We start from the raw sequence: 57,671 nt of genomic DNA, 5'->3' as shown, positions 1-57,671 counted from the left end.
TTCTACGAGAACTGCCCGATCCTCGCCGCCGAAACGCCGGCCCAGATGCAGAGCCGTCTGCGTCTGGCCGCGCTGACCGGTCGCACCCTCAAGCAAGGCCTGGAGCTGTTGGGTCTGGAAACTCTGGAGCGTATGTAAGTTGGCTGCCAAGAAAAAACCTGCACCCAAGCGTGGCGCCAGCCGTTACCAAGCTCCTGCGAAGCAACCGATTCCGGGTTGGCTGTGGATGGCCATCGGCCTGACGGTCGGCGCGTTCATCGTGTTTCTGATGAAACTGGAGCCGGGCAAGGGCAGCGACACGGTCAAGCGTGAGAAAGTCGAGCAAGCGCAACAGCAGAAAGCGTCGAAGATCGCCGAGGCCAACAAGACCCCGCCGAGCCCGACCCAGCCTGTGAAACCGAAGTACGACTTCTACACTCTGCTGCCGGAATCGGAAGTGATCGTGCCGCCCGACGCCGTGCCGGAGAAAACCCTGCCGACGCCACAAGTGCCGACCACTCCGGTGACCCCGGCGGAAGCGGCGAAAATCGACACCGCGCGTGCTCAGGCGGCGCTGGCCGGGATCACCCCGCCACCGGCACCACCGGTGAAAGCGGCGCCCGTGACCAAGTTCTTCCTCCAGGCCGGTTCGTTCCGCAAAGAGGCGGACGCGGACAAAGTGCGTGCGCAGATCATCCTGCTCGGCCAGGCGGTCGCGGTTGAATCGGGCATGGTGAAAGATGAAACCTGGTACCGCGTGCTGGTCGGCCCGTTCAGCAACCGCGAACAACTGACCACAGCGCAGAAACAACTGGCGGGCAGCGGTTTTAGCAATCTGTTGTTACAACAACGCCAGAGCCGCTGACCCTCCGTAGAAAACCGCTCCCACAGGCGAGGCAAACCTCCTGTAGGAGCTGCCGAAGGCTGCGATCTTTTGATTTTGCTTTCAGATCAGGATCAAAAGATCGCAGCCTTCGGCAGCTCCTACAGTTGGTCACCGCTCGTCCCTTCTCCGGCACTAAGGTTGAAATCCTCTCCAGCACCCCCATATGAATGGGCATAAGGCACTTTCGCCCCGCTGTGTGGAGACTCTTCCCTTGACCACCATCGTTTCAGTCCGCCGTCACGGCAAAGTCGTCATGGGCGGCGACGGCCAGGTTTCTCTTGGCAACACCGTGATGAAAGGCAACGCGAAAAAAGTTCGTCGCCTGTACCACGGTCAGGTCATCGCCGGTTTTGCCGGTGCCACCGCCGACGCCTTTACCCTCTTCGAACGTTTCGAAGGCCAGCTTGAAAAACATCAGGGCCACCTGGTGCGCGCCGCGGTCGAACTCGCCAAAGAATGGCGCACCGACCGCTCCCTGAGCCGCCTCGAAGCGATGCTCGCGGTTGCCAACAAAGACGCTTCCCTGATCATCACCGGCAACGGTGACGTGGTCGAACCCGAAGACGGCCTGATCGCCATGGGTTCCGGCGGCGGCTACGCACAGGCTGCGGCCAGCGCCCTGCTGAAAAAGACCGACCTGTCGGCTCGCGAAATCGTCGAAACCGCCCTCGGTATCGCCGGCGACATCTGTGTATTCACCAACCACACTCAGACCATTGAGGAGCAGGATCTCGCTGAATAAGCCTGACGCGGCCCTGTGCCACGGCTTGTTTTTGCTTGAGGACCGTCAACTACTATGTCCATGACTCCCCGCGAAATCGTCCACGAACTCAACCGCCACATCATCGGCCAGGACGATGCCAAGCGCGCCGTCGCGATTGCCCTGCGCAACCGCTGGCGCCGCATGCAGCTGCCTGAAGAGCTGCGCGTTGAAGTGACCCCGAAGAACATCCTGATGATCGGCCCGACCGGTGTCGGTAAAACCGAGATCGCCCGTCGTCTGGCAAAACTCGCCAACGCGCCGTTCATCAAAGTCGAAGCGACCAAGTTCACCGAAGTCGGCTACGTCGGCCGTGACGTCGAATCGATCATCCGTGATCTGGCCGACGCGGCGCTCAAGTTGCTCCGTGAGCAGGAAATGACCCGCGTTCGCCACCGCGCCGAAGACGCTGCCGAGGATCGTATCCTCGACGCGCTGCTGCCGCCGGCACGCATGGGCTTCAGCAATGAAGAAGCGCCAAGTTCCGATTCCAACACCCGTCAGCTGTTCCGCAAGCGTCTGCGCGAAGGTCAGCTGGATGACAAGGAGATCGAAATCGAAGTCGCCGAAGTGGCCGGCGTCGATATCTCCGCGCCACCGGGCATGGAAGAAATGACCAACCAGCTGCAGTCGTTGTTCGCCAACATGGGCAAGGGCAAGAAGAAGTCGCGCAAGCTCAAGGTCAAAGAAGCGCTGAAGCTGGTGCGTGACGAAGAAGCCGGGCGTCTGGTCAACGAAGAAGAGCTGAAAGCCAAAGCGCTGGAAGCGGTTGAGCAGCACGGCATCGTGTTCATCGACGAAATCGACAAAGTCGCCAAGCGTGGCAATGTCGGCGGCGCCGACGTCTCCCGTGAAGGCGTGCAGCGCGACTTGCTGCCGCTGATCGAAGGCTGCACCGTCAACACCAAACTGGGCATGGTCAAAACCGACCACATCCTGTTCATCGCGTCCGGTGCGTTCCACCTGAGCAAGCCGAGCGATCTGGTGCCTGAGCTGCAAGGTCGTCTGCCGATCCGCGTTGAACTGAAAGCGCTGAGCCCGTCGGACTTCGAACGCATCCTCAGCGAACCGCACGCTTCGCTCACCGAGCAATACTGCGCACTGCTGAAAACCGAAGGTTTGAACATTCAGTTCCAGCCGGAAGGCATCAAGCGCATCGCCGAGATCGCCTGGCAGGTCAACGAGAAAACCGAGAACATCGGTGCCCGTCGCCTGCACACCCTGCTTGAGCGTCTGCTCGAAGAGGTGTCGTTCAGCGCCGGCGACATGGCCAGCACCCACGATGAGAAGCCGATTCTGATCGACGCCGAATACGTCAACAGCCACCTCGGCGAATTGGCGGAGAACGAAGACCTGTCCCGTTATATCCTGTAGGTCACCTTCCCTGTAGGAGCTGCCGCAGGCTGCGATCTTTTGATTTTGATTTTTAACAGACAAGATCAACAGATCGCAGCCTTCGGCAGCTCCTACAGGGTGTTCCCCTAGTCGGATGACCTGCAATGACTACTATCCCCACCGACATCAAACTGCACAAGGCCTCGAAAACCCTGACGCTCAAATACGCGTCCGGCGAGGAATACACCCTGCCCGCCGAATTTCTGCGCGTGCATTCTCCCTCCGCCGAGGTTCAAGGCCACGGCAATCCGATTCTGCAATTCGGCAAGATTCACGTCGGTCTGAGCAAAGTAGAACCGGCCGGTCAGTACGCACTGAAACTGACCTTCGACGACGGTCACGACAGTGGTCTGTTCACCTGGGAATACCTCTACGAGCTGGGGCGACGTTTTGACGCACTCTGGGCCGATTATCTCGCCGAGCTCAAAGCTGCCGGAAAAACCCGCGATCCCGACGAGTCGATCGTCAAGCTGATGCTCTAGTCCGAGCCTCGCGCTCTTTAGAGGGCATTTTCTAACTTCATCTGTTTGAATGCTCCGCTGTGAGGCCGAGGATCGGCCCGCTTGCGAAAAAAATTAAACTCGGGTAACCAATGGAGCTGGCAAGTTCCCTGCAGTGCACTACGACTGTAAAACAGCTATGCAGAATTAACGGTCACCCGAGCAGTAGTACCTGGCATTGGCTGTGGAACTGCACAGCAGAAAACCGGGTACTCGTCTCAGGACAATGGAGCGTCGTAGATGAGTAACAAGAATAACGATGACTTGAAGTACCAAGCCTCGGAAAACACCTTGGGGCTTAATCCTGTCGTTGGGCTACGTGGAAAGGATCTGCTCGCCTCTGCTCGTATGGTGCTGAAACAGGCCATCAAACAACCGATCCATAGCGTCAAGCACGTGACCCATTTCGGCCTTGAGCTGAAGAACGTGTTGTTCGGCAAATCCGAACTGCAACCGGCCGGCGATGACCGTCGCTTCGCCGATCCTGCGTGGAGCCAGAACCCGCTCTACAAACGTTATCTGCAAACCTACCTGGCGTGGCGCAAGGAACTCCACTCCTGGATTGATGACAGCAACCTCTCACCCAAAGACATCGCGCGCGGCCACTTCGTCATCAACCTGATGACCGAAGCCATGGCCCCGACCAACTCGGCGGCCAACCCCGCAGCGATCAAACGTTTCTTCGAAACCGGTGGCAAGAGCCTGCTCGACGGCCTCTCGCATCTGGCCAAGGATCTGGTACACAACGGCGGCATGCCGAGCCAGGTCAACATGGGCGCATTCGAGGTCGGCAAGAGCCTCGGCGTGACCGAAGGCGCAGTGGTGTTTCGCAACGACGTGCTGGAGCTGATCCAGTACAAGCCGATCACCGAGCAAGTCCACGAGCGTCCATTGCTGGTGGTGCCGCCACAGATCAACAAGTTCTACGTATTCGACCTCAGCCCGGACAAGAGCCTGGCGCGGTTCTGCCTGCGCAATAACGTGCAGACGTTTATCGTCAGCTGGCGCAACCCAACCAAGGCGCAGCGCGAGTGGGGCCTGTCGACGTACATCGATGCGCTGAAAGAAGCGGTCGACGTGGTCACCGCGATCACCGGCAGCAAAGACATCAACATGCTCGGCGCCTGCTCCGGCGGCATCACCTGCACCGCCCTGCTCGGCCACTACGCGGCGATCGGCGAGAAGAAGGTCAACTCCCTTACGCTGCTGGTGAGCGTGCTCGACACGACGCTGGACAGCGACGTCGCCCTGTTTGTCGACGAGCAGACCCTGGAGACCGCCAAGCGTCATTCGTATCAGGCCGGCGTGCTCGAAGGCAAAGACATGGCCAAGGTCTTCGCGTGGATGCGCCCGAACGACCTGATCTGGAACTACTGGGTCAACAACTACCTGCTCGGCAACGAGCCGCCGGTGTTCGACATCCTGTTCTGGAACAACGACACCACCCGGTTGCCAGCGGCGTTCCACGGCGACCTGATCGAGATGTTCAAAAACAACCCACTGATCCGCCCGAATGCACTGGAAGTGTGCGGCACGCCGATCGACCTCAAGCAGGTCACCGCCGATATCTTCTCGCTGGCCGGCACCAACGACCACATCACACCGTGGAAGTCCTGCTACAAGTCGGCGCAATTGTTCGGTGGCAAGGTGGAGTTCGTGCTGTCGAGCAGCGGGCACATCCAGAGCATCCTCAATCCGCCGGGCAACCCGAAATCGCGCTACATGACCGGCGAAGAAATGGCCGCGAATGCCGATGACTGGCAAGAAAACTCGACCAAGCATACCGATTCCTGGTGGCTGCACTGGCAGGCCTGGCAGGCCGAGCGCTCGGGCAACCTGAAAAAGGCCCCGCTGAAACTGGGCAACAAGGCACATCCGGCGGGCGAAGCTTCGCCGGGCACATACGTACACGAGCGGTAACTGACACACCTCGTTTCCCCGAACTGTGGGGTGAAACTGTGGTGAGGGGATTTATCCCCGATGGGCTGCGAAGCGGCCCCAAAACCAGCTGACGCGGTAGTTCTGAAAAACCGCGCGTGATGATTTTGCGACTGCTGCGCAGCCGATCGGGGATAAATCCCCTCGCCACAGGGTTCACGCCGACAGAGGAGAACGGGTGTACTTGAAATCCACAGGGCCTGACGCATGCCGCAACCGTTCATATTCCGTACCGTCGATCTGGATGGGCAGACCCTCCGCACGGCGGTACGCCCCGGCAAGCCTCACTTGACGCCCTTGCTGATTTTCAACGGCATCGGCGCCAACCTGGAGCTGGTGTTTCCGTTTGTCGCGGCGCTGGATCCGGATCTGGAAGTGATCGCTTTCGACGTCCCCGGTGTCGGCGGCTCCTCGACGCCTAATCGGCCGTACCGTTTTCCCGGTCTGGCCAAGCTGACGGCGCGGATGCTCGATTACCTCGACTACGGGCAGGTCAACGTCATCGGCGTGTCGTGGGGCGGTGCGCTCGCGCAGCAATTCGCCTACAACTACCCCGAGCGCTGCAAGAAACTGGTGCTGGCGGCGACCGCTGCCGGTGCGGTGATGGTGCCGGGCAAACCGAAAGTGCTGTGGATGATGGCCAGCCCACGGCGCTACATTCAGCCCTCGCACGTTATTCGCATCGCACCGCTGATCTATGGCGGCTCGTTCCGTCGCGACCCGACCCTGGCCGCCAGCCACGCGGCGAAAGTGCGTTCGGCGGGCAAGCTCGGTTATTACTGGCAACTGTTCGCCGGCCTCGGCTGGACGAGCATTCACTGGCTGCACAAGATCCATCAGCCGACGCTGGTGCTGGCCGGCGACGACGATCCGCTGATCCCGCTGATCAACATGCGCATGCTCGCCTGGCGCATTCCCAACGCGCAGCTGCACATCATCGATGACGGCCACCTGTTCCTGATCACCCGCGCCGAAGCCGTGGCGCCGATCATCATGAAATTCCTCCAGGAGGAGCGTCAGCGCGCCGTGATGCACCCGCACCCGACACCGCTCGGCGGCTAAGGTCAGCGGCAGGCTTTATGCAGGGCTTTACCCGCAATTCGTGGCAGGACGCCACGCAAGCAGCAACCCGTAACAGCGTCTATGGTGTTCTGGTTCGGTGAGTGTGTTTTTGGCCTGAAGACGAAGGAGTGTTGAGTCATGCGCGACAAACCAGCGACGGGCGTGGTGCCCAGCCCCGCCGTGTTCATTAACGCACAGAGTGCGATCACCGGATTGCGCGGTCGCGACTTGCTCTCGACCCTGCGCAGCGTGGCCGCCCACGGTTTGCGTAACCCGGTGCACAGCGCGAAACACGCCTTGAAGCTCGGCGGCCAGTTGGGCCGCGTCCTGCTCGGTGAAACCCTGCACCCGACCAATCCGAACGACAGCCGTTTCGCTGACCCGGCGTGGAGCCTCAATCCGTTTTACCGGCGTAGCCTGCAGGCGTATCTGGCCTGGCAGAAACAGGTCAAAAGCTGGATCGACGAAAGCGACATGAACCCGGAAGACCGCGCCCGCGCGCACTTCGCCTTCACCCTGCTCAACGACGCGGTGGCGCCGTCCAACACTTTGCTCAATCCGCTGGCAGTGAAGGAGCTGTTCAACTCCGGCGGCCACAGTCTGGTGCGCGGTCTCAGTCATTTGTTCGATGACTTATTGCACAACGACGGCTTGCCACGGCAAGTGACCAAGCAGGCTTTTGAAGTCGGCAAAACCGTCGCCACCACTACCGGCTCGGTGGTGTTTCGCAACGAGATGCTTGAGCTGATCCAGTACAAACCGATGAGCGAAAAGCAGTACGCCAAGCCGCTATTGGTGGTGCCGCCGCAGATCAACAAGTACTACATTTTCGACCTGAGCCCGCAGAACAGCTTCGTCCAGTACGCGCTGAAAAACGGTTTGCAGACGTTCATGATCAGTTGGCGCAACCCTGACGTGCGCCATCGCGAATGGGGCCTGTCGACCTACGTCGAAGCCGTGGAAGAGGCGATGAATATTTGCCGGGCGATCACCGGCGCCCGCGAGGTCAATCTGATGGGCGCTTGCGCTGGCGGACTGACCATCGCCGCCCTGCAAGGACATTTGCAGGCCAAGCGGCAGCTGCGCCGGGTCTCCAGTGCGACCTATCTGGTCAGCCTGCTCGACAGCGAAATCGAAACCTCGGCCACGCTGTTTGCCGATGAACAAACCCTCGAAGCGGCCAAGCGTCGCTCGTATCAGAAAGGCGTGCTCGACGGTCGCGACATGGCCAAAGTCTTCGCGTGGATGCGGCCCAACGATTTGATCTGGAGCTACTTCGTCAACAACTACCTGTTGGGCAAAGAGCCGCCGGCCTTCGACATTCTCTACTGGAACAACGACAACACCCGCCTGCCCGCCGCGTTTCACGGTGACTTGCTGGACTTCTTCAAGCACAACCCGTTGACCCACCCGGGTGGACTTGAGGTGTGCGGCACGCCGATCGACTTACAGAAAGTCACCGTCGACAGCTTCAGCGTCGCCGGCATGAACGACCACATCACGCCGTGGGATGCGGTGTATCGCTCGACCTTGCTGCTCGGTGGTGACCGACGCTTTGTGCTGTCCAACAGCGGCCATGTGCAGAGCATTCTCAACCCGCCGAGCAACCCGAAAGCCGCGTACGTCGAGAACGCCAAGATGAGCAGCGACCCGCGCGCCTGGTACTACGACGCCAAACACGTCGACGGCAGCTGGTGGCCGCAATGGCTGGAATGGATACAGCAACGCTCCGGCGCGCAGCACGAAACCTCGTTCACCCTCGGCAACCCGAACTATCCACCGATGGAGGCAGCGCCCGGTACCTACGTGCGCGTGCGCTGACGCTTAACCGAACTTTTCTAAGAAGACTGGATGAAAACCCGCGACCGGATTCTCGAATGTGCTTTGCAACTGTTCAACGAAAAGGGCGAGCCGAACGTCTCCACCATGGAAGTTGCCAACGAAATGGGCATCAGCCCGGGCAACCTCTACTACCACTTCCACGGCAAGGAACCGCTGATTCTCGGGCTGTTCGAACGCTTCCAGAATGAACTGGCGCCGCTGCTTGATCCTCCATCGGATGTGGAACTGGCACCGGAGGATTACTGGCTGTTTTTGCATTTGATTGTGGAGCGGTTGGCGCAGTATCGGTTCCTGTTTCAGGACTTGTCGAACCTGGCCGGGCGGTTGCCGAAACTGGCCAAGGGGATTCGTCATCTGCTCAACGCGCTAAAGCGTACGCTGGCGTCGTTGCTGGCGCGGTTGAAGGCGGCGGGGCAGTTGGTCAGTGATACCCAGGCGTTGGGGCAGTTGGTGGAGCAGATCACCATGACGCTGCTGTTTTCGCTGGATTATCAGCGGATTCTGGATCGTGAGGGCGAAGTTCGTTTGGTCGTGTACCAGATCATGATGTTGGTGGCACCGCACCTGCTGCCGCCGGTGAAGGTCGCCACCGAACGGATGGCCCTGCAATACCTTGAAGACCACGAGTAACCCGGAATCAAAAGATCGCAGCCTTCGGCAGCTCCTACAGGGGAATGTGTACCTCTGTAGGAGCTGCCGAAGGCTGCGATCTTTTGATCTTCAAACAAAAACGCCCGACCTTCACAGGCCGGGCGTTTTGTTTTGTCCTGAAAAAATCAGGACTGACTGGTTGGCGTCGACGGGGTCGATGCAGCAGTCGGGGTTGCCACTGGAGTCGGTGCGGCGGCGGAGTTCGACGCGCTTACCGGAGCTGCCGGCGTGGCAGGTTTGGCTGCAGCAGGTGCTGCTGGCTTCGGCGCTGCGGCTTTCGGCGCGGCCGGTTTTTTCACTGCGGGTTTTTTCGCTGCTGCGGGTTTGGCCGCAGGCTTGGCAGCCGGTTTAGCGGCAGCGGTTTTCGCCGCTGGCTTGGCGGCCGGTTTGGCTGCTGCTTTTGTCGCAGGTTTAGCGGCTGGTTTCGCAGCGGCCTTAGCGACAACTGGTTTGGCAGCTGCTTTAGCGGCAGGCTTGGCGGCGGCGGTTTTTGCAGCCGGTTTAGCGGCGGCCTTAGCTTTCGCTGCCGGCTTGGCCGCTGCTTTTGCTGCAGGTTTAGCCGCAGCTTTTACCAGTGGCTTGGCCGCGGTTTTGGCAGCAGGTTTGGCCGCAGCTGTTTTAGCAGCAGGTTTCGCCGCAGACGTTTTCGCCGCCACAGGCTGAGTTTTCAGACCGGTGAGTTTTTCGATCTGCTTGGTCAGCGTGTCGACCTTGCTGTTGAGCGCTTTGACTTCATTGCGGCTCGGTACGCCCAGGCGCGAAATCGCGCTGTTCAGGCGCTTGTCGAAAGCCCCTTCCAGCTCGTCCCACTTGCCCAGCGCGCGATCTTTCACGCCGCTGATGCGCGACTTGGCCGACGAAGCGGAATCCTTGGCGGCATCGACTTTTTTGCCGACTGCAGACTTGGTGAGCTTCTCGGCTTTCTCGCCGTCTTTGACCAATGTATCGAAGAGCTTGCTGCCGTCAGTGTCGATCTTCGAGTACACGCCTAAACCAGCCAGCCAGATTTTGCGGGAGTAGTCTTCGACTTTCCCGATCCACGAGCTGCCTTCTTTATCGGTGTTCTTTTTACCAGCCATCCCGTTCTCCTTAAGATTTACGCGCGACGCGTTCGAGCAATGCCGTCAGCTCATCGAGCTTAGCAGAGAGTGTCTCAACGTCATGTTTAGACGGAATGCCGATACGATTCAAGGCGCTTGCTACACGGGAGTCGAACGCCTTCTCGACCTTGTCGAGCTGAACTTCGACGCGACCTTTGAAAGAACTCACTTCGCCCTTCGCTTCATCGATCTCGGCGTTGGCCGCTTCGAGTTTTTCGGTGACGACTTTTTTGCCTTTCTTTTCAACAGTTTGACCAGCTTTGATCAGCTCTTGAAAGTAGTCGCTGCCCTCTTGGCCGACCTTGGCGTAGGCACCCAGGCCTGCCAGCCAGATCTTGCGGGCATAGGATTTGACGTCGCTCAGAGCGGTTGTCGAAGCGTCGATTTTTTTCTTCAAAATTACTTTGGCCATGGTGCACCTCACGCGCAGAAGGTTTGAGGAACTGCCCGCGAAAGTGTCGGGCTCAGGCACAAAGTAGGTAGAAAAATTAGAAACGGCACCCTAACAACTGACATAAATCGGTGTTGCCTGAACGAAAAGATCGCAGCCTTCGGCAGCTCCTACAGGGGTACACATTCCCCTGTAGGAGCTGCCGAAGGCTGCGATCTTTTGATGTTCAGACCAGCGCTTTATCGAGGGCTTTTTCGATTTCGGCTTTGATCATGCCGCTCATGGCCGACATCATCAGGCCCAGCTCGACGTCGACCTTGATCGAATCGTCCGCCACATGCACCGCGCCTTTCACGCCCGAGCGTTTGAGGTTCAGGGTGTCGCCCGACCATTGCGGCTCCAGGCCATATTGATCGGAGAGTTTTTGCGCCAGCTTGTCGGCCTTCTCGCGGGCGGCTTCCTTACCCAGGTTGTGGGCACGCTCAACAGTGATTTTGGCCATTGATTGACTCCTGCTTTTTGAATGGGGCGAAAAATGTGTGTCGGTAAATCTTGACCGCCGCTGCGGCAAATCGTCCCGAAGGTTACCCATCTTACCTTTAGCCATTCCAAGACAAAGCATGGCTTGGGGATTAGAATGTCGCGCATTCTCTTTTGGTGACAGCGATATGACTGATCAGCGCAAAGGCAGCGATGCCGAACCCACCACTCACTTCGGCTTCAAAAACGTTCCGGAAAGCCAGAAAGCGGAAAAAGTCGCTGAGGTTTTCCACTCGGTAGCCGCCAAGTACGACCTGATGAACGACCTTCTGTCGGGCGGCATGCACCGTTTGTGGAAGCGTTTCGCGATCGAACTGTCGGGCGTGCGCAGCGGTAACCGCGTGCTGGACATCGCCGGCGGTACTGGCGACCTGACCAAAAAATTCTCGCATCTGGTCGGCCCGACCGGTCAGGTGGTTTTGGCTGACATCAACGAATCCATGCTCAAGGTCGGTCGTGACCGCCTGCTGGATCTGGGTGTCGCCGGCAACGTCGAATTCGTTCAGGCGGACGCCGAAAAACTGCCGTTCCCGGACAACCATTTCGACTGCGTGACCATCGCCTTCGGCCTGCGCAACGTGACGCACAAAGAAGACGCGCTGCGTTCGATGCTGCGCGTGCTCAAGCCTGGCGGTCGCCTGTTGGTGCTGGAATTCTCCAAGCCGACCAACGCATTGATGTCGAAAGCCTACGACGCCTACTCGTTCGCCTTCATGCCGCTGATGGGCAAGCTGATCACCAACGACTCGGAAAGCTATCGCTACCTGGCCGAATCGATCCGCATGCACCCGAATCAGGAAACCCTGAAGTCGATGATGGTCGACGCCGGTTTCGACCGCGTGACCTATCACAACATGACCGCAGGCATCGTCGCCCTGCACCGTGGCATCAAGCCCTGATGTTACTTACCGGGCTGCTCGCCAGCGTTGAACTCGGTCTGAACCGGGTGCTGCGTCTCGACAGCACGGCGCTGCCGCGGCTGGCCCATTTGACCGGTAAAGTGATTGCCGTCGACTGCCGCACCCCGGCGCTGCAACTGTTCATTTTGCCGAGCGACGAAGGCCTGATGCTGGCCTCGCACTGGGAAACCGGTGTCGACTGCACCCTGCGTGCGCCGGCTTCGAGCCTGATCAAACTGGCCGTGAGCAAAGACAAGACCGCGGTGCTGCACGCCCCGGAAGTCGAACTCGATGGCGACAGCGGCGTGCTGCTGGAGCTGGCCGGCGTGCTGCAAGACCTTGAGCTGGACTGGGAGTACGAACTCTCGCGCTGGCTCGGCCCGGTCGCCACGCAATTGATTGGCGGTCACTTGCGCAGCCGCGCGCGCTGGTATCAACAAGGATTTGCCAGCCTCAACCAGAACCTCGCCGAATACCTCGCTGAAGAATCGCGCACCCTCGTCGGGCAGCGCGAAGCCGAAGCGCGGTTCAGTGAACTGGACCGGATCAAACTTGATCTGGAACGTCTCGAGGCGCGTTTCGAGCGCCTTTCCCGATCCCTCGACCCAAGCGATAACGCATGAAGCTGCTTGCCGTCCGCCGTCTGTTGCGCATCCAGCGCGTCGTGATCCGCTACCGTCTCGATGACCTGCTGTTCGATCTGCCGCTGCCCTGTTTCCTCCTGGCGCTGCGCTATGTGTTGCCGTGGCGCTGGTTCCCGCGCAAGCCGCTGGATCTGAGCCGGGGCGCGCGTTTGCGTCTGGCGTTGCAGGATCTCGGGCCGATTTTCATCAAGTTCGGGCAGATTCTCTCGACCCGCCGCGACCTGCTGCCGGAAGACATCGCCGATGAGCTGATGCGCTTGCAGGATCGCGTGCCGCCGTTCGATTCGCAGCTGTCGATCAAGCTGATCGAAGAACAGCTCGGCAAGAAAATCAGCGACGTGTTCAGCCGTTTCGACGTCGAACCGCTGGCCTCGGCGTCGGTGGCGCAGGTGCATGCCGCGCAGTTGAAAACCGGCGAAGAAGTGGTGGTTAAAGTGATCCGCCCGGGCCTGAGACCGATCATTGCGCAGGATCTGGCGTGGCTGTTCATCCTCGCCCGCGCGGCTGAAAAGCTCTCGGCCGACGCGCGTCTGCTGCACCCGGTCGACGTGGTGCAGGACTACGAAAAAACCATTTATGACGAACTCGACCTGCTGCGCGAGGCGGCCAACGCCAGCCAGTTGAAGCGCAATTTCGAAGGTTCGCCGCTGTTGTATGTGCCGCAAGTCTATTGGGACTGGTGCCGGCCGAAAGTGCTGGTGATGGAGCGTATCTACGGCATTCAGGTGACCGATCTGGCGACCCTCGCCGATCAGCGCACCGACATGAAAATGCTCGCCGAACGCGGCGTGGAGATCTTCTTCACCCAAGTATTCCGCGACAGCTTCTTCCACGCCGACATGCACCCGGGCAACATCTTTGTCAGCACCGTCAATCCGTGGAGCCCGCAGTACATCGCGATCGACTGCGGCATCGTCGGCAGCCTGACCCCGGAAGATCAGGATTATCTGGCGCGCAACCTGTTCGCTTTCTTCAAGCGTGACTACCGGCGTGTGGCGCAATTGCACATCGATTCGGGCTGGGTGCCGGCGGAGACCAAACTCAACGAATTCGAAGCGGCAATCCGTACCGTGTGCGAACCGATCTTCGAAAAACCGTTAAAAGATATTTCATTTGGCCAGGTGCTGATGCGCCTGTTCCAGACCGCACGCCGTTTCAATATGGAAGTGCAGCCGCAACTGGTACTGCTGCAAAAGACCCTGCTGAACATCGAAGGCCTCGGCCGCCAGTTGTATCCGGATCTGGATCTGTGGAACACCGCGCAGCCATTCCTCGAGCGCTGGATGCGCGAGCGCGTCAGCCCGAAAGCCTTGCTCGGCAACGTGCAGAGCCAGTTTGAACAGTTGCCGCATCTGGCGAATATGGCCCGCGATCTGCTCGAACGCATGTCTCAGCCACACGCTTACGACCCGCCGCCACCGTGGCATAAACGCAAGGACGACTGGTTCCTGCGCCTGCTCGGTTGCGCGCATCTGGCCGGCGGGGTGATCCTCGCCATCGGTGGCCCGCTAAACGAATTGGGGCATTGGCCGGCGGGAATCATGGTGGCAGTCGGCTTGTATCTGGTCGTTCGCCGATAGCACGAATCAGCTGCAAGTTATAAGCTGCGAGCTGCAAGCTTGAAGCTACAAGCACACCGCAACTGCTTTTACTTGCAGCGTGAAGCTCGCAACTCGAAGCTGCTTCTGTCAGGAATTGAAGATGAAAAACTGGCTGGACGAGATCAAATGGGACGCTGATGGCCTGGTGCCGGCGATTGCCCAGGATCACAAGACCGGACGTGTATTGATGATGGCCTGGATGAACCGCGAAGCGCTCGAACTGACCGCCGCGGAAAACCGTGCCATCTACTGGTCACGCTCCCGTGGCAAGCTGTGGCGCAAGGGCGAAGAGTCCGGCCATGTGCAGACCTTGCATGAGATGCGTCTGGACTGTGACGCCGACGTGATCATCCTGATGGTTGAACAGATCGGCGACATCGCTTGCCATACCGGCCGTCAAAGCTGCTTTTACCGTGTCTTCGAAAACGGCGACTGGAAAACCGTCGATCCGGTTCTCAAAGACCCGCACGCCATCTATTCCGCAGGACACAAACATGAGTGACACCCTGACCCGCCTGGCCGAAGTGCTCGAAGAGCGCAAAGGCGCAGCTGCCGACAGCTCATATGTAGCTAGTCTGTATCACAAGGGTTTGAACAAAATTCTGGAGAAAGTCGGCGAAGAGTCGGTCGAAACCATTATTGCCGCCAAAGACGCCGCCATCAGCGGCGACTGCAGCGATGTGATCTACGAGACCGCCGACCTGTGGTTCCACAGCATGGTCATGCTCGCCCAACTGGGGCAGCATCCGCAGGCTGTGCTCGATGAACTGGATCGTCGCTTCGGTCTGTCCGGACACGTCGAGAAAGCCTCGCGTCCGTCCGCCTGAACAATTTTTAGAGAGGAACAGCAACATGGGCATTTTTGACTGGAAACACTGGATCGTCATTCTGGTAGTCGTGGTGTTGGTGTTCGGCACCAAGAAACTGAAAAACCTCGGCACCGACGTTGGCGAGTCGATCAAGGGCTTCCGCAAAGCCATGAACGACGACGAAAAACCTGCCGCTGATCCAACCGTGACGCCTGCGCAACCGGTGCCACCGGTGCAGCCGCAAGCCACCGCTCAGGCCAACCCGCCGCACACCATCGACGTGCAGGCGCAGAAAGTCGAAGAGCCGATCCGCAAAGACGTGTGAGCACTGACTAATGTTTGGTATCAGCTTCTCTGAACTGCTGCTCGTCGGCCTCGTCGCCCTGCTGGTGCTGGGCCCCGAGCGTCTGCCGGGCGCTGCGCGCACCGCTGGCCTGTGGGTCGGACGGCTGAAGCGCAGCTTCAACGCGATCAAACAGGAAGTTGAACGTGAAATCGGTGCCGACGAGATCCGTCGGCAACTGCACAACGAGCATATTCTGTCGCTGGAGCAAGAGGCGCGGAAGATTTTCAACCCGGTTCAGCAAGAGCCGGCGTCGGTTGAGCATGTGGGTCAGCAGACGATTCATGCGCCGACAGCACCCGCTGCTGCATCTGCTCCGACACCTGCACCTGTACCTGCTGCCGTCGTAGCGCCGACAGAACCGCTGCCCGCGCCTGCAGAAACCTCGGTTGAACATGTATCCCCAACCGCCGCGCCGATCACACCAGCGCCTCACGACCCTACTCTGCCGCCGCGAGCCCCATGAGCGATCTCCCCGAAAACGACCAGCACATGCCGCTGGTTTCGCACCTCACCGAGTTGCGCACCCGCCTGCTGCGTTGTGTGGCGGCGATCTTCATCATCTTCGCCGGGCTGTTCGCCTTCACCCAGCAGATCTACACCTTCGTCTCGACGCCGCTACGCCAGTACCTGCCGGTCGGCGCGACGATGATCGCCACTGACGTGTCGTCGCCGTTCCTGACGCCGCTGAAACTGACGATGATGGTCTCGCTGTTCCTCGCGATCCCGGTGATCCTGCATCAGATCTGGGGCTTTATCGCGCCGGGCCTGTACAAGCATGAGAAGCGCATCGCGGTGCCGTTGCTGGTGTCGAGCATCCTGCTGTTCTACACCGGCATGGCGTTCGCCTATTACTTCGTGTTCCCGCTGATCTTCAAGTTCTTCGCCGCCGCCACTCCGACTGGCGTGGAAATGATGACCGACATCGCCAGTTACCTCGATTTCGTCATGACGCTGTTCTTCGCCTTCGGCGTGGCGTTCGAGATTCCAGTGGCCGTGGTGCTGCTGGTGTGGATCGGCGTGGTCGACGTCAAATACCTGAAGAAAATCCGCCCGTACGTGATCATCGGCTGCTTCGTGGTCGGCATGATCCTGACACCGCCGGACATCTTCTCGCAGACCTTGCTGGCCGTGCCGATGTGGATGCTGTTTGAAATCGGCATTCTGTTCGGTGGTTTGATCAGCAAGCGCGAACGTCCGGAAGAAACCCCGGCCGACGACCACAACGACCAGCCGCCAGCGACCCAGGCATGAACCTGCTGTTGCTCGAAGAGGCCGATTTTATTGCGGCCGACCGTGTGGTGCTGCGTGATCGACGCCTTACGCACATGCAGGAAGTTCACCGATCGGAAGTCGGTGACAGCCTGCGCGTCGGGCGCATTGACGGGTTGATGGGCTCGGCTGAATTGCTGCGACTGGAAGCGGATGAAGCGGAACTGCGCGTTACCCTCGATCAGCCGCCGCCGGCGAAATTGCCGCTAACCCTCATGCTTGCGCTGCCGCGTCCGAAAATGCTCCGCCGGGTGTTTCAGACCGTGGCGACCATGGGCGTGGCGAAGGTGATTCTGGTCAACAGCTATAGGGTCGAGAAGAGCTTCTGGCAGACGCCGTTTCTTGAGCCTGCGGCTATCCGTGAACAACTGATCCTCGGCCTCGAACAGGCGCGCGATACGGTATTGCCGGAGATCGTCATCGAGAAACGCTTCAAGCCGTTCGTTGAAGATCGCCTGCCCGCCATCACTGAGGGCACGCTCGGTCTGGTCGGTCATCCCGGCAACTATCCGCCGTGCCCGCGCGCCCTCAGCGAACCAGTCACCCTCGCCATCGGCCCTGAAGGCGGCTGGATTCCCTACGAGATCGACCTGCTGGCCAAATCCGGCCTGCAACCGGTGCAACTCGGCGAGCGCATCCTGCGCGTAGAAACCGCCGTAACCGCCCTCCTCGCCCGCCTCTTTTAAACCCAACACCGATCCCCTGTAGGAGCTGCCGAAGGCTGCGATCTTTTGATGTTGTTTTTTAGAAGCAAGATCAAAAGATCGCAGCCTCGTTTCACTCGACAGCTCCTACAGATCAGCGGGATCAGCGGATCAGCAGGTCGGCAATCGGCAGGTCAGCAGATCCAGAGCGCAGGGCCTTCCCGGACAAAAGGTGTTACAGATTGCCATCACCCGGCCGATACGCTCCCCATAAGTCCAATTTGTGGTCGGGGAGTTGTCGCATGTACCGTTGGTTAGCCGAGAATCTTGGGAATGTCAGCGTCAAACGCAAGCTGGGTATCGGCTTCGGTCTGGTGCTTTTGCTGACGCTGTTGATCACCTTCACCGGCTGGTCCGGCATGAGCGGCATCATCAGCCGGGGCGACAAGCTCGGGTTTATTTCCAGCCTCAATGAGTACAGCAAAGACTTGCGTCTGGCCCGCGTCGACTACGATTCACGCCGTGGCGAACAAGGCCCGGGCGCGGTCAACGACATGCTCGGCAAACTCGACAGCGGCCTGCAAACCGCGCGCACGCTGATCGAACAACCGGCCGACATCGCCATGGTCGACCAGCAACTGGCTGCCGTCGCCGAGTACAAACGTGCTTTCGCCGACATGATCCAGGCGACCACGCACCGCGAAGACGCGCGCAGCAAACTCGGCGCGAATGCCGACAACGCCGTGGCCAAAGTCTCGGAAGTTGAAAAGGGCCTGCTGCAAGGTGAAAGCATCGCGCAATTCAACAGCGTGGTTGATCTGAGCAAGCTGCTGCAACAGGCGCGCTATCAAGTGCGCGGTTACACCTACAGCGGCAAGGCCGATGCCGAGCAACCCGCGCTCGACGCCATCGAAAATGCTTTGAAATCCCTTGAGAGCCTGCCGTCGAAACTGCCGGAACAGTTCACTGCCAACCTGCAGCAAGCCGCCGAGTCGATGAAAGCCTATAGCGCCGCCGTCGGCCAGTTCCGCGACGCGCAAACTGCCAGCGGGAGCGCCGTTGCTCGCATGGCAGCCCAGGGCGATATCCTCCTCGATGCCAGTAAAAAACTGACCATTTCCCAGACCGTGGTGCGTGACACCGACGCCGCACACGCGAAAAACATGCTGATCATCGCCACCCTGCTCGCCGTGGCGTTCGGCCTGCTGGCCGCGTGGGCGATCACCCGCCAGATCATCATCCCGCTGAACCAGACCCTGAAAGTCGCCGAGCGCGTGGCCGCGGGCGACCTGACCCACAATCTGGTCTCGCAGCGCCGCGACGAACTCGGCCAACTGCAACGCTCGATGCAGAGCATGACCCAAGGCCTGCGCGAGCTGATCGGCGGCATCAGCGACGGCGTCACCCAGATCGCCAGCGCTGCTGAAGAACTCTCGGCGGTGACCGAGCAGACCAGCGCCGGGGTCAACAATCAGAAGATCGAGACCGACCAGGTCGCCACCGCCATGAACGAAATGGCCGCCACCGTGCAGGAAGTCGCGCGCAACGCCGAGGAAGCCTCCGAAGCCGCCGTCGCCGCTGACCAACAGGCCCGCGAAGGCGACAAAGTCGTTGGCGAAGCCATTGCGCAGATAGAACGCTTGGCCGTTGAAGTCGGTCACTCCACCGAAGCCATGGGCGAGCTCAAGCGCGAAAGCGACAAGATTGGCAGCGTCCTCGACGTGATCAAATCCGTGGCCCAGCAAACTAACCTGCTGGCCCTTAACGCGGCCATCGAAGCAGCGCGTGCCGGTGAAGCCGGACGTGGTTTTGCCGTGGTTGCCGATGAAGTGCGCAGCCTCGCGCAGCGCACGCAGAAGTCCACCGAAGAGATCGAAGAGCTGATCGTCGGCCTGCAAAACGGCACTCAGCAAGTGGCGACGATCATGGACAACAGCCGCACCCTGACCGACAGCAGCGTCGAGCTGACCCGTCGTGCCGGTGGTTCGCTGGAAAGCATTACGCGCACGGTGTCGGCGATTCAGGCGATGAACCAGCAGATTGCGGCGGCGGCCGAGCAGCAGAGCGCGGTGGCGGAAGAGATCAACCGTAGCGTGCTGAATGTGCGGGACGTGTCGGATCAGACGTCGGCGGCGAGTGAAGAAACCGCAGCGTCCAGCGTTGAGCTGGCGCGGTTGGGGACGCATCTGCAGATGCTGGTCGGGCGCTTCAAGGTCTAGTCCAACGATCATTCCCACGCTCTGCGTGGGAATGCATCCTGTGACGCTCCGCGTCATGCATGAAAGGGACGCGGAGCGTCCCGGGCGGCATTCCCACGCGGAGCGTGGGAATGATCAGTTACTACAAGACCTGACGCAGAAACGCCTGAGCCCTCGGATCCTTCGGCGCATCAAAGAACTCCGCTGGCGCGGCATCTTCCAGCAGTTTGCCGTGATCGAAGAACAACACGCGATCCGCCACTTCCCGAGCAAAACCCATCTCGTGGGTCACGCAGACCATGGTCATGCCTTCCACGGCCAGGTTCTTCATCACATCCAGCACTTCGCCAACCATTTCCGGATCAAGCGCCGAAGTCGGTTCATCGAACAACATCACCTTCGGCTCCATCGCCAGCGCCCGGGCAATTGCCACGCGCTGTTGCTGACCGCCGGACAGGCGTGACGGAAACTCGTTGGCCTTCTGTGCAATTCCGACCTTTTGCAGCAACTCCATCGCCTTCGCCTCGCGCTCTTTCTTGCCGCGCTTGCGCACGACTTTCTGCGCCAGACAGAGGTTTTCCAGCACGGTCATGTGCGGGAACAGGTTGAAATGCTGAAAGACCATGCCGACTTCGCGGCGGTAGGCGTTGACGTCGGTTTTCGGGTCGGCCAGTTGCAGGCCGTCGATGCTCACCGAGCCCGAGTCGAATTCCTCCAGGCCGTTGAGACAACGCAAGAAGGTCGATTTGCCGGAACCTGACGGGCCGATCACCACCAGCACTTCGCCCTTGGCGACCGTGGTGCTGACGTTATCCACCGCGCGCACCACTTGCCCACGGCTGTCGAAGACTTTTACCAGTTCGCGGACTTCAATCACTTTGCGCGAGCCTCCGCTCAAGCCGGCTGGCGATTTTCGACAGCGGCAGGTTGATCAACAGATACAGGCCGGCGACGCAGAACAGAATTTCGAACGGCGAGAACGAGGTGGTGATGACTTCACGGCCGCTTTTCAGCAACTCGGTGATGGCGATCACCGACACCAGCGAGGTGTCCTTGACCAGACTGATGAACTGCCCGGCCAGCGGTGGCAGTACGCGTTTCAGCGCTTGCGGCAGCACCACGTGGCGCATCGACTGACCGGCACTTAGACCGAGCGAGCGCGCCGCTTCGTTCTGGCCACGGGCGATCGATTGCACGCCAGAACGAATGATCTCGGCCACGTAGGCGCCGGTGAACAGCGACAGCGCAGCGATCCCGGCGAATTCGCGGGAGAGGTTCATCACCGTGCCGATGAAGAAGTAGAAAATGAAGATCTGCACCAACAGCGGCGTGCCGCGCACCAGTTCGACGTAGATGGTCGAGAGGTCGCGCAAGGTCGGGTTGTTCGACAGCCGGCACAGGCCGGTGACCAGACCAATGAGCAAACCGAGAATCCCGGACACTACCGATAGCCAAAGCGTCGTCCACAGCCCCCACAACAGTGGCCCTGCCGCCCAATGCCGAGTGACACCCACGACGTCGCCTTCGGCCACATCGTCGCCCTGAGCGAATTGCAGGCTGTTCTCGTCGACAGTCAGGTGCTGCTCGTCACCAGCGTCGTTGCGCAGGGTGACCTGCGCGCTGCTGCCCTTGCGCACGAGTTCGGTGACGGTGGAAATGTCAGCGGCGCGCTGGGTTTCTTCAGCCTGATAGGCGAAGTACTGCGGCACACGGTTCCAGCGCCATTCGTAGGACATCAGCGACGTCGCGTAATACAACGCGCCGGCCAGGCCGACCAGCACCAGCACGGTGAGGACGTGCCAGGGCCATTGGGCTTTTTTCTGTTTCATTGCAGGTTCCGGATTTTGTGTTGCTCTGGAGGGCCCCTTCGCGAGCAAGCTCGCTCCCACATTGGAATGCATTCCTCTGTGGGAGCGAGCTTGCTCGCGAAAGGGGCGACGCGGTCTGGCAGACCGGCGTTATTCCATGTCCTTGAGCCACTCGGTGCTCTTGAACCACTTGTCATGGATGCGATCGTAGGTGCCGTCTTCGTGGATCTGGTGCAGGAAGTTATTGATGAAGTTGAGGCTGTCGTAATCGCCCTTCTTCAGACCAAACGCCAATGGCTCGTAGGTGAACGGCTTGTCGAGGAACACCAGTTTGCCGGCGCCGACCTTGGTCACCGCGACCACGTTGTACGGGGCGTCGTAGATAAAGGCGTCAGCCTTGCCGTTGACCACATCGAGCACGGCTTCTTGCTCGTTGTCGTAGCCGTGGTACTTGGCTTTGGAGATGAGCTTCTTGGCGACCATCTCGCCGGTGGTGCCGAGCTTGGAGGTGATGCGGTAGTCAGCGGTGTTCAGGTCTTTGTAGGACTTGATGGTGCCTTCCAGCTCTTTGCGGATCAGCAGGGTCTGGCCGACCACGATGAACGGTTCGCTGAAGTTCAGGCGCAGGTTGCGTTCCTGGGTCAGGGTCATGCCGCTGCCGATCATGTCGAACTTGTCGGTCATCAGCGCCGGGATGATGCCGTCGTAGCCGGTCGAAACCAGTTCCAGTTTGACGCCCATGGCTTTGGACATGGCTTTGAGAATGTCGACTTCGAAGCCGATGATTTCGCCGCGCTTGTTGGTCATTTCGAACGGCATGTAGGTCGGATCCATACCGACTTTCAACGTGCCGCGCTTGACCGCGTCATCGATTGCGCCAGCCTGCGCCGCATTGACTGCAACCAGTGCCGTGACGCCGACCAGCAGCATCGACAGATACTTCTTCATCTTCAAGTCCCCAAAACCATTGCGTGTGCGGCGCGAAAAACCGACAGAAACGGGCAAAAAAGCCCGGGCGCGCCAATTCGGGGACGGATGCTAACGCACTCGTTTTTTTGCACAAGGTTTAATGGACGATTTGTTTAACAATCAAGATCGCTCCCCCTCACCCCAGCCCTCTCCCGGAGGGAGAGGGAGCCGACCGAGGTGTCTCGAGCTAAACGTCGACCTGAAAAATCGAGTCGATTATGGATTCGGTAAAGCAAGATCAGGTCGGCGTATCTCGAACATCCAACTCGGTCAGTCCCCTCTCCCTCCGGGAGAGGGCTAGGGTGAGGGGCTTTTCAGCAGGCCAAAAAAAACCCCGCAACATCGCGGGGTTTCTTCATCAGGCCGGTTGCGCCTGCAAGCTCACCGGTTGCAACGGCAGCAACGGCGCATGCGGATCGGCTTTCACCGAAGCGCGCCATGCATCCAGCCACTCAGCGTGACCTTCCGCCCAGACCTGCTCATGCAAACGCGCCAAGGCAACAGGATCGCTCAGCAGTTGCAGACGATCATGGTTGTTCAACCCCGCAGGGCCGACCTTGAGCGCGTGACGCACACGTTCCTGACGCAGCCATTCAATCGGTTCGGCCTGACCATGACGGGAAGTCGCCAGCGAGCACGCCAAAGCGTTCTGCTGCGGATCGACCACCGCACGGACGAAGCCGTCGTTGAGCGCGTGGTAACGGTTTTCGTGGGTGTACTGATCAGTCGCCAGCAGCGCCTGTGGCGGATTGTATTCCTCAGGGATGAGGAACAGGCTCTCGTCACGGGACTTCAGGCCCAAACCGACACGGCTGGAAATCACCGACACCGGGATCGACAGCATCAGCGAACCGACGATTGGCACCAGCCACCAGAGGAAGCTCGGGTTCAGCCAGATCACCAGCAGCGCCCAGCAGAAACCCAGCAGGGTTTGCGGGCCGTGGCGTTTGACCGCCTCGCTCCAAGGTGTCGAGTCGTCGTCACGTTGCGGCGAATTCCAGGTCGCGGCCCAGCCGAGGAACGCGGCCAGAACGAAACGCGTGTGGAAAATCATCCGCACCGGCGCCAGCAGCATGGAGAACAACATCTCCAGCAGCATCGACAGGGTCACCTTGAACTTGCCGCCGAACTCTTTCGCGCCCTTGGCCCAGATCAGGATGATGCTCAACAGTTTCGGCAGGAACAGCAGCACGATGGTCGTCGAGAACAGCGCAATCGCCTTGTCCGGGTGCCATTGTGGCCACAGCGGATAGAGCTGACGCGGTTCAAGGAAGTACTGCGGTTCCATCAGTGTGTTCACCGCCAGCAGCGCGGTCGACAACACGAGGAAGAAGAACCACAACGGCGCCGACAGGTACGACATCACGCCCGTCAGGAACACCGCGCGGTGTACCGGGTGCATGCCTTTGACCAGGAACAGACGGAAGTTCATCAGGTTGCCGTGACACCAGCGACGGTCACGCTTGAGTTCGTCGAGCAGGTTAGGCGGCAGTTCTTCGTAGCTGCCCGGCAAGTCGTAGGCAATCCACACGCCCCAACCGGCACGGCGCATCAGCGCGGCTTCAACGAAGTCGTGAGACAGAATCGCACCGGAGAACGCCCCTTTACCTGGCAACGGCGCCAAGGCGCAGTGGTCGATAAACGGCTTCATGCGGATGATCGCGTTGTGACCCCAGTAGTGGGATTCACCCAACTGCCAGAAGTGCAGACCAGCGGTAAACAGCGGGCCGTACACACGGGTCGCGAACTGCTGCATGCGCGCATACAGGGTGTCCATGCCCGACGCACGCGGCGCGGTCTGGATGATCCCGGCATCCGGCGTGGCTTCCATCAAGCGCACTAGACTGGTCAGGCACTCGCCGCTCATGACCGAGTCGGCGTCGAGCACAACCATGTACTTGTAGTCACCGCCCCAACGACGGCAGAAGTCGTCGAGGTTGCCGCTCTTGCGCTTCACCCGACGGCGACGACGACGGTAGAAGATCTTGCCGAAGCCTTTGGCCTCGCGGCAGACGTCCAGCCAGGCCTGTTGCTCGGCAACACAGATATCGGTGTCGTTACTGTCGCTGAGGACGAAGAAGTCGAAGCGATCCAGATCACCGGTAGCCGCGACCGATTCGAACGTAGCACGCAGACCGGCGAATACGCGCGGCACGTCTTCGTTGCAGATCGGCATCACCAACGCGGTACGCGCGTCTTTGGCAATCGGCTCGTTGCCGGCGCTTTTGCCGGAGATACGGTATTTATCGTGACCGGTGAGCAACTCGAGGAAGCCCATCAGCGCCGTCCAGAAACCGGCCGACACCCAGCAGAACAGAATCCCGAAGAGAATCAGGATGCTGGTTTGCAGCGCATACGGCAGCACTTGCGTGGCGGTTTGCAGCAGCGGCTGGTGCAGGACTTCGTCGAGATCGACGAACGACCAGCCCTGGTACGGCATGATGCCTTTCATGTACCAGCCAGCAACGATGGTCTGGCCGAGCATCAGCACCAGCAGAATATAGCGACGGATCGAACCAACTGTGCGCCAGCGCGCCGCCGGCAGAACGTTTTCGTCCTTCGGCGGCTGTGGCGGGTTGGTGCGACCGGTCAGACGGCGCCAGCCACGCACCAGAATATTGGTGCGCCACGGCTCCGGAACCACCTTGGTACGGCGGATCGGCGGGGTGGCCTTGAGGCTGACCCGACCGCTGGCGTCGAGCACCAGCATTTCCGCTTCTTCCAGCTCTTCAGCCGTGCTCAGCGTCAGGCGCTTGCCCACCGAAGCCTGGGCGGCTTCGGCAGGGGCGTCGAACGTCGAGGACGACAGGCGTTCATGCAACTCGCTGAACGACTGGCAGCCCGCGAGTTCCGCGCGCTGCTCGTCGGTCATCGGCAGATGCGCCAGATACTCGGACAGAGTCTCTGGCTGTACTTGAGAGTTACTCATCGGCAGGCAACTGATAGCTCCAGGTCTCGGTGATGACTTCTTCAGTCGGCGCCGATTCCGGTGTGGCTGGGGCCGCGTCCGCAGCTACAGGCTGCTTGGCGTCTTTGTTGGCCTTGTCCTTGGCATCTGCAGCGGGCTTGGCATCGGCCTGTTGAGCCTGTTTGGCCTCGGCTGCCTTGGCTTCCTTGGCTTCTTTCTCTTGTTGCTTGGCGGCAACCTTGTCGGCCTTGGCCACGGACGAGTTGGACGCCGGTACCGACGACTTGGCCAGATCAGCCGTTACCACCGGCTGAACCAGTGCGGCACGCATCTCGGTCGACTTGCCTGCGTCTTTGATTTTCATCCGCAGGGTCAAGCGCCAGCCCTTGGTTTCCGGGTTGTAGCGCACGCTGTTCTCGACCAGTTCGGCGTTGTCGCCGACGCTGACCTGACTGCGAACGTCAGCGTCCGGGGCCAGGGCCGCCAGCGATGGACCTTCGAAATCGACCAGATAGGCAACGCTGCCATCTGGCTGACGGATCAGGTTCGATTGCTTGACGTCACCGGTCGAACGCAGAGTCTGCGAAACCCAGGCGCTGTCCGGCGCGTGAATCGCCGCTTCGTCCATCGTCCAGTGCATGCGGTAAGCGAAGTCCAGCGGCTGGCCCGGCTCCGGCATTTTTTCCGGGCTCCAGAACGCAACGATGTTGTCATTGGTTTCGTCGGCGGTCGGAATCTCTACCAGATCAACGGTGCCTTTGCCCCAGTCACCCTTCGGCTCGATCCAGGCGCTTGGACGCTTGTCGTAGCGATCGTCGAGGTCTTCGTAGTGGCTGAAGTCGCGACCACGCTGCAGCAGACCGAAACCACGCAGGTTTTCGACGCTGAAGTTGCTCACGGCCAGATGTTTCGGGTTGTTCAGCGGACGCCAGATCCACTCGCCGTTGCCGGCATGGATCGACAGACCGCTGGAGTCGTGCAGTTCACGACGATAGTTGAGGACTTTCGACGGCTGGTTGGCGCCGAACAGGAACATGCTGGTCAGCGGTGCGATGCCCAGTTTGCCGACCTTGTCACGCAGGAACATCTGCGCTTTGACGTCGACAATGGTGTCGCTGCCCGGACGCAGGATCAGACGATAGGCACCGGTGGCGCGCGGCGAGTCGAGCAAGGCGAAGATCACCAGATGCTTGTCGCCCGGCTTCGGCTGCTGAATCCAGAACTCGCGGAAACGCGGGAATTCTTCACCCGACGGCAGCGCGGTATCGATCGCCAGACCACGGGCCGACAGACCGTAGGTATGACCCTTGCCAACGACGCGGAAGTAGCTCGCGCCAAGCATGGTCATGATTTCGTCTTGCTTGTCGGCCTTGTTGATCGGGTACAGCACACGGAAACCGGCATAACCCAGTTGTTCAGTGGCCTTAGGATCGAATTTCAGGTCGCCGAAATCGAAGCGGGTCGGATCGTATTTGATCTCTTCGACGGTGTTCGCCGTGATTTCGTTGATTTTGACCGGCGTGTCGAAGTGCATGCCCTGGTGATAGAAGGACAACTTGAACGGGGTCTTCTGATCAGCCCACTCAGCCTTTTCGGTGAGGAAGCGAATTTTTTGATAGTCCGCGAACTTCATGTCGCGGAACTCATTCGGCAGGTTGCTGCGCGGGGCTTCGAACTTCTGCCCGGCCAGCTCTTTTGCCTTGGCCGATACATCGTCAAGATTGAACGCCCAAAGCTGACCGGCGCTGAGCAGGCACAGGAGCGCCGAGCCCGCTACCAGAGCACTTCGCATGCGTTTGGCAGACAATTTTGCTGCATTACAGGGACTAACAATCACGAGCAACCCTCGCCGAAAACAGATCAATAAACCAACGGCCAGATGAAGTGCCTGTAGGGTTTTCGGCAGTGAAAAACCGACCTTCCAGAACACTCTTGCCAAGTTGGCGAGCATTGTTCCGACTCCGCTGGGGCAAAATGATTCCCCAATCGGCTCCGGACAAGTCTCTACCTAAGTCAAAACGGACCAACGAACGCTGATCCCCGTAGCGCGCGATTATCTAGTAGCCCGCATGACAAAGCATCGGGGGTAACCAAGTATTTATCGCGAAAAATGCCTGTTTTCAGTCGAAACGCCCTTAAAAAGATGTTTCAAGCGCTTTCAGGTCTGTAACAGGAAGGTTACCGGGCCATCATTGACCAGGTGCACCTGCATATCCGCGCCGAATCTACCTGATGCCACAGTGCCATGCATCTGTTTCGCTTTGCCTAATAGATAGTCGAACAATTCCTCGCCCAGGGCCGGAGGTGCTGCGCTGGAAAAACCCGGGCGCAACCCGCTCTTGGTGTCGGCTGCGAGGGTGAACTGAGAGACCAGCAGCAACCCGCCGCCAACATCCGCCAGGGACAAGTTCATCTTGCCCTCGGCGTCGCTGAATACCCGATAGTTAAGCAGCTTATGCAGAAGTTTGTCGGCGCTGGTACGCGTGTCGTCGGGTTCGACCGCCACCAGCACCAGCAAACCTTGATCAACCGCGCCTACCACCTCGCCCGCCACTTCGACCCGCGCGTTACTGACGCGCTGCAAAAGGCCCTTCATGCTTCTTCGGGCGGCAGGTCGAGCAGGCGTCGCGCCATGTTGCCGGCCGCGCGCACCAGGGCATCGGTGATGCCCGGTTCGGAGGCGGCGTGGCCGGCGTCGCGGATCACCTGCAATTCGCTGTTCGGCCAGGCTTGATGCAGTTCCCAGGCATTGTCGAGCGGGCAGATCACGTCATAACGACCGTGAATGATCACGCCCGGCAAATGCGCGATCTTGCCCATGTCGCGAATCAACTGGTTCGGTTCAAGGAACGCGTTGTTGGTGAAATAGTGGCATTCGATCCGTGCAATCGACAGCGCGCGCTGCGGCTCGGAGAAGCGGTCGACCACCAGCGGGTTCGGCCGCAGGGTCGCGGTGCGCCCTTCCCACGTCGACCAGGCTTTGGCCGCGTGCATCTGCGCAATCTGGTCGTTGCCGATCAGGCGTTTGTGGAAAGCGCTGAGCAGATCGTCGCGTTCGTCCAGCGGGATCGGCGCGATGTAGTCCTGCCAGTAATCGGGGAACAGACGGCTGGCACCGGCTTGATAGAACCACTCGATTTCCTGCGGACGGCAGAGAAAGATCCCACGCAGGATCAGACCATGAACACGTTCCGGGTGAGTTTGCGCGTAGGCCAGCGCCAGCGTCGAACCCCACGAGCCACCGAACAGCACCCATTTTTCGATGCCCAGGTGTTTGCGGATGCGCTCAAGGTCGGCGACCAGATCCCAGGTGGTGTTGTTTTCCAGGCTGGCGTGCGGCGTGGAGCGACCGCAACCGCGCTGGTCGAAAGTGACAATGCGATACAGATTCGGATCGAAATAGCGACGGCTCTGCGCATCGCAACCGGCGCCGGGGCCACCGTGAATGAACACAACCGGCAAACCCTCGGGTGAACCGCTTTCGTCGACGTACAGCGTGTGGGTGTCATCGACAGCCAGATCGTGCCGGGCGTGAGGTTTGATCTGCGGAAACAAAGTCTGCATTGCGCGCTCCGTAAGGGGTCGAGGTCATCCCTGGGGGGACTTCTATTATTCTGCCGTTGGGCATCATAAACCCGATTTACGTCAATGAGCATGCTCCGGAGCCTGATCGTTGATCGTTCCCACGCTCTGCGTGGGAATGCAGCCCGTGACGCTCCACGTCACTGGACGCGGAGCGTCCCAAGAGGCATTCCCACGCGGAGCGTGGGAACGATCAAAAGATCGCAGCCTTCGGCAGCTCCTACAAGGGTGGATCAGCCGGTGTAGTGAGACTTTGCCCAGGCCAGATAGCCTTGTAGCAGTTCCTTGAGCACGACTTGCGTCGGCTCGGCCAGGTCGGCGCGATAGCGGAACGGTTCGAACTCTTCCATGTAGGTGCTCTGGCACAACTCCAGTTGCACGGCGTGGGTGTTCTCGGCCGGGTTGCCGTAATGCCGGGTGATGTGACCACCCTTGAAGCGGCCGTTGAGCACATGACTGTAGTGGCTGTGGCCGGCGCAGATTGCTTCGAGCTGACTGGCCAGTTGCGGATCACAACTGGCGCCGTTGAAGGTGCCGAGGTTGAAGTCCGGCAGCTTGCCGTCAAACAGGTGCGGGATGATCGAACGGATCGAGTGCGCATCGAACAGCAGCGCGTAACCAAACTCGGCCTTCAATCGCGCCAACTCTTCTTGCAGGGTGCGGTGATACGGCGTCCAGATCTGCTCCAGATACGTCGCGCGTTCTTCCTTCGACGGTTCGTGCCCTTCGCGGAACAACGGAATGCCATCGAACAACGTCGCCGGATACAGCCCGGTGGTCGCCCCGGCGTATAGCGGCTTATCGTCGGACGGTCGATTCAGATCGATGACGAATCGTGAATACTCAGCCGCCAACGTGCTCGCGCCCAGTTCCTCGGCAAAGTCGTACAGCTGCGGAATGTGCCAGTCAGTGTCCGGCAGGCTTTTCGCGTCAGAGATCAACCCGGCTTCCACCGCAGGCGTCAGGCGTACGCCAGCGTGAGGCATGCTGATCAGCAGCGGCACGCGACCTTGTTTGAAGTTCAGAACCTTATCCACAACCGCTCTCCTACAGACTTGATTCGACGCCGTGACGGACGACGCGTTTGTCCAGATCACCACCGAGCCAATAGGCCAGATCCGCCGGACGATCGATGTGCCAGGCAACGAAATCCGCGACCTTGCCGACTTCCAGCGAACCGTGAGTGTCGGCCATGCCCAGTGCTTGCGCAGCATGAATCGTCGCACCGGCCAGGGCCTCTTCCGGGGTCATGCGGAAACAGGTGCAGGCCATGTTCAGCATCAGCCGCAACGACAGCGCCGGCGAAGTGCCGGGGTTGAGGTCGCTGGCAATGGCGATTTTCACCTTGTGCTTGCGCAGGGCGTCCATTGGCGGCAACTGGGTTTCGCGCAGAAAGTAGAACGCGCCCGGCAGCAGCACGGCGACGGTATCGGCTTCGGCCATGGCGATGGCGTCGGCCTCGTCCATGAACTCCAAGTGATCGGCAGACAACGCCTTGTACCGTGCAGCGAGGCTGGAGCCGTGCAGCGAGGACAATTGTTCGGCGTGCAGCTTCACCGGCAGACCGAGTTGTTGCGCGGCGATAAACACGCGCTCGACCTGCTCCGGCGAGAAGGCCAGGTATTCGCAGAACGCATCCACGGCATCGACCAGACCTTCGGCGGCGAGCGCGGGAAGCATTTCGTTGCAGACCAGATCGATGTAATCGTCCGCGCGATCCTTGTACTCCGGCGGCAACGCGTGGGCGGCCAGACAGGTGCTGCGCACGCTGATCGGCAGCTGTTTTTCGAGGCGACGGATGACCCGGAGGATTTTGCGTTCGTTGACCAGATCGAGGCCGTAGCCGGACTTCATTTCGACCGTGGTCACGCCGTCGCGCATCAGGCTTTTCAGGCGTTTGGCGGCGCTGGCGAACAGCTCGTCTTCCGTCGCTTCACGCGTCGCGCGCACGGTGCTGGCGATGCCGCCGCCGGATGCCGCGATCTCGGCGTAGCTGACGCCTTGCAGACGCTTTTCGAATTCGCCGCTGCGGTTGCCGCCGAACACCGTGTGGGTGTGGCAGTCGATCAGGCCGGGGGTGACCCACGCGCCTTGCAGATCATTAACCGCCGGGTATTCGCCGGACGGTAATTGCTTGCGCGGGCCGATCCACTCGATGTGCGCACCGGACGTCACGATGGCCGCATCCTCGATGATCGAGTAGACGCCTTGCGCCATGGTTGCGACGTGGCAGTGTTGCCAGAGGGTTTTCACTGTTGGCCTCCGTTGGGGTTGGTGATCGTTCCCACGCTCTGCGTGGGAATGCCTCAAGGGACGCTCTGCGTCCAGTGACGCGGAGCGTCACGGGCTGCATTCCCACGCGGAGCGTGGGAACGATCAGTGGGTGGATTACAAACTAGGCAAAAGCTTCGCCGGAACCAGCTCGGTCAGGCAGCGCGAAGCCAACAACTCAGTCGCCGCATTGATATCTGGCGCGAAGAACCGGTCTTTCTCATAAAACGGCACTTCCTTACGCAGAATCGCCCGCGCCTGTTCCAGCTTCGCCGAGGTCTTCAGACCGTTACGCAGATCCAGCCCCTGCACCGCCGCCAGCCATTCCACTGCGAGAATCCCGCGGGTGTTTTCGGCCATTTCCCACAGACGCTTGCCCGCCGCAGGCGCCATGGAAACGTGGTCTTCCTGGTTAGCCGAGGTCGGCAGACTGTCCACCGAATGCGGATGCGACAACGCTTTGTTCTCGCTGGCCAGCGCCGCAGCGGTCACCTGCGCAATCATGAATCCGGAGTTCACGCCGCCATTGGCCACCAGGAACGGCGGCAGTTGCGACATGTGTTTGTCCATCATCAGCGAGATGCGGCGTTCGCTCAGCGAGCCGATTTCGGCAATGGCCAACGCCATGTTGTCAGCGGCCATGGCCACCGGTTCGGCGTGGAAGTTACCGCCAGAGATCACGTCACCTTCAGCGGCAAACACCAACGGGTTATCGGAAACCGCGTTGGCTTCGACGGCCAGCACTTCAGCGGCCTGACGGAACTGGGTCAGGCAGGCGCCCATGACTTGCGGCTGGCAGCGCAGCGAGTACGGATCCTGAACCTTCTCGCAATTCTGATGCGAGTCGGAGACTTCACTGCGCTCACCGAGCAGATCACGATAAGCCGCAGCCGCATCGATCTGACCTTTCTGGCCACGCGCCGCATGAATGCGGGCATCGAATGGCGAACGCGAACCCAAAACCGCTTCAACCGTCAGACCGCCCAGCGCCAACGCGCCGGCAAACAAGTCTTCACCTTCAAACAACCCACGCAGCGCGAACGCGGTGGAAACCTGAGTACCGTTGAGCAGTGCCAGACCTTCTTTCGCCGCCAGCGTCAGCGGCGTCAGACCCGCGACTTTCAGCGCTTCAACCGCTTCCATCCACTCGCCTTTGTAGCGCGCCTTGCCCTCGCCCAGCAGCACCAGCGACATGTGCGCCAACGGCGCCAGATCGCCCGACGCACCCACCGAACCTTTCAATGGAATGTGCGGATAAACCTCGGCGTTGATCAACGCGATCAGCGCATCGATCACCACGCGGCGAATGCCGGAGAAACCACGGCTGAGGCTGTTGACCTTGAGCACCATGACCAGACGCACCAACTCATCGCTGATCGGCACGCCAACACCGGCGGCGTGGGACAACACCAGCGAGCGCTGCAGGTTTTCCAGGTCTTCGCTGGCGATGCGCGTCGAGGCCAGCAGGCCGAAACCGGTGTTGATGCCGTAGGCAGTGCGGTTCTCGGCGAGGATCTGCTCGACGCAAGCGACGCTGGCTTCGATCTGCGCCGAGGCGCTGTTGTCGAGCGTCAGCTTGACCGGGTTCTGGTAGACGTCACGCAGTTGGGCCAGGCTCAGTTGGCCGGGAATCAGGTTCAGCGCAGTCATTTAAATGCTCCTTTTGAGAGTTTGTTATTAACTTGCCATTCGCTCCGGAGCATTCCGTTATCCGTCGCTTTCAGCCTTGTGGGCATCCGGCGCCTTGGCACGCTGGCAGGGTAGTTTTTCAATGCAAATTCGATAGAACGTTGTGCAGCAGATTCGGGTTTTTCAACACGCTCGCGGCGGCGGCAATATCCGGCGCCAGCCAGCGATCCTGATCGTAGGCCGGAACCGTTTCGCGCAGCAGTCGCCAGGCGACATCGGTGCCCGCGCCAAATCGTTGTTCCTTGAGGAACTCAAACGCCTGCGCCGCCAGCAGATATTCGATGGCGAGGATCTGCGTGCAGTTTTCCAGCGCGCGATGCAGCTTCAGCGCGGCGTTGGTGCCCATGCTCAGATGGTCTTCCTGCAAACCGGAAGTGATGTAGTTGTCGAGCACCGCCGGTTGCGCCAATTGACGGTTTTCCGCGCATAACGACGCAGCGACGTACTGGACGATCATCATCCCGGAGTTCACCCCCGGATTGGCCACCAGAAATGCCGGCAGGCCACTGACGTGCGGGTTGACCAAACGATCGAGGCGACGCTCGGCGATCGAGCCGATTTCAGCCATGGCAATCGCCAGCAAATCCGCCGCCATCGCCACCGATTGGCCGTGCGGATTGGCTTGCGACATCACCCGGAAATTGTCCGGCGTGCCCAGCAACAGCGGGTTGTCGGTGCAGCCGTTGAGTTCGGCTTCGATCTGCTTGATCGCATGGTCGAGTTGATCACGCGCCGCGCCGTGTACTTGCGGGATAGAACGAATGCTCAGCGCATCCTGCGTACGAATGCCTTTGCTCGACGCAATCACCTCGCTGCCATCGAGTAACGCACGCAGATTGCTGCCGACCTGCTGCATGCCCGGGTGCGGTTTCAGCGCGATGATCTCGGCATCGAAGGCGTCGATCTGACCGCGCTGCGCTTCGAAACTCATCGCACCGATGACGTCGGCCCACTGCACCAGCCGCGTGGCATCGGCAATCGCCAGACAGCTCAGGCCGGTCATACACGGCGTGCCGTTGACCAGACACAAACCGTCCTTCGCGCCGAGCTGCACCGGTTGCAGGCCTTCTTCGGCCAACGCTTGTTGTGCGGAGATAATCTGCCCGCGATAGCTGACGTTGCCGACGCCGAGCAGCGTGATGCCGATGTGCGCCATGTGCGTCAGATAGCCGACTGAACCTTGCGACGGCACTTGCGGGGTGATGCCACGATTGAGCAGCGCCAGCAGCCCTTCGACGACCCGGCGATGCAGGCCGGATTTGCCGTGGCTGTAGTTGTGAATGGCGGCGCAGATGATCGCGCGGGTCTGCTCGTCGGCGAGTACCGGGCCGACGCCGCAGGCATGGCTGAGCAAGGTGTTGCGCGAGAGCTGGCTGAGTTGTTGGTCTTGCAGGGAAACATTAGACAAACCGCCCAGACCGGTGTTGACGCCATAGGCGCGCTCGCCGCTGGCGACGATGCGCTGGACGATCGCCTGGGCATTTTCGATGCGCGCCCAGGTGTCGCTCGACAGCTCGAGTTGAGCGCCGTGACGGGCGACAGCAACCACGTCCTGCCAACGCAGAGGAGCGCCGGTGATAACGATTTTTTCAGCCTGGGACATCTAAAACCTCATACCAATTCTGTTGATGCAGATAACCCTGTGGCGAGGGGATTTATCCCCGATGGGCTGCGCAGCAGCCCCAAAACCTGCAGCCAGGATGTTTCAGGCATACCGCATGCAGTGTTTGGGGCGGCTTCGCCACCCATCGGGGATAAATCCCCTCGCCACAAGGACAATCCATTTCAGACCACCGCCGCACGCCGCTGAACGAACCGGTCAACGTACTCATCCGCCGGCGAATGCAGAATCTCGCGGGGCGTGCCGACCTGAATCAACCGCCCATCCTTGAGAATCGCAATCCGGTTACCAATACGCACCGCCTCATCAAGGTCGTGGGTGATAAAGACGATGGTCTTGTGCAACGTCTTCTGCAGCTCGAGCAACTGATCCTGCATCTCGGCGCGGATCAGCGGATCCAGCGCACTGAACGCTTCGTCCATCAGGATGATGTCGGTGTCTGCCGCCAAAGCCCGAGCCAGACCAACACGCTGGCGCATGCCGCCAGAGAGCTGATGCGGGTATTTGTTTTCGTAGCCTTTGAGGCCCACGGTGTTGATCCAGTGCAGCGCGCGTTCCGCGCACATTTGCTTGCTCTCGCCGCGCACTTTCAAGCCGTAGGCAACGTTGTCGAGTACGGTTTTGTGCGGCAGCAGGCCGAAGCTCTGGAACACCATGCTGATCTTGTGCCGGCGAAATTCGCGCAGGGCTTCCATGTCGTATTGCAGGATGTCCACACCGTCGACAAGGATCGCGCCGCTGGTGGGGTCGATCAGCCGGTTGAAGTGACGAACCAGAGTCGATTTACCGGAACCGGAGAGGCCCATGATCACGAAGATCTCGCCAGTACCGATGCTCAGCGACAGATCGTTAACGCCGACCACGCAACCGGTTTCGCTCAGCACCTGATCCTTGGTCTTGCCCTGGCCGACCATGGCCAGCGCATCCTTGGCGCGGTTGCCGAAAATCTTGAAGACGTTTTTGACTTCGATCTTGCTCACGGTTGCGTTGCTCATTTGCTCACCTCATGCCGTGGCCGACCGTACGCCTGAGTAATGCGGTCGATGACCACTGCGAGAATCACGATCGCCAGACCGGCCTCAAGCCCGCGCCCGACGTTGAGAGTCTGAATCCCCACCAACACATCTTCACCCAGACCACGGGCGCCGATCATCGAGGCGATCACCACCATCGACAGGGCCATCATGGTGGTCTGGTTGATCCCGGCCATGATGCTCGGCAGGGCCAGCGGCAGTTGCACGCCGAACAGTTGCTGCCAGCGGTTGGCGCCGAATGCGTTGATCGCTTCCATCACTTCGCCGTCAACCTGACGAATGCCCAGATCGGTGAGGCGAATCAGCGGTGGCGCGGCATAAATCACGGTGGCAAAAATCGCTGGCACCTTGCCCAGGCCGAACAGCATCAGCACCGGAATCAGGTACACGAAACTTGGCATGGTTTGCATGATGTCGAGCAGCGGCATCAGCACCGAACGCAGGCGATTGCTGCGCGCAGAAAGGATCCCCAGCGGGATGCCGATCAGCACCGAAATGATCGTCGCGACCATCATCAGCGCCAGCGTTTGCATGAGTTTGTCCCACAGGCCGACCGCGCCGACGAGGAACAACAAACCGACGATGACCGCAGTGGTCACCACTTTGCGCGTGGCGTGCCAGGCGATCACACCGACGATCGCCAGCATCAACCACCACGGCGCCGCACGCAGCATGCCTTCGAGGTTGACGATGGCCCACAGCAGCGTGTCGGAGATATGGCGGAACACATCGCCGTAGTTGGTGACCAGCGAATCGACCCAACCGTTGACCCAGTCGGCGATGGAAAAGGTAAAGCTCTCGGGAAACATAAGCGGCTCTCAATCAGAAATCTCAATCAAGCGTTTACGGCATATCTCCCGGCCTGCCTCGCGGTTAGCCGGGAGGTATCGACCTACAGCGCCGCGTCGATTTTCTTGGCTGCGTCGTCACTGACCCACGCATGCCAGACTTCAGGATGTTCCTTGAGGAAGATTTTCGCCAGTTTTGGCGACTCGATGCGTTCCTTCGCCATGCGACCCAGGTTCTGGTTCAGCAGGTCGATCGGCAGGTTGACCTTTTCCAGCACGGCGACCAGTTCCGGGGCTTCGTCGTGGAAGGTCTTGGACAGGCCGACCTTGATGCTCACGGACTTGTCGACGCCCGGTTTTTCTTCGAGTTTGACCAGGTCAACCTGGCCCATCAGCGGGGTTGGCGACCAGTAGTAGAACAGGATCGGCTCGCCACGCTTGTAGCTCGACAGCACCGCCGCATCCAGCGCCGGGCCGGTGCCTGGGCGGAAGTTGGTGTAGCTGTTTTCCAGACCGTAGCTTTTCAGCATTTCGCTGTTGTCGAGTTCACAAGTCCAGCCGGCCGGGCAGTTGTAGAAACGGCCCTTGGACGGCTCTTCCTGATCCTTGAACACGGCGGCGTATTTGCCCAGATCGGCGATGTTTTTCAGATCCGGTGCTTTCGGTTCCAGCTTGCGCTTGGCGTCGCCTTCGATCACGTAGCGCGGCACGTACCAGCCTTCCACAGCGCCCACCACAGGTGCGCCGACACCGACGACCTTGCCGGCCTTCTCGGCCTTGTTCCAGACCTCGCTGCGGCCGACCCACTCTTCGGCGAACACTTGAATGTCGTTGCTGCTCAGGGCGTTTTCCATGGTGATGGAATTGCCCGGCAGGCTGTCGACCTTGCAGTCGTAACCTTTCTCCAGCACCACTTGCAGCACGTCGGTCAGGAGCATGCCGCTTTCCCAGTTCAGGCCGGCAAACTTCACCGGTTTGCCCGACTCGCACCAGCCCGCAGCCTGGGTGGCACCGGCACTGGCCAGCAGGCCCATGGACAGCAATGTGGTCAGCAGGGTCTTGTTCGATTTCATTGTTGTGACGCTCCTAATCATGAATTGGCTTTCGGCAGTCAAGAGGCATCCAGCCCTGTCCACGTCCAAATCAGGCCTGCGCCGCAGCGCGTCCGGCCCCGCTTGTTTTAGGTTGTACAACGCTGTTCTGCTCGACCGGCAGAATCAGTTGATCGGGTACCGCGCTGTGCCATTTTTTCGCGCACACGTAGTAGACGACGGCCGGCAGCACCAGACCGATGATCCAGGAAATATCCACATCACCGAGGGCCGCCACCAGCGGGCCGGTGTAGAACTTGGTGGAGATGAACGGCAGCTGCACCAGCACACCGAACACATAGACGCTGATGCCGAGCAGGTTCCAGCGACCGTAGCGACCGTTCGGATCGGCCAGCGCCGGCACGTCATAACGCTCACGGGTGATGCAGTAGTAATCCACCAGATTGATCGCGCTCCACGGGGTGAAGAACGCGAGCAGGAACAGGATGAAAGACTTGAACGCACCGAGGAACGAGTGCTGGCCGAGCAGCGCGATCAGGGTCGCTGCGCCGACGATCACCAGTACGAACACCAGACGCTGCATCCGCGTAACCGTCAGGTGGCCTTTGAAACCACTGATGATGGTCGCGATGCACATGAAGCTGCCGTAGGAGTTCAGCGTCGAGATGGTCACCTTGCCGAATGCGATGCTGAAGTACAGCAGCGCAGCGGTGGCTCCGGTGCCGCCCAGGCCGACGATGTAGGCAACTTCGTGACCGGCGAACTGGCCGTTGGCCGAAGCCGCCGCGAACACGCCGAGGATCATCGCCACTTGCGCGCCGACCACTGAACCGGCACCGGCGGCGAAGAAGGTTTTCACCGCCGAGGTGTTGCTCGGCAGGTAACGGGAATAGTCAGCCACGTAAGGGCCGAACGCGATCTGCCAGGAGGCCGCGAGCGACACCGCGAGCAGGAAGCTGCTCCAGCTGAAATGACGGATTTGCAGGAGTGCGCCGACGTCGGTCTGGCTCATCAGACGCCAGAACAGGAAGACGAAAGCGATCACGCCAATGACGCTGGCGACACGGCCGATCCAGTGGATCACCCGATAACCGAGCACCGTGACCACCACGATCACGCTGGCGAAAATCAGGATGCCGACGCTGTCGCTGACATTAAACAACTGACCCAGCGCCTGACCGGAAAGCACGGTACCGGTCGCGGTGAAACCCAGGTACATCAGGCACACCAGCACGATGGGAATCGCCGCGCCATACACGCCGAACTGCACGCGGCTGGAGATCATCTGCGGCAGACCGAGTTTCGGCCCTTGCGCGGCATGCAGCGCCATCACGCCACCGCCGAGCAATTGACCGATCAACAGCCCGATCAACGACCAGAACACATCACCGCCCAACACCACGGCCAAGGCCCCGGTGACGATTGCGGTGATTTGCAGGTTGGCACCCATCCACAGAGTGAATTGGCTGAACAGACGACCGTGTCTTTCCGCTTCCGGGATGTAGTCGATCGAACGCCTTTCGATCAACGGTTTGTTGCTTGCACGATCGGTGGTGACAGCCATGATTCAACCTCTGTGGATTGTTTTAATTGTTCACTGAGCTTCGGTAGGGCTGCTTTTCTGTGGGAGCGAGCTTGCTCGCGAATTGGCCAGCACATTCAACATCTGTACTGGCTGACAGATTGCTTTCGCGAGCAAGCTCGCTCCCACATAAAGCCAAAACGTGTTACTTGCCGCCGGTGATCATCGGCAAGTTCAGACCCTGTTCCTTAGCGCAGTCGATGGCGATCTGGTAACCGGCATCGGCGTGGCGCATAACACCAGTGGCCGGGTCGTTGTGCAGGACGCGCGCAATGCGCTCGGCCGCTTCGTCAGTACCATCGCAAACAATCACCATGCCCGAGTGCTGCGAAAAGCCCATGCCGACGCCGCCGCCGTGGTGCAGGGAAACCCAGGTCGCGCCGCTCGCGGTATTCAGCAGAGCGTTGAGCAGTGGCCAGTCGGACACGGCGTCGGAACCGTCCTGCATCGATTCGGTTTCACGGTTAGGGCTAGCCACCGAGCCAGAGTCGAGGTGGTCGCGACCGATCACGATCGGCGCCGACAGCTCACCGCTGCGCACCATCTCGTTGAAGGCCAGACCGAGCTTGGCGCGCAGGCCCAGGCCGACCCAGCAGATACGTGCCGGCAGACCCTGGAAGCTAATGCGCTCGCGGGCCATGTCCAGCCAGTTGTGCAGGTGCGCGTCGTCGGGGATCAGCTCTTTAACCTTGGCATCGGTTTTGTAGATGTCTTGCGGATCGCCGGACAGCGCCGCCCAACGGAACGGGCCGATGCCACGGCAGAACAGCGGACGGATGTAAGCCGGTACGAAACCCGGGAAGTCGAAGGCGTTTTCGACGCCTTCTTCCTGCGCCATCTGACGGATGTTGTTGCCGTAGTCGAAGGTCGGAATGCCTTGTTTCTGGAATTCCAGCATCGCTTTAACGTGCACGGCCATCGACTGCTTGGCGGCTTTGATCACAGCGGCCGGCTCGGTCTTGGCGCGGGCGCGGTATTCGTCCCAGGTCCAGCCGGCAGGCAGGTAACCGTTGAGCGGGTCGTGAGCGCTGGTCTGGTCGGTGACCATGTCCGGGCGCACGCCGCGCTTGACCAGTTCCGGGAGGATTTCTGCGGCGTTACCCAGCAGCGCGATGGAGATCGCTTTGCCTTCTTTGGTGTATTTGTCGATGCGCGCCAGGGCGTCGTCGAGGTCTTTGGCTTGCTCGTCGACGTAACGGCTTTTCAGGCGGAAATCGATGCTCACTTGCTGGCATTCGATGTTCAGCGAGCAAGCGCCGGCCAGGGTTGCCGCCAGCGGTTGTGCGCCGCCCATGCCGCCCAAACCGGCGGTCAACACCCACTTGCCGGTGAGGTTGTCGTTGTAGTGCTGGCGACCGGCTTCAACGAAGGTTTCGTAGGTGCCTTGAACGATGCCCTGGCTGCCGATGTAGATCCAGCTGCCGGCGGTCATCTGGCCATACATGGCCAGGCCTTTGGCGTCGAGTTCGTTGAAGTGCTCCCAGCTCGCCCAGTGCGGGACGAGGTTGGAGTTGGCGATCAGTACGCGCGGGGCGTTGCTGTGGGTCTTGAATACGCCGACCGGCTTGCCGGATTGCACCAGCAGGGTCTCGTCGTCATTCAGGTTGGTCAGGCTCTCGACGATTTTGTCGTAGCACTCCCAGTTACGCGCAGCGCGACCGATACCACCGTAAACCACCAGCTCTTTCGGGTTCTCGGCGACTTCCGGGTCGAGGTTGTTCATCAGCATGCGCAGCGGCGCTTCGGTCAGCCAGCTCTTGGCGGTCAGCTTGTTGCCGCGGGCGGCACGGATTTCGACATCGCGAAACTTAGTCATTTTGTTATCAGTCACGAAAGAGACTCCTCAGCGATCAATTCAAACCAACCCTGGCAGTGGGCAAGCAGCCTGTGCGCTTCGCTGCGCGACAAGCGAATCAGTGGACGCTGCGGAGAGTCTCGAACGACTCATACGCATACGTCTTTACTTGTACATACAAGCATATGCAATCAAGCGGCCAACTTGTTGGAGGGCTGTTCAAGAAAAACCGCGGACACGGCTGGAGGGCGCCTGAATCAAGGGTTCTGGCGTGGATGAAATATTTCGAGGGTATGGATGGAGGGGGTTGGAGATTGTTACGAAAGCGTGATTTTGCGCCACGCTGGGGCGTTCGGTAACAAGTTGGTGCGTGGGTTGGGAACATCCCAAAAGCAAAAGATCGCAGCCTTCGGCAGCTCCTACAGTGGGATTGAGGTACACCCTGTAGGAGCTGCCGAAGGCTGCGATCTTTAAGATTTTTGAATCAGCGCGCCGTCAGCTCAATGACACAGCAAGCGGCATTGGTGGTGACTTCAACCAGTCCGGCGTTACCGTCCAGTTGCAGGCAATCATGGCGACCGAGTTGCGAGGCGGAATGACCAACCTGCACTTCTAGCAACTCACTGACACTGAACACCAGCACCGTCCCCGCCGAGCTGAAAAACCGCTGTTCACCGTCCAGCCACTGCAACCGAGCGCTGTACCGCTGCGGCGCGTAGATCAGGTTGAAGTCGCGAATCGCATCGCCGAGCAGCGTGCAGGAAACCTGGCTTTCACCGCTGAAGGCAAACGGGTCGAGCGGTAACAGCGGCCGCGTATCGTCGCCATCGACGCACAGAACCATGCCGTCACCTTGCAACACGGTGATCACTCGTTGGTAACCGGCGAAGGAGGAAAAACCGCCGGACTCGGCGATGTCGGCAATCGACAGGCGCCAGCCGAAACCGTCCAGCCCGGCACCGGCATCACGGGTTATTTCCTCAGTGCTGCCGCCGCCGTTTTTCCACGGCATGCGCGGGTAGCCTTCAGCGCGTAAAACCTTCACTTCACTCATTTATGCCCTCTATTTATGAAACCGACCTTCCAGACGATGACGAGAACCCGGGTGAATCAATCGCGCCGCCGTCACCGGTTGACGCCCCGACCACGTGCGGCGACGAATCAACAGGCATGGCTCACCCTTTTCAATCTGCAGCAACTTGCACTCGGACGGCTCGGCCAGAATCGCTTCAACCACATGCTCGCCTTCGGTCAGCGGCGCGACCTGATTGAGATAGGCGTAAGGCGTTTGCAGGGTGAAGTCCTGCTTGAGGTATTCCGGCGCGACCAGCGCGTTGACGAAACGGTCTTCGATTTGCACCGGAATGTCGTTTTCGTAATGCACGATCAGCGAGTGAAAGACCTTCTGCCCTTCGCGCATGTCCAGCGCCAATGCGCGTTCGGAACCGGCGGCCTCTTCTTCGAGGGTGATCACCTGGCAGGTGTGGCGATGGCCACGGGAAGCGATTTCGTCGGCAATGTTGTGCACTTCGAACAGCGCGGACTGGCTCTTCGGTTCGGCGACAAACGTGCCGACGCCTTGCATGCGCACCAACAGACCGTCGGCGGTCATCTCGCGCAGGGCGCGGTTGATGGTCATGCGGCTGAAACCGAGTTGATTGACCAGCTCGCTTTCGGACGGCACGCGGTAGTGCGGCGGCCAGTTTCCGCTGTCGATTTGCTGGGTGATCATCTGTTTGACGCGGGCGTACAAGGGCGCCGGACTGTCGCCCATGTTCGCGGCCAACGGGGAGACTGGAGGCGGAGTCGGCACGGTTGATCCCTGTTCATTGGATGAGAGTGGCTAGCTTGCCGGAGTTTACCGGGCAGGCAAACGTCTGTATATGTATATACAAATAACACACGATGGGGTGCTGAACCATGTCCGCCTTCTTTGCCGAGCGCGCGCTGCTGCCTAACGGATGGGCCAACAATGTACGTCTTGAGGTCAGCGCCGAGGGCCTGCTGACCCAAATCCAGGCCGATTCCACCGCAGATGGCGCCGAACGACTGAGCGGGCCGTTGTTGCCGGGGATGCCCAATCTGCACTCCCACGCCTTCCAGCGTGCGATGGCCGGACTGGCCGAAGTGGCCGGCAACCCGAACGACAGTTTCTGGACGTGGCGCGATTTGATGTATCGCCTCGTCGGAAAAATCAGCCCGGATCAGCTCGGTGTGATCGCCCGCCAGCTGTACATCGAAATGCTCAAGGCCGGTTACACCTCTGTCGCCGAATTTCATTACGTGCACCACGACAGCAATGGTCAGCCGTACGCCGATCCGGCTGAACTGGCGTTGCGTATCAGTCAGGCGGCGAGTGAAAGCGGCATCGGTCTGACCTTGCTGCCGGTGCTCTACAGCCACTCCGGTTTTGGCGGCCAGACGCCGAATGATGGTCAGCGTCGCTTTATCAACAGCACCGAAAACTACCTGAATCTGCAGTCGCGTTTGCAGCCAATGTTGGCGCAGCAAAAGGCGCAGTCGCTGGGTCTGTGCTTCCACTCATTGCGCGCGGTCACCCCGCAGCAGATCAGCGAAGTGTTGGCGGCCAGCGACAAGCAATGCCCGATTCACATTCACATCGCCGAACAGCAGAAAGAAGTCGACGACTGCCTGAGCTGGAGCGGTCGGCGTCCGCTGCAATGGCTGTACGAAAATGCCGAAGTTGATCAGCGCTGGTGTCTGGTGCATGCCACTCACGCCAATCCGGAAGAAGTCACGCTGATGGCCAAGAGTCGCGCCATCGCCGGGCTGTGCCTGACCACTGAAGCCAACCTGGGCGACGGAATTTTCCCGGCGGTGGATTTCCTCGCGCAGGGTGGGCGCATGGGCATCGGTTCCGACAGCCATGTCTCGCTGAGTGTGGTGGAAGAATTGCGTTGGCTGGAATACGGCCAGCGTCTGCGTGATCAGCGGCGGAATCGTTTGTATGGCGCGGATCAGCCGATGGTCGGGCGCACGCTGTATGACGCGGCGCTGGATGGCGGTGCGCAGGCGCTGGGGCAGCCGATTGGTGCGCTGGAGGTTGGCAAACGGGCGGACTGGATTGTGCTCGATGGCAATGATCCGTATCTGGCAACGGCGAGCGGTGACGGGATTTTGAATCGCTGGTTGTTTGCCGGAGGAGATCGTCAGGTGCGTGATGTGTTGGTCAATGGCCAGTGGGTTGTGCGTGATGGCCGGCATGCCGGGGAAGAAGCCAGTGCGCGCGCCTTCACCCAAGTCTTGCGCGACCTTCTCGGCTAGAAAAGCAAAAGATCGCAGCCTTCGGCAGCTCCTACAGGGTGAACACTTTCCCATGTAGGAGCTGCCGAAGGCTGCGATCTTTTCGCTCTTAATTAGAAGTCTTGGCCATCTGCCGTTCCGACGCTCGCCAGATCAATCGCGTGGTGTCATAGCCCTGCTGACGCGCCTTGCTCAGCAGTTCTTCACGCACCACACCGTTAACGGTCGGCGTGCGCGACAGCAGCCACATGTACTTGCGACTCGGGTCGCCGACGATGGCGGTTTTGTAGTCATCGCTGACGTACAGCACCCAGTATTCACCTTTCGCCACACCCGGTATCAGACGCGAGAACCAGGTATCGAACTCGACCCACAATTTGTCGGTCTTGCCCGGCACCTGTGGATAAGCCGTGCCCTTCACTTCTTCCCACTGCCATTGCGGGGTCAGGCAACGATTGAGCACCGCGACGTTGCCGTCAGGCTTGAGGGTGTAATGCGCTTCGGATTGCGCGCAGTCGCGCTGGAAGTACATCGGCAAACGCGCCAGCTCATACCAGGTCCCTTGGTAACGCTTGAGATTGACGCTGTTGACGGTCTTCGGCGCCAACGGATCTACGCCGGAAGTGGCGCAGCCGGCCAGTACCAGGCCGGCAAAAAGGACAAGCAATAACCGCTTCATTTTTCTTCTCCGTGGGCGCGAGGCCCCGGTTTACTTCAGGCCTTGGCCGGAAAACATCAGCACTTTGTCACCGGCGTACTGCACGCTGATAAAGCTGTTTTTGTCGCCCCAGGTGCAACTGGACATGCCGAGCGCGCCCGAGCAATCAGTCGGTTTGCCCAACAAGGTCTCCACTTCGGTCTTGGCCATGCCGGCCGAGAGCTTCGAGTAGTTTTCCTGATTGATCTTGCCGCAGGCGGCCAACAGCACGCAGAACGACAAAAGGGCGATAGATCGCAGCGACATGGTGTAACTCCTGGAACGGAAGGGGGATGGCATGGGGCCAACCAGAAGCTTAGAAGAGAAAAGTGGTGTCTGGTTCCCTCCCGGGACGCCTATTTATTGCTCCGCTCGTCTGGCTTTTGCCGATAAATCAGACACTTTGTCGCGCTTTTGAGCATTTCGTCGCAATTCGCAAAAAAGGCCTAATCTTTGGCGCGCCCCGGTCGAAACAAGAGCAGCGCAAAGCCTCCCTGTGTGGCAAATTGCCGCCCTTTCTTGATCAGCCCCTTCGCGGTAGCTCATTCGATGACCAGAAACATGAAATTCAGCCACAAGATTTTGTTGGCTGCCGCCCTCGTGGTGGCCGTTGCGTTCGCCTGTTTCATTTTCTTCAACGACTATCGACAGCGCGAAGCGCTGAGCACCAGTACCGAAGCGTCGATGCAGGAACTGGGCAGCCTGACCACCAGCAATATCCAGACCTGGCTGGAAAGCCGCATTCAATTGCTGCAATCGATGTCCCAGCAAGTGGTAGTCGACGGCAATGCTCCGGCCAGTCTGAAACGCATCATCGACCTGCCCGCCTACACCGGCAATTTTCAGCTCAGCTACTTCGGTGGTGCCGACGGCGTGATGTTCTCCGTGCCTGCCGGCAACCGCGCGCCGGATTACGACCCGCGCGCACGCGGCTGGTATAAAGCGGCGAACAGCGCGCAACAAACCATCGTCACCGAACCGTACATCGCCGCCTCCTCGGGCAAACTGGTGATCACCGTCGCCACCCCGGTGCAGCGCCAAGGGCAGATGCTCGGCGTTGCCGGCGCGGACATTGATCTGACCAGCGTCAGCGCGATCATCAACTCGCTGAACTTCGGCGGCCACGGTCACGCGTTCATCGTCAGTGCCGACGGCAAGATCCTGATTCACCCGGACAGCAAACTGGTGCTCAAGACCCTCGCCGAGGCCTACCCGAACGGTGCGCCGAAAGTCACTCCGGGCCTGAAGGAAGTCGAGTTCGACGGCAAGACCCAGTTGATCTCCTTCACCCACGTCAACGGTGTGCCATCCGCCGACTGGTACGTGGCGCTGGTGCTCGATAAAGACACCGCGTTCGCCATGCTCAGCGAATTCCGCACCTCGGCGCTGATCGCTATGGTCATCGCCGTGGTGATCATCATCGCCCTGCTCGGCATGCTCATCCGCGTACTGATGCAGCCGCTGCTGACCATGGGTCGTGCGATGCATGACATTGCTGAAGGCGAAGGCGATTTGACCAAACGACTGGTGATCCACGGCAACGATGAATTCGGCGCGCTGGGCACTTCGTTCAACCGTTTTGTTGAGCGCATCCACACCTCGATCCGCGAAGTGTCCTCGGCCACCGGCCAGGTCAACGAAGTCGCCCTGCGCGTGGTCGCGGCGTCGAACTCGTCGATGTACAACTCGGATCAGCAAGCCACCCGCACCAACAGCGTCGCGGCCGCGATCAATCAGCTCGGCGCCGCCGCGCAGGAAATCGCCCAGAACGCCGCGCTCGCCTCGCAGCATTCCAGCGACGCACGCAGTCTCGCGGTCGACGGTCAGCAGGTGGTGGATAAAACCATTTCGGCCATGCAACAGCTGTCGGCGAAGATCAGCGACTCCTGCGGCAACATCGAAACCCTGAACGCCAACACGGTGAACATCGGCCAGATCCTCGAAGTGATCACCAGCATCTCGCAGCAAACCAACCTGCTCGCACTCAACGCTGCGATCGAAGCGGCGCGTGCCGGTGAAGCCGGTCGTGGTTTTGCCGTGGTTGCCGATGAGGTGCGCAACCTCGCGCATCGCACTCAGGACTCGGCGCAGCAAGTGCAGAAGATGATCGAAGAACTGCAGGTCGGCGCACGTCAGGCGGTCAGCATCATGACCGAGAGCCAGCGCGAGAGCGAAAGCAGCGTCGGCATCGCCAATCAGGCTGGTGAGCGTCTGGGCAGCGTGACTCAGCGTATCGGTGAGATCGACGGGATGAACCAGTCGGTGGCGACCGCGACTGAAGAGCAGACGGCGGTGGTCGAGTCGATCAATGTCGATATCAACGAGATCAACACGCTGAATCAGGAAGGTGTGGAGAACTTGCAGGCGACGTTGCGGGCTTGCTCGGATCTGGAGCAGCAGGCGGCGCGGTTGAAGCAGTTGGTGGGTAGTTTCCGCATTTAAGGATCAAAAGATCGCAGCCTGCGGCAGCTCCTACATAGATCGAGTTCACTGTAGGAGCTGCCGTAGGCTGCGATCTTTTTTGGGATCAGAACCGCGAACCAGGTTCGGAAAGAAACACCATCTCCTCAGCCGTAGACTCCCGCCCCAACACCGCATTGCGATGCGGAAACCGGCCAAACCGTGCGATCACTTTCTGATGCCGTTCGGCATAATCCAGATTATCGGCAAACACCGCGCGCTGCGCTTCCGGCTGTTCCGCCACCAGTTCGATAAACCGGGAGACCGCCTCGTTCTGCACCGCGAGGTTTTCGCAGTGTTCGAACACCAGATAAATAAACACTCGCTGGATCGGTTTCAACTGCCGATCAAAATCCGCCGCAATGCCTTGGGCGACAAGTTTCTGCGCGCGCAGATCACCGGAAAATGCTTTGGGGGTGTCGCGAAAGATCATTCGCGGCAATTGATCGAGCAGTAACACCAGCGCCAGCCAACCTTCTGGACGTTGCGTCCACTCGGTCAATTCGCCGGCCAGGGCCTGATCGACAAAGACCCCGAAACGCGTCTGCGCTTCGAGGTCTTGGCTGCCTCGCTTACCGAACCACAACTTGCCCTTGTCAGCCGAAATGTCGTCCGGGGATTCGGCATGTCCGAACCACCAATCGAGCAACGGCTGCCAAGGCGCGGTCATGGTTTATTCCTTGTGGTAGGCCGTCGCGCGGGCGACTTCTTCTTTCGAGCCGAGGAACACCGCTACGCGCTGGTGCAGGCCTTCGGGCTGGATGTCGAGGATGCGCTGGTGACCGTCGGTGGACGCGCCGCCCGCTTGTTCGACGAGGAACGACATCGGGTTGGCTTCGTACATCAGACGCAGTTTGCCTGGCTTGGATGGCTCACGGCTGTCGCGCGGGTACATGAACAGACCGCCACGGGTCAGGATGCGGTGTACGTCGGCAACCATCGCCGCGACCCAACGCATGTTGTAGTTCTTTTTCAGCGGACCTTCTTCACCGGCCAGCAGCTCGCCAACGTAACGTTGTACTGGGGCTTCCCAGTGACGCTGGTTGGACATGTTGATGGCGAATTCCTGGGTCGATTCAGGAATGGTGATGTCTTCGTGGGTCAGCACGAAGCTGCCCATTTCGCGGTCCAGAGTGAAGCCTTTGACGCCGTCGCCCAGGGTCAGCACCAGCATGGTTTGCGGGCCGTAGATCGCGTAACCGGCGGCAACTTGCTGAGTGCCTGGCTGCAGGAACGCTTTCTCGTTCAGCGGCTCGTTCTGGCTCAGGTATTCGTTCGGGCAACGCAGTACCGAGAAGATGGTGCCGACCGGGGCGTTGATGTCGATGTTCGACGAGCCGTCCAGTGGGTCGAATACCAGCAGGTACGCGCCTTTCGGGTATTTACCCGGGATCTGGTAGGCATTGTCCATTTCTTCGGACGCCATGCCGGCCAGGTGACCGCCCCATTCGTTGGCTTCGAGCAGGATCTCGTTGGAGATCACGTCGAGTTTCTTCTGCACTTCGCCTTGGACGTTTTCAGTGCCCATGCTGCCCAGAACACCACCCAGGGCGCCTTTGGACACGGCGTGGCTGATTTCTTTGCAAGCACGCGCGACCACTTCGATCAGGAAACGCAGATCGGCAGGAGTGTTATTGCTGCGGGTCTGCTCAATCAAATAGCGACTCAGGGTAACGCGGGACATGGACGGCTCCGGTGGAATGGGGGGCTAAAAACCCGCGCAGTTTACAGGGAGTCTGAAACCGTAGCGAGCGAAGACGCCCGGTAACGTGCGTTGGGGTGTAATTGCCTGCATGAGACGTGATTGTCGGTGGAGAGTTCAGGTAGCGGATTTAGCGTAGTCCGAAATCGGGCGAAGGTGATCGGCTTCGGTTATGTATTGATTGAGAAGCCGCCTTCGCGAGCAAGCTCGCTCCCACACTGGATTTTTGAACGACGCAGATCCACTGTGGGAGCGAGCTTGCTCGCGAATGGCGCGCAGCGCCAGCCATTCTCAGGAATTGGCAGGAGGCTTGCGCAGTAAGCTAAACGCCATCGCCCCAAGGAACACCACACTCAGCAACAACACCGCCCACAACCCGATCTTCTTCCAATTGGTCTCCGCCACAGCCGCCGTCGTGGCCGTCGAAGTCTGCGTCGCCACCACTTCCCCCCCAACCACAGCCTTACCCAGCCCCGCCAACTTCTCCGGTTTGAAACCCGGAATCAGCGTCGCCAACGGCAGATTCGCCGTTTTCACCGTCGCATTGCCCACCGCCAGACTGTACGGCCCCTCGCCGCGCGCAAGGAAAATCACCTGCGTCGCGCGCACCGCATATTTCAAACTCGGCGCCTGCTCACCCAGACCACCGCCGCGCTCATCCACCGTCAACTTCAACTGCTGCACGGTTTGCCCGTAGAGCTGCAATTCATTCTGCACCACGTCCTGGCCATTCTGCGTCAGGCGATACAGCAAACCGTTGCTCAGTTCCTGCCACGGCAAGCTGCTTTCGCGGCGCCCGGCCAATGTCACCGGCGCCAGACTGTTAGGTTGTTTCAGCTCGACCTGCACGCGCTCGACGTTCAGCCCCATGGGCAACTGCCAGCTGTACTCGCCAGCCTTGGTGCTGCTGCCAGCCAACGCTTGCGACCAGACCAACGGCAGCGGAACGTTGCGCGGATCGCTGCTTTTCAACTGTGCCGAGGTGATGGTCGGCGCCGAACTCGGCGAATCCCACAGCAGGCGCAAATAGCGCGCGGATTGCCCCGGCAACGTCACTTCATGCTGCTCGATGCGCTCATCGGAAAACGTCAGGCGCGCAACCTGGCCTTCGCCCCACGGCTGCCAGTGCTGCAAGTCATCACTGGCTTCGATGCTGAAACGCTGAAAGCCATCGCGCTCGCTGGTCCAGTCGAGGATCAACTGCTGCAACGGCGCCTTGATCGCACTGGCATCGAGCAGCCAACCGCGCAGCACTTCCTCGCCCGCCTCCAGCTGACTCGACGGCTGCACTTCGACCAGCGTGCCGTTGGTGGTCGACTGCACGCGCACGTTCGGCACGTGTTCATTCGAATCGGCGGCGTTGTACAGCGGGAACCACTTCACCTCGTGCAACTGTCCATCGTCGCGGGTCTGCGCCGATTCGCGCGCCAAGGCGTACGCCTGCGCTTCGCCGGCGGCGTTGAACACGCGCAGGTCACTGAGATCGGTCTGGCGCGCCTGCAATTGCACATTCAGTGGCAGTTCGAGGCGATACCACGGCCCGTCGCCGCTGACCGACAGCGGCACTTGCGTGGCGAAGTCCGCCGGTTTTTCCTGGGCGCCGGCAGCCATCACCACGCCCAACGCCAACCAACCCAGATTCAGCATGCGACTCAAGATGAAACTCCTTCGGTGTCCGGGGCCGGTTTGTCCGCCGCCGGGTCAGCGTCGACGCGTTTGGGTGGCAGCGGCGCGAAATAGCCGACCACCAGCAGCAACACGCCCACGCCGATAAACGAGACGATCCGGGCGAGGCCGCCACGGTTGCTCAATTCGACAAAAATCAGTTTGGCCACGACCAGCGCAATCAGCGCCGCGCCGATCAGCCACACTTCGCGACGATGACGCAGATGCCCACCGATCATCAGCCCCAGCGCCATCAGCGTCCAGACGATGGACAAGCCCGCCTGCACCAGCATCGAAGCGAGCAGCGTATCCAGCTCAAACGGAATCCCCGCCCAATGGTGCGCGGCGCGGGTGACCAACGCCGTGCAGAAGGCGAACAGCGAAACCCCGGCGATCAATTGCGTCGCGTATTCGGCGTAGTCCTGACGAATCGACAACTGCGAAACCGCACTGCGCGACCACACATAAACGCCGAACAGCGCGAACAGCAAACCCAACTCCAACGGGTTGAGCAGCGGCACGTACGGCAACGGTTCGGCATTGCCATCGCTGACGCCATTCGCCAGCCAGAACCACGCGAGCATCAGCACCGCCAACGGCGCAGCGGCGTACAAGCGGTACTCGCGGGCAAACGACGCCACCGGCCACGGCCAGGCGCGCGGTGCCGCCGCCATCAGCAGATACAGGCTCGGCAGAATCGCCCAGCCCAACCAGCGCCAGGCGTTGTATTGCTCGGACAACAACAGCAGGCCGTAGCGCAATTCCAGCGCCAGAACACCGATCAGCAGCCAGCAGCCGAGCACATGCGCGGTGCTCAAAGCGCGCGCCGGCAACATCGGCGCCAAGCGGCGCAGACTGAAGAAATGCACGGCGAACACTGCCGCCCACGCCAGCCAACCGAAATCGGCCGCCGGGTGATAACGCGAATGCCAGGCAGCGAGCAACACCAGCCCCGCCGCCGGAATCAGCAAGGTGCAAAGCAAACCCAGCGCCGGCCATTTCAGGCGCAGCGACAACACCGTCCACAACGCCACGCTCACCGCTGCAACCAACAGCAGCAACGTGCCTTGCAGATTCGGCGTAGCAAAACGCAGCACTTCACTGACCCACGCCAGCGCCCACCAACCCGCGCCCCACACCAGCAAGACTTCGGACAAACGTTGCAAACTCAACGCATCGAACGCCGAAGCGTGATTGCCCAGTTGCAGGCGCCACGCACCGATCATCGCGGCCAGCCCCAGCACCAGCGGCGTCCAGAATCCGCCGTGGGCCAACGGTTTCAGGCCTTCGCTGGACAGCGGCCCGAGCAGCTCGGGGCCGGCGAACAGAAACGCCGCGCCACCAATCAACTGCAATAAAAGACCGAAGACAAAACTCACACGCTGCTTGAGGTACAGGCTCAGCCAGATAATCAACAAACCACTCGCGGCCCACACCGCGCTCGCGGTTTGCCACGGCAGCACGAACAGCACCGCCAGATTGATCAGCACCAGACCGGCCAGCAACACCACCGACAAACCGCGCAGCAGGCGCACATCACCGCGCACCATTTCATCGCGAGCCGCCAACAGCATGCCGGCGATCAACGCCAGACCAATCAGCGAAGCACTGAGCAAACCGCTCCAACCGGCGCTGAACACCGCCGCTGAATCCTCGCCCGCGCCTTGCAGACGCAAGAGGAACAACGCGCCGCCGAGCAATTGCACGGCAAACGCGGTGAACAGGAACGTGCGCGACTGAATCCGCAGGCCGACGAACAACGTCACCAACCCGACCAGCGCCCAACTGATCGCCGTGCCCTGCGTGAAGAAAAACAGCGGCGCCAGCAGGTAGAGGAAGGTCAGGCCCAGACAGGCCAACACTGGCAGGCCTTGGCGCTCCCATGGCGAAGTCTGCTCCGCCGAGGCCTTGCGCAGTTGATAGAAGCTGAACAGCAAAGCGCTGCCGAGCATCAACGCGCCGAGCGGAGCACCGTCGAGCAGGCTGCTTTCGCCAACCCGCAACTGACTGAGAAACGCCAACGCCGAGCCCAGTTGCAGCAGCAACGCGAACGCCCGCGCGAACGGTCGATGCTGACGCAGACCGAGCCAGAAAATCCCCGCACCCTCCACGGCCCACGCCGCCGAAGTCCAGCGCGCATCGAGCCCCAGCGGAATCGCCAGACTGGCGAAAATCACCCCGAGCGCCAGACAGGTTTCGCCCAGCAACGCCGCGCGGCCACCCATCAACACCTTGGCCAGCGCCATGTAAAGCATGCCGAGTGCCAGCGCGCTGAACGCGGCGGCGAATTCCAGATGCTGCACCAACGCAAACTGCAAACCGAAACCAACGATCGGCGGGCCGAACAGCATCGTCCCGTCGACGTAATCGCCCTTGCGCGCCGACCAGTGCAGCAAGGCATCACGGTCGCCGTCCGCCGGGGCATCGGGCATGTCGAGCAATTTGCGTCGGGCAAACAACAGGCCGATGCCGAGGTACATCAGGAAGAACAAAATCAGAAACGGCTCGGTGCTCCACAAAAGCTCCGGCGCATACGAACGCAAGCCCCAAGCGAAACCGATGCCGAAGGTGCCGACGAAGCCGATCAGGTTGAGCAGACGCCAGGCCTTGAACCAGGCGATGGCGAGAATACCGGCGTTGAGCAACGCGAAATAACTGAACAGCGCGACATGGTTGCCGGCCCCGGTCGAGGTCAGGATCGGCGCGGCGAAACCGCCTAATGCGGCTGCGGCAGCCAGGCCCAGCGCATCCTGGGTGATCGCCAGAATCGCCGAGAACACCGTGACCGCGACCAGCAATCCAAGCGCGGCAGAAGGATCGAGCAGCGGATGCAGACGCATCGCCGCAAACACCGTCAGGTACAACACCGCGATCCCGGTGCCTTGCAGCATCAATGCGTAATTACTGTTGCGATTGCGTAGCCACCAGCCCAGCGCGAGCAAGCCCAGCGCGGCGGCTGCGACACCGGCGTAACGCAACTCGATCGGCACGACCATGCCTTCGGTGGCGTAGCGCAGCAGGAACGCCAAGCCGAAAAACAGCAACACCACGCCGACGCGCAGCACGGTGTTGCCGCCGAACAGCCAATTGCGCGCAGCACTGATGCCGCGCTCGATAAGGTTCGGGCCACGGGGTTCGGCGGGTTTTTGTGGTTCGGGAGTAACGGCGTCGAGGTTCCAGACATCGGCGGGCAGCGGTTGGCTGGTTTCGCTGGCGACGGCGGAAATCGGTTCGAGTTCGGGGGGCAACTCCCAGACCAGTTCCGGTGCGGGGGCTTCTTCGACGGTTTTGATGGGGTCTGCGACGGGTTCGGGAACTGGCGCGGTATTCGGTGGCGTCGCGGCACGAACCGGCGCGCCTTCCAGCAGAAACAGCCGCTGCTCAACGCCCTGTAACGCGACTTTCGCCTGTTCAAGTTGCTGCTGTTGCTCAGCCGCTTGCGAGCCAAGCCGAGCAATGCGCAGCGTCTGCCCGATCACCAGCCCCAGCAACGCGCCCAACAGCGCATCACTGAACGACTCGTCGAGCAGCCAGCCGAGCACCAGCCCGATCAACATGAACATCCATTGCATGGTCGATATCCCTAAGCGGCCCCGTGGCGGGGCGAGTCCGGCAATTGCCTCAGTCTAGGCACAAACCCCTTGTGGGAGCGGGCTTGCTCGCGAAGAGGTCGTGTCAGTCGAAATTAATGCTGACTGAACCACCGCTTTCGCGAGCAAGCCCGCTCCCACAGGGGAAGTGTGGTGACTGTAGCTTCCGGTAACCGGCGCTCAGTATATCGATGCGGCCCAACAAACGTTGGGACTTGCGTAGATTTGTTGCGGAAAGTTACTCCAGCGCTTTCCAGATCTCCGTGGCGTACTCACGAATCGTCCGGTCTGACGAGAACCAGCCCATCCGCGCCGTGTTGAGCACCGCCGAGCGCCACCAGTTGTTGCTGTCGTGCCAATGCGCTTCGACGCGTTTCTGCGCTTCCCAGTACGAGTCGAAATCGGCGCAGACCAGGAAGCGGTCGTAATCCACCAGCGAATCGATCAACCCGGTATAGCGCGAAGTGTCGTCTGGCGAGAACACTCCACTGCGGATCGCTTGCAACACATCGTTCAAACGATGCGACGCGGCGATGTCCGGCAAGGCGCTGAACTCGTGATTCTGTTTACGCGCTTCCACCTGCTGCGCGCTGAGACCAAAGATAAACATGTGCTCGGCACCGATGCGTTCGCACATTTCCACGTTGGCGCCGTCGAGGGTGCCGATGGTCAGCGCGCCGTTGAGGCCGAACTTCATGTTGCTGGTGCCCGACGCCTCGAAACCTGCAGTGGAGATCTGCTCGGACAAGTCCGCCGCCGGAATAATGCTCTCCGCCAGACTGACGTTGTAGTTGGGCAGGAACACCACTTTCAGCAGGCCACGCACCGTCGGATCGTTATTCACCACCCGGGCAATGTCGTTGGTCAGTTTGATGATCAGTTTGGCCTGGTGATAACTCGCCGCCGCTTTACCGGCGAAGATTTTCACCCGTGGTACCCAGTCGACTTCCGGCTCGGCGCGAATCGCCTGATACAGCGCCACGGTGTGCAGCAGGTTGAGCAGCTGGCGTTTGTATTCGTGGATCCGTTTGACCTGCACGTCGAACATCGCCGCCGGATTGACGGCAATGCCCAAGCGTTCATGAATCAGATAAGCCAGCGCTTTTTTGCTGTGCAGGCGTTGTTCGGCGAAGGCTTTGCGGAACGCGGGCTTCTCGGCGAACGGTTCAAGATCGAGCAAGCGCTCTTCCGCGTTATCCAGCAGATCCGGGCCCAATGTGTCGACCAGCATCGAGGTCAGTTCCGAGTTGGCCTGATACAGCCAGCGGCGGAAAGTAATGCCGTTGGTTTTGTTGTTGATCCGCTCCGGGTAGAGCTTGTGCAGTTCGGCGAACACGGTTTTACGCATCAGCTGCGTGTGCAATCCGGATACACCGTTGACGCTGTGCGAACCGAGGAACGCGAGGTTGCCCATGCGCACGCGGCGACCGTTGTCTTCTTCGATCAGCGACACGGCGCGGAGCACGTCGAAATCGTGAATGCCTTTGGCGCGCAGCGAATCGATGTGCTGGGCGTTGATCAGGTAAATGATCTGCATGTGCCGTGGCAGCATCCGTTCCATCAGGCCCACCGGCCAGGTTTCCAGCGCTTCCGGCAACAGCGTGTGGTTGGTGTACGACAGCGTGTCGACCGTCACTTGCCACGCCGCGTCCCATGCCACGTCGTAGACATCAACCAATTGCCGCATCAGTTCGGCGACGGCAATCGAAGGGTGGGTGTCGTTGAGCTGGATCGCCGCGTGATCACCCAGCGTCAGCACCGAGGTGTGCATGTTGCGATGGCGACGCAGCAGATCCTGCAACGAGGCCGCAACGAAGAAGTATTCCTGACGCAGGCGCAGTTCTTGCCCTGCTTCGGTGCTGTCTGCCGGGTAGAGCACGCGCGAGATACTTTCGGCGCGAGCAACCTCGGCGACGGCGCCCAAGTGGTCACCGGCGTTGAAGCGCTCAAGGTGCAAATCTTCCATGGCACGGGCACGCCACAGACGCAGCGTATTGACGCTTGCTCCGCGCCAGCCCACCACCGGCGTGTCGTAGGCAATCGCGCGGACGGTTTCTGCCGGCGACCAGACTTGTTTGGATTTTCCGCTGACGTCGGTGACGGTTTCAACGCTGCCGCCGAAGCCGATGGAGTAGACGACCTCTGGCCGCTCGAACTCCCACGGGTTGCCGAAATCCAGCCAGTGTTCGGTCTGCTCCTGTTGCCAGCCATCGACAATAGCCTGACGGAACAAACCGTGTTCATAACGAATGCCGTAACCGTGGCCGGCGATGCCGAGGGTCGACATGCTTTCCATAAAGCACGCCGCCAGACGACCGAGGCCGCCGTTGCCGAGCGCCGCATCGGGCTCCAGCAAGCGAATGCGTTCCAGATCGACACCGAGTTCGGTCAACGCTTCACGGGCGACGTCGAGCAGGCCGAGGTTGCTCAGGCTGTCGTAGAGCAAACGGCCGATGAGAAATTCCAGCGAGAGGTAATACACCCGTTTCTGGCCTTTGCGGTAGATCTGCCGGGTGTGATCCATCCAGTGCTCGACCATGTGATCGCGCGCAGCCAAAGCGATGGCTTCGAACCAGTCATGGTCGAAGGCGTGATCAGGGTCTTTGCCCACCGCGTAGGTGAGTTTGGTCAGGACGGCATCGCGGAATGCGGCCACCTCTGCTTCGCGAACTAGTGGTTCTTGAGTCATCAATGGGACCTCGAGCGAGCGGGAATTGTCTGAGCCTAGACGGTCTGACCGACGGTGAGGGCTCTGGTTCGGCAGTATTTCCTGAGACGGTGAGATGGCCCGGCATAACCCTGGCGGCTGGGCTAATGAATGCAGGGGCCGTGCCGAATTGTCCGGCAATGTGCCTGCATCGAGAAAAAATCTGGCGAAAGGTTGTTCAAAAATCCACCAGTCCCGGTATGATCGCGCGCCCTGATGCACACACGCCTGGTAACTCCCGATGATGAAGCCCAACCTGATTGCCGCCGCCGAGATCGATCGTCTCGATACGTGGGCAAAATATTCAGCCCCGATGTGCGGTTCCTGCATATCCAGCTGCTGCACGCTGCCGGTTGAGGTGAAAATCAAGGATCTGGTGCGCATCGGTGTGGTCGACGAGTTCGAACTCGGTGACCCGCCGAAGAACATCGCCAAGCGTTTACAGAAGGAAGGCCTGGTTGAACGCTTCAATCAGAAGTCCGGCATCTTCACCCTGCAGCGCATGAGCAACAACGATTGCTACTACCTGGATCGTAAGAGCCGCCTGTGCACCATTTATGACAAGCGCCCGGATACCTGCCGCAATCACCCGAAGATCGGGCCACGGCCGGGGTATTGCGCGTACAAGCCGAAGGAAGTGGTGCGCGAGCAGAATTTCCGCGCGATCGAGAAGTTTTAAAAGCTTCCCCTCACCCCAGCCCTCTCCCGGAGGGAGAGGGAGCCGACCGAGGTGTCTGGCGCCTGACACCGACCTGAAAAATCCAGTCGATTATGGATTCGATAAAGCCCCACCAAATCGATTTTGGATTCAGCAGAATTCTTTCAAGTCGACGTATCCCCTGAGCATCCCCCATTCAGTCCCCTCTCCCTCCGGGAGAGGGCTAGGGTGAGGGGCTCTTCAGAACTAACAAACTTTCCCCAGACAAACAAAAACGCCCCCGGTCTCGCGACCGGGGGCGTTTTCATTCAGCCTGAACTAATGACTCAGTTCTTGGCTTTCTTGGCAGCGCGGGTACGCTCGCTTTCGTCCAGG

At 60.2% G+C, this 57,671-nt stretch carries 51 protein-coding genes and 2 pseudogenes (2 of these 53 cut by a window edge); 24 read left to right on the top strand and 29 right to left on the bottom strand.

Features of this window, described 5'->3' with window-relative positions; genetic code table 11:
• The 9 genes from argS to AD669_RS01545 all read left to right on the top strand — a co-directional run.
• On the top strand, nt 1-138 hold the 3' end of the coding sequence (argS, locus tag AD669_RS01585) for an arginine--tRNA ligase (RefSeq protein ID WP_053116641.1). Its footprint begins 1,599 nt before the window's first position; 138 of the gene's 1,737 nt are visible here — the last part of the coding sequence; its start codon lies beyond the left edge, outside the window; its stop codon occupies nt 136-138.
• A 1-nt stretch (nt 139) separates the two neighbouring features.
• A complete protein-coding gene (locus AD669_RS01580; protein WP_053116640.1) occupies nt 140-844 on the top strand; it encodes an SPOR domain-containing protein in 705 nt (234 codons plus the stop codon).
• Nucleotides 845-1,076: 232 nt separating this feature from the next.
• Nucleotides 1,077-1,607 (top strand): ATP-dependent protease subunit HslV, encoded by a 531-nt coding sequence (gene hslV, locus AD669_RS01575; RefSeq protein WP_016984593.1) that lies wholly within the window; start codon nt 1,077-1,079, stop codon nt 1,605-1,607.
• 54 nt (nt 1,608-1,661) lie between these two features.
• Nucleotides 1,662-2,999 (top strand): HslU--HslV peptidase ATPase subunit, encoded by a 1,338-nt coding sequence (hslU, locus tag AD669_RS01570; protein WP_053116639.1) that lies wholly within the window; start codon nt 1,662-1,664, stop codon nt 2,997-2,999.
• Nucleotides 3,000-3,124: 125 nt separating this feature from the next.
• The gene (locus tag AD669_RS01565; RefSeq protein ID WP_053116638.1) at nt 3,125-3,502 is read left to right on the top strand and encodes a gamma-butyrobetaine hydroxylase-like domain-containing protein; all 378 of its coding nucleotides are present in this window, start codon (nt 3,125-3,127) and stop codon (nt 3,500-3,502) included.
• A gap of 258 nt (nt 3,503-3,760) precedes the next feature.
• The gene (gene phaC / locus AD669_RS01560; RefSeq protein WP_053116637.1) at nt 3,761-5,440 is read left to right on the top strand and encodes a class II poly(R)-hydroxyalkanoic acid synthase; all 1,680 of its coding nucleotides are present in this window, start codon (nt 3,761-3,763) and stop codon (nt 5,438-5,440) included.
• Nucleotides 5,441-5,665: 225 nt separating this feature from the next.
• Nucleotides 5,666-6,520, top strand: coding sequence for a poly(3-hydroxyalkanoate) depolymerase (gene phaZ, locus AD669_RS01555; RefSeq protein WP_053116636.1), 855 nt, complete (start codon nt 5,666-5,668; stop codon nt 6,518-6,520).
• Nucleotides 6,521-6,658: 138 nt separating this feature from the next.
• Complete coding sequence (phaC, locus tag AD669_RS01550) at nt 6,659-8,341, top strand: class II poly(R)-hydroxyalkanoic acid synthase (RefSeq protein ID WP_053116635.1); 1,683 nt, start codon at nt 6,659-6,661, stop codon at nt 8,339-8,341.
• Between the two features lie 30 nt (nt 8,342-8,371).
• Entirely contained in the window at nt 8,372-8,992 is a 621-nt protein-coding gene (locus tag AD669_RS01545) for a TetR/AcrR family transcriptional regulator (RefSeq protein ID WP_008080633.1), read from the top strand.
• 146 nt (nt 8,993-9,138) lie between these two features.
• Here AD669_RS01545 and AD669_RS01540 read toward each other — a convergent pair whose 3' ends face one another.
• The 3 genes from AD669_RS01540 to AD669_RS01530 all read right to left on the bottom strand — a co-directional run bounded on the left by AD669_RS01540 (nt 9,139) and on the right by AD669_RS01530 (nt 11,006).
• Nucleotides 9,139-10,092, bottom strand: coding sequence for a phasin family protein (locus AD669_RS01540; RefSeq protein WP_053116634.1), 954 nt, complete (start codon nt 10,090-10,092; stop codon nt 9,139-9,141).
• Nucleotides 10,093-10,102: 10 nt separating this feature from the next.
• Entirely contained in the window at nt 10,103-10,525 is a 423-nt protein-coding gene (locus AD669_RS01535; protein ID WP_053116633.1) for a phasin family protein, read from the bottom strand.
• Nucleotides 10,526-10,730: 205 nt separating this feature from the next.
• Complete coding sequence (locus AD669_RS01530; RefSeq protein ID WP_038360037.1) at nt 10,731-11,006, bottom strand: polyhydroxyalkanoic acid system family protein; 276 nt, start codon at nt 11,004-11,006, stop codon at nt 10,731-10,733.
• A gap of 166 nt (nt 11,007-11,172) precedes the next feature.
• Here AD669_RS01530 and ubiE point away from each other — a divergent pair, with 166 nt between their 5' ends.
• The 11 genes and pseudogenes from ubiE to AD669_RS28940 all read left to right on the top strand — a co-directional run bounded on the left by ubiE (nt 11,173) and on the right by AD669_RS28940 (nt 19,475).
• The gene (gene ubiE, locus AD669_RS01525) at nt 11,173-11,943 is read left to right on the top strand and encodes a bifunctional demethylmenaquinone methyltransferase/2-methoxy-6-polyprenyl-1,4-benzoquinol methylase UbiE (protein WP_008080626.1); all 771 of its coding nucleotides are present in this window, start codon (nt 11,173-11,175) and stop codon (nt 11,941-11,943) included.
• Complete coding sequence (locus tag AD669_RS01520; protein WP_053116632.1) at nt 11,943-12,566, top strand: SCP2 domain-containing protein; 624 nt, start codon at nt 11,943-11,945, stop codon at nt 12,564-12,566. The genes ubiE and AD669_RS01520 overlap by 1 nt, the downstream gene beginning before the upstream one ends.
• Nucleotides 12,563-14,167 carry a ubiquinone biosynthesis regulatory protein kinase UbiB gene (gene ubiB / locus AD669_RS01515; protein ID WP_053116631.1) on the top strand — a complete coding sequence of 535 codons (1,605 nt, stop codon included), beginning with the start codon at nt 12,563-12,565 and terminating at the stop codon, nt 14,165-14,167. Before AD669_RS01520 ends, ubiB begins: the two co-directional genes overlap by 4 nt.
• Before the next feature lie 121 nt (nt 14,168-14,288).
• Nucleotides 14,289-14,690 (top strand): phosphoribosyl-AMP cyclohydrolase, encoded by a 402-nt coding sequence (gene hisI, locus AD669_RS01510; RefSeq protein ID WP_007909357.1) that lies wholly within the window; start codon nt 14,289-14,291, stop codon nt 14,688-14,690.
• Nucleotides 14,683-15,015, top strand: coding sequence for a phosphoribosyl-ATP diphosphatase (locus AD669_RS01505; RefSeq protein WP_007909355.1), 333 nt, complete (start codon nt 14,683-14,685; stop codon nt 15,013-15,015). Before hisI ends, AD669_RS01505 begins: the two co-directional genes overlap by 8 nt.
• A gap of 25 nt (nt 15,016-15,040) precedes the next feature.
• On the top strand, nt 15,041-15,322 hold the full coding sequence (locus AD669_RS01500; RefSeq protein ID WP_003220847.1) for a twin-arginine translocase TatA/TatE family subunit: 282 nt from the start codon (nt 15,041-15,043) through the stop codon (nt 15,320-15,322).
• Between the two features lie 10 nt (nt 15,323-15,332).
• Nucleotides 15,333-15,806: a Sec-independent protein translocase protein TatB gene (gene tatB, locus AD669_RS27855; protein WP_082341376.1), complete on the top strand. Its 474-nt coding sequence runs from the start codon at nt 15,333-15,335 to the stop codon at nt 15,804-15,806.
• Complete coding sequence (gene tatC, locus AD669_RS01490) at nt 15,803-16,594, top strand: twin-arginine translocase subunit TatC (RefSeq protein WP_053116629.1); 792 nt, start codon at nt 15,803-15,805, stop codon at nt 16,592-16,594. Before tatB ends, tatC begins: the two co-directional genes overlap by 4 nt.
• Nucleotides 16,591-17,298 (top strand): 16S rRNA (uracil(1498)-N(3))-methyltransferase, encoded by a 708-nt coding sequence (locus AD669_RS01485; RefSeq protein ID WP_053116628.1) that lies wholly within the window; start codon nt 16,591-16,593, stop codon nt 17,296-17,298. The genes tatC and AD669_RS01485 overlap by 4 nt, the downstream gene beginning before the upstream one ends.
• A gap of 260 nt (nt 17,299-17,558) precedes the next feature.
• Nucleotides 17,559-18,620 (top strand): annotated as a pseudogene (locus AD669_RS28945) (methyl-accepting chemotaxis protein); the annotation flags it as partial.
• Complete coding sequence (locus tag AD669_RS28940) at nt 18,603-19,475, top strand: methyl-accepting chemotaxis protein (RefSeq protein WP_371262351.1); 873 nt, start codon at nt 18,603-18,605, stop codon at nt 19,473-19,475. The pseudogene AD669_RS28945 and the gene AD669_RS28940, both read left to right, overlap by 18 nt.
• 121 nt (nt 19,476-19,596) lie before the next feature.
• Here the strand turns inward: AD669_RS28940 and AD669_RS01475 are convergent, their stop codons facing one another.
• The 18 genes from AD669_RS01475 to hutC all read right to left on the bottom strand — a co-directional run bounded on the left by AD669_RS01475 (nt 19,597) and on the right by hutC (nt 42,327).
• Nucleotides 19,597-20,331, bottom strand: a complete 735-nt coding sequence (locus AD669_RS01475; RefSeq protein WP_053116626.1) for an amino acid ABC transporter ATP-binding protein — start codon at nt 20,329-20,331, stop codon at nt 19,597-19,599.
• Complete coding sequence (locus AD669_RS01470) at nt 20,324-21,283, bottom strand: amino acid ABC transporter permease (RefSeq protein ID WP_053116625.1); 960 nt, start codon at nt 21,281-21,283, stop codon at nt 20,324-20,326. Before AD669_RS01470 ends, AD669_RS01475 begins: the two co-directional genes overlap by 8 nt.
• A gap of 129 nt (nt 21,284-21,412) precedes the next feature.
• Nucleotides 21,413-22,210 carry a transporter substrate-binding domain-containing protein gene (locus AD669_RS01465; protein ID WP_034152980.1) on the bottom strand — a complete coding sequence of 266 codons (798 nt, stop codon included), beginning with the start codon at nt 22,208-22,210 and terminating at the stop codon, nt 21,413-21,415.
• Between the two features lie 379 nt (nt 22,211-22,589).
• Entirely contained in the window at nt 22,590-25,160 is a 2,571-nt protein-coding gene (mdoH, locus tag AD669_RS01460) for a glucans biosynthesis glucosyltransferase MdoH (RefSeq protein ID WP_053116624.1), read from the bottom strand.
• Complete coding sequence (locus tag AD669_RS01455; RefSeq protein ID WP_172680063.1) at nt 25,153-26,931, bottom strand: glucan biosynthesis protein G; 1,779 nt, start codon at nt 26,929-26,931, stop codon at nt 25,153-25,155. The genes mdoH and AD669_RS01455 overlap by 8 nt, the downstream gene beginning before the upstream one ends.
• 366 nt (nt 26,932-27,297) lie before the next feature.
• The gene (gene dtd, locus AD669_RS01450) at nt 27,298-27,735 is read right to left on the bottom strand and encodes a D-aminoacyl-tRNA deacylase (RefSeq protein ID WP_053116623.1); all 438 of its coding nucleotides are present in this window, start codon (nt 27,733-27,735) and stop codon (nt 27,298-27,300) included.
• Nucleotides 27,732-28,703: a prolyl aminopeptidase gene (pip, locus tag AD669_RS01445; RefSeq protein WP_053116622.1), complete on the bottom strand. Its 972-nt coding sequence runs from the start codon at nt 28,701-28,703 to the stop codon at nt 27,732-27,734. Before pip ends, dtd begins: the two co-directional genes overlap by 4 nt.
• A gap of 251 nt (nt 28,704-28,954) precedes the next feature.
• A complete protein-coding gene (gene hutG / locus AD669_RS01440) occupies nt 28,955-29,758 on the bottom strand; it encodes an N-formylglutamate deformylase (protein ID WP_053116621.1) in 804 nt (267 codons plus the stop codon).
• A 10-nt stretch (nt 29,759-29,768) separates the two neighbouring features.
• Nucleotides 29,769-30,974 carry an imidazolonepropionase gene (gene hutI / locus AD669_RS01435; protein ID WP_053116620.1) on the bottom strand — a complete coding sequence of 402 codons (1,206 nt, stop codon included), beginning with the start codon at nt 30,972-30,974 and terminating at the stop codon, nt 29,769-29,771.
• A gap of 135 nt (nt 30,975-31,109) precedes the next feature.
• Nucleotides 31,110-32,642, bottom strand: a complete 1,533-nt coding sequence (hutH, locus tag AD669_RS01430; RefSeq protein WP_053116619.1) for a histidine ammonia-lyase — start codon at nt 32,640-32,642, stop codon at nt 31,110-31,112.
• A 118-nt stretch (nt 32,643-32,760) separates the two neighbouring features.
• Nucleotides 32,761-34,284, bottom strand: a complete 1,524-nt coding sequence (gene hutH, locus AD669_RS01425) for a histidine ammonia-lyase (protein ID WP_053116618.1) — start codon at nt 34,282-34,284, stop codon at nt 32,761-32,763.
• A 182-nt stretch (nt 34,285-34,466) separates the two neighbouring features.
• The gene (locus AD669_RS01420) at nt 34,467-35,297 is read right to left on the bottom strand and encodes a glycine betaine/L-proline ABC transporter ATP-binding protein (RefSeq protein ID WP_053116617.1); all 831 of its coding nucleotides are present in this window, start codon (nt 35,295-35,297) and stop codon (nt 34,467-34,469) included.
• Nucleotides 35,294-36,145, bottom strand: coding sequence for a proline/glycine betaine ABC transporter permease (locus AD669_RS01415; protein ID WP_008080600.1), 852 nt, complete (start codon nt 36,143-36,145; stop codon nt 35,294-35,296). Before AD669_RS01415 ends, AD669_RS01420 begins: the two co-directional genes overlap by 4 nt.
• An 83-nt stretch (nt 36,146-36,228) precedes the next feature.
• A complete protein-coding gene (locus AD669_RS01410; protein WP_053116616.1) occupies nt 36,229-37,197 on the bottom strand; it encodes an ABC transporter substrate-binding protein in 969 nt (322 codons plus the stop codon).
• A 70-nt stretch (nt 37,198-37,267) separates the two neighbouring features.
• A complete protein-coding gene (locus tag AD669_RS01405; RefSeq protein WP_053116615.1) occupies nt 37,268-38,740 on the bottom strand; it encodes a cytosine permease in 1,473 nt (490 codons plus the stop codon).
• A gap of 163 nt (nt 38,741-38,903) precedes the next feature.
• The gene (gene hutU, locus AD669_RS01400; RefSeq protein ID WP_172680065.1) at nt 38,904-40,574 is read right to left on the bottom strand and encodes a urocanate hydratase; all 1,671 of its coding nucleotides are present in this window, start codon (nt 40,572-40,574) and stop codon (nt 38,904-38,906) included.
• A 463-nt stretch (nt 40,575-41,037) separates the two neighbouring features.
• Nucleotides 41,038-41,607: a HutD family protein gene (locus tag AD669_RS01395; RefSeq protein WP_053116613.1), complete on the bottom strand. Its 570-nt coding sequence runs from the start codon at nt 41,605-41,607 to the stop codon at nt 41,038-41,040.
• Nucleotides 41,608-41,616: 9 nt separating this feature from the next.
• A complete protein-coding gene (gene hutC, locus AD669_RS01390; protein ID WP_163013658.1) occupies nt 41,617-42,327 on the bottom strand; it encodes a histidine utilization repressor in 711 nt (236 codons plus the stop codon).
• Nucleotides 42,328-42,473: 146 nt separating this feature from the next.
• Between hutC and AD669_RS01385 the strand changes: the two genes are divergently transcribed.
• Nucleotides 42,474-43,838 carry a formimidoylglutamate deiminase gene (locus AD669_RS01385; protein WP_053116612.1) on the top strand — a complete coding sequence of 455 codons (1,365 nt, stop codon included), beginning with the start codon at nt 42,474-42,476 and terminating at the stop codon, nt 43,836-43,838.
• Between the two features lie 88 nt (nt 43,839-43,926).
• Here AD669_RS01385 and AD669_RS01380 read toward each other — a convergent pair whose 3' ends face one another.
• Both AD669_RS01380 and AD669_RS01375 read right to left on the bottom strand, forming a co-directional pair.
• Nucleotides 43,927-44,496 carry a lipocalin family protein gene (locus tag AD669_RS01380; RefSeq protein WP_053116611.1) on the bottom strand — a complete coding sequence of 190 codons (570 nt, stop codon included), beginning with the start codon at nt 44,494-44,496 and terminating at the stop codon, nt 43,927-43,929.
• 30 nt (nt 44,497-44,526) lie between these two features.
• A complete protein-coding gene (locus AD669_RS01375) occupies nt 44,527-44,781 on the bottom strand; it encodes a hypothetical protein (protein ID WP_053116610.1) in 255 nt (84 codons plus the stop codon).
• Between the two features lie 282 nt (nt 44,782-45,063).
• Between AD669_RS01375 and AD669_RS28935 the strand changes: the two are divergent.
• A pseudogene (locus AD669_RS28935) lies at nt 45,064-46,098 on the top strand (cache domain-containing protein); the annotation flags it as partial.
• Nucleotides 46,099-46,191: 93 nt separating this feature from the next.
• Nucleotides 46,192-46,956: a methyl-accepting chemotaxis protein gene (locus tag AD669_RS28930; RefSeq protein WP_371262350.1), complete on the top strand. Its 765-nt coding sequence runs from the start codon at nt 46,192-46,194 to the stop codon at nt 46,954-46,956.
• 85 nt (nt 46,957-47,041) lie between these two features.
• Here the strand turns inward: AD669_RS28930 and AD669_RS01365 are convergent, their stop codons facing one another.
• The 5 genes from AD669_RS01365 to AD669_RS01345 all read right to left on the bottom strand — a co-directional run bounded on the left by AD669_RS01365 (nt 47,042) and on the right by AD669_RS01345 (nt 56,620).
• On the bottom strand, nt 47,042-47,644 hold the full coding sequence (locus AD669_RS01365) for a DUF924 family protein (protein WP_053116608.1): 603 nt from the start codon (nt 47,642-47,644) through the stop codon (nt 47,042-47,044).
• A gap of 3 nt (nt 47,645-47,647) precedes the next feature.
• Nucleotides 47,648-48,658 (bottom strand): class 1 fructose-bisphosphatase, encoded by a 1,011-nt coding sequence (locus tag AD669_RS01360; protein WP_007909265.1) that lies wholly within the window; start codon nt 48,656-48,658, stop codon nt 47,648-47,650.
• 309 nt (nt 48,659-48,967) lie between these two features.
• Nucleotides 48,968-50,332 carry a DUF3999 domain-containing protein gene (locus AD669_RS01355; RefSeq protein WP_053116607.1) on the bottom strand — a complete coding sequence of 455 codons (1,365 nt, stop codon included), beginning with the start codon at nt 50,330-50,332 and terminating at the stop codon, nt 48,968-48,970.
• Nucleotides 50,329-53,913, bottom strand: coding sequence for a DUF2339 domain-containing protein (locus tag AD669_RS01350; protein ID WP_053116606.1), 3,585 nt, complete (start codon nt 53,911-53,913; stop codon nt 50,329-50,331). The genes AD669_RS01355 and AD669_RS01350 overlap by 4 nt, the downstream gene beginning before the upstream one ends.
• A 256-nt stretch (nt 53,914-54,169) precedes the next feature.
• Complete coding sequence (locus AD669_RS01345) at nt 54,170-56,620, bottom strand: glycogen/starch/alpha-glucan phosphorylase (RefSeq protein ID WP_053116605.1); 2,451 nt, start codon at nt 56,618-56,620, stop codon at nt 54,170-54,172.
• 259 nt (nt 56,621-56,879) lie between these two features.
• On the opposite strand from AD669_RS01345, the gene AD669_RS01340 reads away from it, so the two are divergent.
• Nucleotides 56,880-57,317, top strand: coding sequence for a YkgJ family cysteine cluster protein (locus AD669_RS01340; protein WP_008080573.1), 438 nt, complete (start codon nt 56,880-56,882; stop codon nt 57,315-57,317).
• Nucleotides 57,318-57,622: 305 nt separating this feature from the next.
• Here the strand turns inward: AD669_RS01340 and typA are convergent, their stop codons facing one another.
• A protein-coding gene (typA, locus tag AD669_RS01335) for a translational GTPase TypA (protein ID WP_053116604.1) crosses the window boundary here: on the bottom strand, nt 57,623-57,671 show its 3' portion. It continues 1,772 nt past the right edge of the window; only the last 49 of its 1,821 coding nucleotides appear in the window; the start codon falls outside the window, past its right edge; the stop codon is at nt 57,623-57,625.

The organism is Pseudomonas sp. P1.31 (genome assembly GCF_001269815.1).
Classification (GTDB): domain Bacteria; phylum Pseudomonadota; class Gammaproteobacteria; order Pseudomonadales; family Pseudomonadaceae; genus Aquipseudomonas; species Aquipseudomonas rustica.
Note: the sequence above shows the minus strand (reverse complement) of the source record. Positions and strands in the feature narration are given on the sequence as shown.

Coding starts and splice junctions, on each gene's coding strand:
- AD669_RS01385 (WP_053116612.1), top strand. CDS start 42,474: ATGTCCGCCTTCTTTGCCGAGCGCGCGCTGCTGCCTAACGGATGGGCC.
- hutH (WP_053116618.1), bottom strand. CDS start 34,284: ATGTCCCAGGCTGAAAAAATCGTTATCACCGGCGCTCCTCTGCGTTGG.
- AD669_RS01545 (WP_008080633.1), top strand. CDS start 8,372: ATGAAAACCCGCGACCGGATTCTCGAATGTGCTTTGCAACTGTTCAAC.
- AD669_RS01420 (WP_053116617.1), bottom strand. CDS start 35,297: ATGAGCAACGCAACCGTGAGCAAGATCGAAGTCAAAAACGTCTTCAAG.
- AD669_RS01350 (WP_053116606.1), bottom strand. CDS start 53,913: ATGCAATGGATGTTCATGTTGATCGGGCTGGTGCTCGGCTGGCTGCTC.
- phaC (WP_053116635.1), top strand. CDS start 6,659: ATGCGCGACAAACCAGCGACGGGCGTGGTGCCCAGCCCCGCCGTGTTC.
- phaZ (WP_053116636.1), top strand. CDS start 5,666: ATGCCGCAACCGTTCATATTCCGTACCGTCGATCTGGATGGGCAGACC.
- AD669_RS01345 (WP_053116605.1), bottom strand. CDS start 56,620: ATGACTCAAGAACCACTAGTTCGCGAAGCAGAGGTGGCCGCATTCCGC.
- AD669_RS01365 (WP_053116608.1), bottom strand. CDS start 47,644: ATGACCGCGCCTTGGCAGCCGTTGCTCGATTGGTGGTTCGGACATGCC.
- ubiB (WP_053116631.1), top strand. CDS start 12,563: ATGAAGCTGCTTGCCGTCCGCCGTCTGTTGCGCATCCAGCGCGTCGTG.
- AD669_RS01470 (WP_053116625.1), bottom strand. CDS start 21,283: ATGAAACAGAAAAAAGCCCAATGGCCCTGGCACGTCCTCACCGTGCTG.
- AD669_RS01405 (WP_053116615.1), bottom strand. CDS start 38,740: ATGGCTGTCACCACCGATCGTGCAAGCAACAAACCGTTGATCGAAAGG.
- ubiE (WP_008080626.1), top strand. CDS start 11,173: ATGACTGATCAGCGCAAAGGCAGCGATGCCGAACCCACCACTCACTTC.
- hutH (WP_053116619.1), bottom strand. CDS start 32,642: ATGACTGCGCTGAACCTGATTCCCGGCCAACTGAGCCTGGCCCAACTG.
- dtd (WP_053116623.1), bottom strand. CDS start 27,735: ATGAAGGGCCTTTTGCAGCGCGTCAGTAACGCGCGGGTCGAAGTGGCG.
- AD669_RS01530 (WP_038360037.1), bottom strand. CDS start 11,006: ATGGCCAAAATCACTGTTGAGCGTGCCCACAACCTGGGTAAGGAAGCC.
- tatC (WP_053116629.1), top strand. CDS start 15,803: ATGAGCGATCTCCCCGAAAACGACCAGCACATGCCGCTGGTTTCGCAC.
- AD669_RS01540 (WP_053116634.1), bottom strand. CDS start 10,092: ATGGCTGGTAAAAAGAACACCGATAAAGAAGGCAGCTCGTGGATCGGG.
- AD669_RS01520 (WP_053116632.1), top strand. CDS start 11,943: ATGTTACTTACCGGGCTGCTCGCCAGCGTTGAACTCGGTCTGAACCGG.
- AD669_RS01375 (WP_053116610.1), bottom strand. CDS start 44,781: ATGTCGCTGCGATCTATCGCCCTTTTGTCGTTCTGCGTGCTGTTGGCC.
- AD669_RS01465 (WP_034152980.1), bottom strand. CDS start 22,210: ATGAAGAAGTATCTGTCGATGCTGCTGGTCGGCGTCACGGCACTGGTT.
- AD669_RS01485 (WP_053116628.1), top strand. CDS start 16,591: ATGAACCTGCTGTTGCTCGAAGAGGCCGATTTTATTGCGGCCGACCGT.
- hutC (WP_163013658.1), bottom strand. CDS start 42,327: ATGGGCGACAGTCCGGCGCCCTTGTACGCCCGCGTCAAACAGATGATC.
- AD669_RS01360 (WP_007909265.1), bottom strand. CDS start 48,658: ATGTCCCGCGTTACCCTGAGTCGCTATTTGATTGAGCAGACCCGCAGC.
- AD669_RS01565 (WP_053116638.1), top strand. CDS start 3,125: ATGACTACTATCCCCACCGACATCAAACTGCACAAGGCCTCGAAAACC.
- hslU (WP_053116639.1), top strand. CDS start 1,662: ATGTCCATGACTCCCCGCGAAATCGTCCACGAACTCAACCGCCACATC.
- AD669_RS01455 (WP_172680063.1), bottom strand. CDS start 26,931: ATGCGAAGTGCTCTGGTAGCGGGCTCGGCGCTCCTGTGCCTGCTCAGC.
- AD669_RS28940 (WP_371262351.1), top strand. CDS start 18,603: ATGCAGAGCATGACCCAAGGCCTGCGCGAGCTGATCGGCGGCATCAGC.
- AD669_RS01380 (WP_053116611.1), bottom strand. CDS start 44,496: ATGAAGCGGTTATTGCTTGTCCTTTTTGCCGGCCTGGTACTGGCCGGC.
- AD669_RS01415 (WP_008080600.1), bottom strand. CDS start 36,145: ATGTTTCCCGAGAGCTTTACCTTTTCCATCGCCGACTGGGTCAACGGT.
- AD669_RS01505 (WP_007909355.1), top strand. CDS start 14,683: ATGAGTGACACCCTGACCCGCCTGGCCGAAGTGCTCGAAGAGCGCAAA.
- pip (WP_053116622.1), bottom strand. CDS start 28,703: ATGCAGACTTTGTTTCCGCAGATCAAACCTCACGCCCGGCACGATCTG.
- AD669_RS28930 (WP_371262350.1), top strand. CDS start 46,192: ATGTACAACTCGGATCAGCAAGCCACCCGCACCAACAGCGTCGCGGCC.
- AD669_RS01395 (WP_053116613.1), bottom strand. CDS start 41,607: ATGAGTGAAGTGAAGGTTTTACGCGCTGAAGGCTACCCGCGCATGCCG.
- AD669_RS01410 (WP_053116616.1), bottom strand. CDS start 37,197: ATGAAATCGAACAAGACCCTGCTGACCACATTGCTGTCCATGGGCCTG.
- hutU (WP_172680065.1), bottom strand. CDS start 40,574: ATGACTAAGTTTCGCGATGTCGAAATCCGTGCCGCCCGCGGCAACAAG.
- AD669_RS01340 (WP_008080573.1), top strand. CDS start 56,880: ATGATGAAGCCCAACCTGATTGCCGCCGCCGAGATCGATCGTCTCGAT.
- tatB (WP_082341376.1), top strand. CDS start 15,333: ATGTTTGGTATCAGCTTCTCTGAACTGCTGCTCGTCGGCCTCGTCGCC.
- AD669_RS01535 (WP_053116633.1), bottom strand. CDS start 10,525: ATGGCCAAAGTAATTTTGAAGAAAAAAATCGACGCTTCGACAACCGCT.
- hisI (WP_007909357.1), top strand. CDS start 14,289: ATGAAAAACTGGCTGGACGAGATCAAATGGGACGCTGATGGCCTGGTG.
- mdoH (WP_053116624.1), bottom strand. CDS start 25,160: ATGAGTAACTCTCAAGTACAGCCAGAGACTCTGTCCGAGTATCTGGCG.
- AD669_RS01500 (WP_003220847.1), top strand. CDS start 15,041: ATGGGCATTTTTGACTGGAAACACTGGATCGTCATTCTGGTAGTCGTG.
- phaC (WP_053116637.1), top strand. CDS start 3,761: ATGAGTAACAAGAATAACGATGACTTGAAGTACCAAGCCTCGGAAAAC.